The following is a 57,671-nucleotide window of genomic DNA, read 5'->3' on the forward strand; positions in this document are numbered from 1 at the left end:
GCGCCAGATCGTCACCCTTGCCACGAACTTACGCTTCGATTGCCTCGGCCGCCTCGCGGTCCCGCTGCGCACGGCTCTTCTTCTCCGCCGCAGTCTTCAGCTGTCCGCAGGCTGCATCGATGTCGCGGCCGCGCGGCGTGCGGATGGGGGCGGAGATGCCGCCTTCGAATACGATGTCGGAGAACCGCTTCACCCGCTCCGGCGTGGAGGTGTCGTAAGCTGCGCCGGGCCAGGGGTTGAACGGGATCAGGTTCACCTTGGCGGGCAATTTGTATTGCTTGAGCAGGCGCACGAGTTCGCGGGCGTGTTCGTCGGTATCGTTCTTGTCCTTCAGCATCACATATTCGAAGGTGATGCGGCGGGCATTGCTGGCACCGGGATAATCGGCGCAGGCCTGCAGCAATTCCTCGATGCCGTATTTCTTGTTTAGCGGGACGATCTCGTCGCGGATCTCCTTGGTCACCGCGTGTAGCGAGACGGCCAGATTGACGCCGATTTCCTCGCCGCAGCGATCCATCATCGGCACGACGCCGCTGGTCGACAGAGTGATGCGCCGCTTGGAGAGCGCAAGGCCGTCGCCGTCCATCACCAGCTTGAGCGCGCCCTTCACATTGTCGAAATTGTAGAGCGGCTCGCCCATGCCCATCATCACGATGTTCGTCAGCAGGCGGCCATCAGAGGTGTAGTGGCCTTGATCTTCAGCTTCGTCCAGGCCCGCCATCGAGCCCTTGGGCCATTCGCCCAGCGCATCGCGCGCCAGCATGACCTGCCCGACGATCTCGCCCGGCGTCAGATTGCGGACCAGCTTCATGGTGCCGGTGTGGCAGAAGCGGCAATTGAGCGTGCAGCCGACCTGGCTCGACACGCACAGCGTTCCGCGATCCGCATCCGGAATGAAGACCATCTCGAATTCGTGCCCCTCGGCGGTCTTGAGCAGCCATTTGCGCGTGCCGTCGGTCGAATGCTGGGCCTCGACCACTTCGGGACGACCGATAACGAAACGCTCGGCCAGCCACGGGCGCATGGTCTTGGCGATGTCGGTCATCGCTTCGAATTCAGTCACGCCGCGATGGTAGAGCCAGTGAAACACTTGCTTGGCGCGCAGTTTCGCCTGCTTGGGATCGAGGCCCGCCTCGGCGAACAATTCGCGGATACGCTCTTTCGGCAGGCCGATCAGATCGATGCGGCCATCGGCGCGCAGCGTTATGTCGCGTGCGACGGGAACCGGGTCCACCTGCCCGGGGATGCTCATGAGTGTCGTATCAGCCATGGGAGCGGCGCATATAGGCGCGTGAGGGCGTTTTGGCCAGATGGAACGGAGCGCGTAAAATCGATCTCGTGCCATCGGGTTCCAACGTTTCGTCGTGAATTCCGCGCAATCTGTTTGCGCCTGCATTCGGTCGATGAGGCGGCACGGCTTGGCGCAAGATTGTGTCGCGGATGCAACACTTTCTTGTTGTGGAAGGTTAATGAAACTGCGCGCGGTCTTCCGCCGTTCTCGAAGTCCACGCTGCTCGTGAAGCGGCGTCGATAAGAAACGGAGTACTAAGTATGAAAAAGACAGTCGCACTTTTCGCAGCCGCCTCGGTGGCCGCCATCGCAGCCCCCGCCGCCGCTCAGGACGCGACCGACGGCACCTTCACCGGCCCGCGCGCCGAAGCGCTTGTCGGTTATGATGTCAGCAAGGCCGGCAGCGACATCGACGACGATGCCAACGAAGGTAACGACCAGTCGATCGATGGCGTGACCTATGGCGTCGGCGTCGGTTACGACTTCAACGCCGGCGGCGTCGTCCTCGGTCTCGAAGGCGAGTTGACCGATTCCACGGCGGACGTCGAATTCGATGGTGCCGACGGTGAATTCTTCGGCCTCGGCAATGTGAATGCAGGCCGCGACCTCTATGTCGGCGCGCGCGCCGGTATCCTCGCGAACCCGGATCTGCTGCTTTACGTGAAGGGCGGTTATTCGAACGCACGCTACAACGTGAACAGCTCGTTCGACGGCGACGAGTATCGTGCCAAGATCGACACGGACGGTTTCCGCGTGGGTGCGGGTGCGGAATACGCGCTCAACGAGAACACCTATGCCAAGCTCGAATATCGCTATTCGAACTACGGCGATGCGGAACTCGATTTCGAAGGCGACACGCCGGATGCCGATCTCGGCGAGATCGACGTCGACCGTCACCAGGTGATGCTCGGCTTCGGCTATCGCTTCTAAGCAGAAGTCGTAGTGAAAACGGGGGCCGGCAGCGCAGGGCGTTGCCGGCCCCTTTTCGTATCAGCGCCGGGAGCAGGCGAGGGTGGCTGCATCCATCGCCGTGGCCGCGCCGGACAGCGAATAGGAGTTCGAGAAGCGGCGTCCGCGAGTGTCGGTTGCGCGGATCGTCATGCTCTGGGCCGAGCGCATCGCGGCGACGATCGCTGCGTCCATCCTCCGGTCTTTCGCCCAGGCATCGCCGCCGCCGCCCGTCAGCTCGAAGCGCTGCGAACCGATGCGGAGCTGTAGCGATGGCGTCTTCGCCAGCATGCGCGACAGGCGGAAATGCACTTGTCCGCGGATCTGTCGGCGCGGCCAGGTGCCGATGGTGGCGAACGGCTCGTTGTCCCGCGATAGGCGGCTGGGCGTCGGCTTCGCAATTGCGTAGCAGCGCGGGACCGTAGGATCGCGGAACGCACCCCAGTCTGAGAAAACACCGAGGCTGTCCTTCGCTGCCAGCGGGCTTGCGAGGAGGAGCAGGGTCAGAGCCAGTACTTTACGCATAGTCGATGGCCATTACTTCCCACTCGCGGTCGCCGCCGGGAAGGCGCACGAGGCGCAAATCCCCGACCGATGCACCCTTCAGCGCACGGGCGAGGGGGGATGACCAGCCGATCCGCCCGGCACTGGCGTCCTGCTCGTCGTCGCCGACCAGGGTGACGGTCTTCTCGACTTCGTGCTCGTCGGCAAGCGTCACGGTGGCGCCGAAGAAGGCGCGCGACTTGTCGGGCTGTTCGGCAGGGTCGATCACCCGCGCGGCCTTCATCCGGCGCGACAGGTGGCCGAGCTCGCGGTCGATCTCCCGCATCCGCTTGCGGCCGTAGAGATAGTCGCCGTTCTCGCTGCGGTCGCCGTTCCCGGCGGCCCAGCTCACGATCTCGACGATTTCCGGCCGCTCGGTGCCGAGCAGATGATCGTATCTCGCACGCAGCGCGGCATAGCCTGCCGGCGTGATCGGATTGCCCGGAACGGATTTCTGCGCGCCCATCGGCCCGCCCCTAGCGTATTCTATCGCCGCAGGTAACTCGCGATATCGCGTTGGCGGGCGGTCGACTGGTCGGGATGCATATTGGCATAGGCGACAGCATTGCCGATCACGCGCATGACGTAATAGCGCGTCTCGAAATTCGACGGGATCTGCTCGATCCAGGTCACCCAGTCGACAGAACCGTTGCGCGGATCGCCATTGAGGCGGAGCCACTCGTTCACCCGGCCGGGGCCGGCGTTGTAGGCCGCGATGGCGAGCGGATAGGCCCCGTTGTAGCGGTCCATCAGCCGCGCGAAATGCGCATCGCCTAGGCGGATGTTGTAGCTGGGATTGGCGGTCAGATCGGCCGACATGTAAGCAACGCCGATCTTGCCCGCTTCCTCGCGCGCTGTGCCGGGCATGAGCTGCATCATGCCGCGCGCACCGGCGTGGCTGACGCGGGTGCGGTCGAACTCGCTCTCCTGCCGCGCAATGGCGTGGACCATGGTCCAGTTCGCGCCGCTATGCGTCTGCACGGTCGGGAAGCCGATCCGCTCATAGCCCTTGAGACCATGTTCGCCCGCGACCAGGCCCGCGACGACGGCCATTTCCTCCAAGCCCGTCTGCCGCGCGAGCTCGCCGACCAGCGCCATTTCTTCCGGCGTATCCGCTTTCTCGGCGACCGCTTCGAAGAACGCGCGCTCCGTGCGCCAGTCCTGCCGGTTGCGCGAAAGCGCGCGGATAGCCTGCGTGAGGGGATCGCTGTCGAAAGCGGAGCGCTGCTCGGGCGACGACTGCGGCTGGGGCAGAGCGGCGAAGCTCGGCATCGGACGGCCAAGTTCGCTCAGCGCCAGTTGGCCATAATACCATTCGGGATATTCAGCCGCCATTTCCCAATAGCGCTGCGCCTCGGCCCGGTCACCTGCACGCGCCGCAGCACGTCCGGCCCAGAAGAAACCCTTGGAACGGGTCAGCGGAGTCTTGGCAGCGGTACCATAACGATAGAAGAGCGGCGCGGCGCGCTGGCCGTCCCCCATCGACCAGAGCGCCTTGGTGCCGCCAAGCCACATGAGGTCGGTGTATTTGTCGCGCAGGGCGAAGGACCCTTCGGAAATGTCGGTCCCCGGCGCGAAGAAATCGTCCACCTTGGAGGCGATGGCGACCGCCTGGCTCGGTGCGCCTGCGCTCTTTGCGACAGCCAGCGCTTCGCTGATGAAGGCGTCGCCGTCGAAGGCAGGAGCATTGAAGGTTGCGCGATTGCCCAACAGGTTCACTGCCTGGAGGGGCTGGCCCGAACTGCGGTAATACTTCGTCAGATTATAGACATAGCCCGCATCGCTCATCGCGTCCTGCGGAGCCGAGCCCATCGAGCCGCCAAGCAGCGCCATGCGGGCTTGCGCCATCTGGCGATAGGCGGGCGAAACGCGCGCGATGTGGCGCGATGCGGCGTCGAGATTGCCCTGCCACAGCAGCGCGTCCATCCGGGCGTCGTGATCTTCGGGCGCAAAGTGGCTACCGAACAGGCCGACGAGATATAGTTCCGCCGGGCCGCTCATGGTGCCATTGCGCCACGCCTCGCGCGCCATCTCCAGCGCCTCGGGCCGGTCCATCGACGCGAGTGCCAGCGCATAGCGCGCACGCCCGCTATTCGTCAGCGGCGGGTGCTCGTCGAAAAATGCCACCAGAGCCTGCGGCGACGCGGCCTCGCTATCGAGCGCATTTTCGGCGCGGCGTTGCAGCAAGTCTTCCTTCGGGAAATCCGGATAGGTCGTGATGAAATTGGCGTAGGAGCCGAACGACAGATCGTCGCGCTTGGTGAGATATTCCCACTGTGCGATCGCCGCATCGATCCGCGCGGGCTGCTGCGCCACCATGGTGCTGCGCCCGTCATTCTGCGCCGACGCGGTGGCCGGCAGCACGAAAGCGGTGGTTGCGAGGAGGATCGAAGTGATTGCTGTTGTCTTGCCCATGCTGGACATAATGGCTCCCGGCTCCTTATCAGGCGCTGAATGAAAAATCCCGTCTCGCGATTTCTCGCGAGTTGTCATGTATCTAACGCAGGACTTCCGTAAATGTTCTCTGGCTCGATTCCGGCTCTGGCGACTCCTTTCCGCGACGGAGCGTTCGACGAGAAAGCTTTCCGCCGCCTGGTCGATTGGCAAATCGACAATGGCAGCAAGGCGCTGGTGCCCTGCGGGACCACGGGCGAGGCCTCCACCATCTCCAATGCGGAGCATCACCGCGTGGTGGAAGTCTGCATCGAACAGGCCGCAGGCCGCGTTCCGGTGATCGCCGGCTGCGGCAGCAACGATACGCGAAATGCCCTGCTCCACATGAATTTCGCCAAGAAGGCAGGCGCCGCTGCAGGCTTGTGCGTTGCTCCCTATTATAACCGCCCGAGCCAGGCGGGGCTGATCGCGCATTTCAGCTTCCTGGCCGAAAACAGCGACCTGCCGATCGTCCTCTACAACGTCCCCAGCCGTACCGTCACCGATATCGAGGACGAGACCGTGGTCGAGCTGGTCCGCAAATTCCCGAAGCAGATCGTCGCCATCAAGGATGCCAGCGGCGACCTCTCGCGCGTGGCCGATCACCGCATGGGGCTGGACCACGATTTCTGCCAGCTGTCCGGTAATGACGAGCTGTGGCTCCCGCATTCCGCCGCGGGCGGGGCAGGATGCATTTCGGTGACCGCCAACGTCGCCCCGGCGCTTTGCGCGGAGTTCCACGAGGCGATTGCAGACAATGATCTCGTGAAGGCGCGCAAGCTCAATGATCGCCTGTTCCCGCTTCATTATGCAATGTTCTCCGACGCGAGCCCCGCGCCGGTCAAATACGCGCTCAGCCGCGTCCACGACTGGTTTTCCGAAGACGTGCGCTTGCCGCTTTGCAACGCGAGCGATGAAAGCCGCAAGCAGGTCGACGAGGCGCTGGAAATTGCCGGGCTGATCTGACCGCCCTTTCCTTTTGCGCACTGCGACCCTAGATGCGCCCACCCTATGGCCCGTCCCAAACCCGCCACCTTCGACAAGCAAAAAACCGTCGCCGACAACCGGCGCGTGCGGTTCGACTATCATGTCGAGGAGACGTTCGAGGCCGGGCTCGCCCTGCAGGGGACCGAGGTCAAGGCGCTGCGGGCGGGCGAGGCGAGCATCAAGGAAAGCTATGCCGAAGTGCGCGACGGGCAGGTGTGGCTGATCAATGCCAACATCCCCGAATATTCCCACGGCAACCGGCTCAATCACGAGCCGCGGCGGCCGCGCAAGCTGTTGCTGCACGCGCGCGAAATCGAGAAGCTGTTCGGTGCGGTCGAGCGCAAGGGCATGACGCTGGTCCCGCTGTCGGTCTATTTCAATTCGACCGGGCGGGCGAAGGTCGAGCTGGCGCTCGCCAAGGGCAAGCAGGCGCATGACAAGCGGCAGACGATCAAGGAGCGCGACTGGAAGCGCGACAAGGCGCGCCTGATGCGCGAGAAGGGCTGAGCGGCTCGTCCATCGTTAACCGGCCGATAGCCATTGCGCATTCATCGCCATGCGCTAGAGCGCGGGCCTTGCACTCGCCGGGGCGCAAGCGCATCTGTGAAATGTGGTCATGAGCAATCCGAAGTCCAAAACCTTCCTGTCGGACCTGATCCGCAAATACATGCCCACGCGCGAGCAGCTTGCCGAGAACAAGTATCTCAAGCCGATCGCCCACCGCTTCCTGACGCCGGAATTGTGGCGTTTCACCCGGCGCAGCGTGCCGCGGGGCGTGGCGCTCGGTATCTTTGCCGGGTTCATTATTCCGGTCGGGCAGATTTTTCTCGCCGCCTTCATGGCGTTGCCTGCGCGCGCGAACGTGCCATTGTCGGCGCTCGTAACTTTCATCACCAATCCGTTCACCTTCCCCATTTGGGCGGTTTTTGCCAATCGCGTCGGCGCGTTCATCCTCGAAGTCGATCTCGACGTCACCGGCGGTGCTGCGCAGGATGAAATCACCAGCGGGCGCTGGGCGTGGCTGGTCGAAATGTTCGAAGGCGTCGGGGTGACGGTGCTGGTGACGATTTTCGGCTTCGTCGTGCTGGCCGTCGTGGGTGCGGCCATCGGCTATCTTCTCTCGAGCTTCGTCTGGCGCTTCATCGTGGCCGGCAAGCGCCGCCGCCGCCTGCGCGCGGCCGAACGCCGGATGTACGAGCGCCTGGCGGAGGACGGCGAATGACGCCTTCCGACGACACGACTATCGCGCGCCTTCCGCCGCTGCCGCTGATATTCGGCGTGCTTGGCGCCTGCGTGCTCTCCATCGTAATGGTCGGGCTGGTCGGCGGGGAAGCCGTGGTCGCGATAGCCTATGGCGGCGCGCTGGTCGCTTTCCTGCTCATGCTGCTACTCGCCGCGCGATTGCGGACGGGGCCGGTCGAGCAGGAGGCCGGTGTTCCCGACTGGTCGGTTACTGCGGCCGCAGTCGAAAACAGCAAGCGGGCGGTTGCCATCACCGACCGGGCCAATCGGCTGATTTGCGCCAACTCGTCCTATGAGGACTGGTTCGGGGAGGCCGTTCCGCCGCTGGAAGTCGGCTTCGCGCCGAAATCCTCCGAACGCCTGATGATCGCTGCGCGCGAAGCGTGGCGTGACGGGCATGCGCGCGTCGATCTGCTGACCATCGAGGGTGTGGAGAAACGCTTCCGGCTCGATGTGGATCGGGCGGGGCGGGGCGAGGACTATCTCGTCTGGCGCTTCGCCGAGATCGTCCAGGAACGCAGCTACGACGGGCTAGCAGAGCGGGTCGAAGGACCCTTCGGCGAGGTCATGTCGCGCGCCGGGCTCGAACTTGCGATGGTCGCACCGGACGGCATCGTGCAGGCGGCCACCGTGGGCCTGGCAGAGCGAGCCACGGGCGATGCCGCCACCTCGCTGGTCGGCATGGAATTCGTCCAGCTGCTGCGCTCGGACGACCGCGATCGCATTTTTTTCGCGCGCGAAGGCCAGCAGGGCTCGCCGCAGACGCTGGTCCATGTCCCGCTGGAATTGCAGCGCGGCAATCGCGCGAAGGATGCCGATCAGGCGCCGTCGCTGATGCTGCTGATCGACCGGACCGTCGGGATCGGCGGCGGCTTCGAAGGCAATGGCAAGGCAGCGATCCCGCAGCTCGAGACGTTGCTGGCGGCGCTTCCGCTGGGCCTCGCGCTGACGGATCGCGACGGGCGCTTCCTGTTTGCCAATGCTGCTTTCCTGCGCGCCGTCGAGCGCGAGGAGCAAGGGCTGCCGCAATTCCCCTCCGATCTCGTCGTGCGCGAGGACAAGGCGGCGATCGCCGACACCGTGCGCCGCTTCGCCAAGGGCGCGAGTTCCAGCGGAGACATGGCGGTGCACCTCGCCGGCAACAAGGAGGAGCCGGTCTCGATCGGCCTCGCCGGGATCCGCGGGCTGGGCGATGCGGCAGTGCTGTTGTCGATCACCGATTCCACCGAAGAAAAGCGCCTGCGCCGCCAGGTCGCGCAAGCCACCAAGATGCAGGCGGTCGGCCAGCTGGCGGGCGGCGTCGCGCACGACTTCAACAATGTGCTGACCGCGATTATCGGCTATTGCGATCTCATGCTGCTGCGCCACACACCCGGCGACAGCGATTACGATGATATCCAGCAGATCAAGGCGAACTCGAACCGCGCGGCCAGCCTGACGCGCCAGCTGCTCGCCTTCAGCCGCCAGCAGACGCTGCTGCCGGTGGTGCTCCAGCTGCCTGACGTGGTCAGCGAGGTCAGCCAGCTCCTCAAGCGCCTGATGGGCGACAAGATCGAATTCGTCGTCCGCCACGACCGCGAGCTCGGCCCGGTGCGTGCCGACCCGCAGCAGCTGGAGCAGGTCATCATCAACCTCGCCGTGAACGCGCGCGACGCGATGCAGGCGCATGCGGCGAAAAGCGGCAAGCAGGACTGGAAGGGCCGCCTCACGCTCGCGACGCGGCGCGTGTCCGCGCGCGATGTACGCAAGATGGGCAGCGATATCATGCCGGCGGACGATTACACCGTGCTGATCGTGCAGGACACGGGCGGCGGCATCCCGCAGGACCTCATCAGCAAGATCTTCGAACCGTTCTTCACCACCAAGGAGCAGGGGAAGGGCACGGGTCTCGGCCTTTCGACGGTCTACGGCATCGTCAAGCAGTCGAACGGCTTCATCTTCGCCGACAATGTGCGCGGGCCCGACGGCAACACTACTGGCGCGCGCTTCACCATCTACCTGCCCGTCCACAGCGGCGAACTGCCAGCCGTGATGCGGCGCGAGGAAGAGGCGGAGCCCAAGGCCAGCGAATGGTCCGGCGGGGGAAAGCTGCTGCTGGTCGAAGACGAGGATATGGTCCGCGCCGTCGCCGAGCGGGCGCTCGTGCGCGCGGGCTATACCGTCACCACCGCCTCTGACGGCGAGGAAGGCCTGGCCGCGATCGCCAATGGCTCGGACAATTTCGATCTCATCGTATCCGACGTGGTCATGCCCGCGATGGACGGCCCCGCGATGGCCCGCGCGATCCGTCGGGTTAAACCGAAGATCCCGATCCTGTTCATGTCCGGCTATGCCGAGGAACAACTGCGCAACGATATCGACATCGACAACATGTACTTCATCGCCAAGCCCTTCAGCGTGCAGCAGATCAACGCCAAGGTCGCCGACGTTCTCGCCGCTCAGGGCGGGAGCTAGGGGGCGTCGTCAGGCTGACGCGGAACAAACCACGAAAAAATTTCCGTTCCCTACTTGTTCTTCGAGAACAAAGCCGATACATCATGTTCCAGTTGAAGAGTCGAAGGGCGGCTCTTTGCAAGCGCAGGAGGTGATGTCATGGCGGCCAATCTGAAGCTGGTAGAAGGAAAGCAAGTGGACGCAGACCGTCAGAAGGCACTCGACGCCGCGCTCGCACAGATCGATCGTGCGTTCGGCAAGGGTTCGGCAATGAAGCTGGGCTCGAAAGAAGCAATGAATGTAGAAGCGATTTCGACCGGCTCGCTCGGTCTCGATATCGCGCTCGGTATCGGCGGCCTGCCCAAGGGCCGCGTGATCGAAGTTTACGGCCCGGAAAGCTCGGGCAAGACGACGCTGGCGCTGCATGCCATTGCCGAGGCCCAGAAGGCCGGCGGCACCGCCGCCTTCGTCGACGCCGAACATGCGCTCGACCCGGTCTATGCCAAAAAGCTGGGCGTCGATATCGACGAACTGATCGTGTCGCAGCCCGATACGGGCGAGCAGGCGCTCGAAATCACCGACACGCTGGTGCGCTCCAATGCGATCGACATTCTCGTGGTCGACTCGGTCGCCGCGCTGGTCCCGCGCGCCGAGATCGAGGGCGAGATGGGCGACAGTCATGTCGGCCTGCAGGCGCGTTTGATGTCACAGTCGCTGCGCAAGCTGACCGGCTCGATCAACCGCTCCAAGTGCATGGTGATCTTCATCAACCAGCTGCGCATGAAGATCGGCGTGATGTACGGCAATCCGGAAACCACGACCGGCGGCAACGCGCTGAAGTTCTACGCTTCGGTCCGCCTCGACATCCGCCGCACCGGTCAGATCAAGGACCGTGACGAAGTGGTCGGCAACTCGACCCGCGTGAAGGTCGTCAAGAACAAGGTCGCCCCGCCGTTCAAGCAGGTCGAATTCGACATCATGTATGGCGAAGGCATCTCCAAGATCGGCGAAATTCTGGACCTCGGCGTGAAGGCCGGCGTGGTTGAGAAGTCGGGCAGCTGGTTCAGCTACGACAGCGTCCGCATCGGCCAGGGCCGTGAGAACGCCAAGACCTTCCTCAAGGAAAATCCCGAGATGTGCGCCAAGTTGGAAGCCGCAATCCGCGGCCGCACCGACGAGGTGGCCGAAGAGATGATGACCGGTCCGGACGCGGACGAGGACTGATATCTCTTCAAGCGGGAGCGCGCCTGCCCATCCCCCGGGTCCGCGTGATAGCCGGACTGTCCCCCGGCGCTCCCGAATGAACGGAAAGCCGGTGCGCGCCTCCCTTGGCCGCACCGGCTTTTCCGTTCGACCGCTCATGCCTTGTTGTGTGGCTGGCGAGCCGCTTGCGCCTCGCTTAGGGTCGCGGGCGAATCGACCCGCCGGCGGAATTTGCAAGGGCGGCGCGCAGGAGAGAGCCGATGACCATCACCGTCCACCATCTTAACAACAGCCGTTCGCAGCGTATTCTCTGGCTGCTCGAAGAGCTTGGCGCTGATTATGAGATCGAGCATTACCAGCGCGATGCGGAGACCAATCTCGCACCGCCCGAACTCAAGCAGCCGCATCCACTCGGCAAGTCGCCACTGATCGAGGACGACGGCTTCCGCGTGGCCGAAAGTGGAGCAATCATCCAGTATCTGTGCGAGCGCCATGGCGGCGATAGCTGGCTGCCCGAGACGTCTGGTGAAGACCACGTGCGCCACCTCGAATGGATGCAGTTCGGCGAAAGCAGCTTCTTCGTGCCGGTGATGCTCAAGATCATGGCCGGCCGCCTGGGCGAGGGCGCCGCACCGATCATGCCCCGCATTGAAGAGCAATTCGCCGCACATGTCGCCTTCATGGAAGACGGGATCAACGAATCCGGTCATTTCGTCGGCAACGACTGGACGGCCGCAGACGTCATGATGAGTTTCCCTGCCGAAATCGCCGTGATGCAGGGATACGGAGAAAAGGCACCGAAGACCGTGAAATTCGTCGAGGCCGTGCACGCCCGACCCGCTTGGCAGCGCGCGCGTGAGCGCGGTGGCCCGTATTTCGTCTGGTGAGATCGCTCTGCCGCATGACTTGAATTTGTACCGTCCAGCTTGCAAAGCGGGCCACGTGTCATGACCTCCATCGCAGGTACGGAAAACAACCATGAAGATTGCAGTGTTCGGCCTTGGGTATGTCGGCCTTTCCAACGCCATCATGCTGGCCAGGCACAATACGGTGGTGGGCTGCGATATCGTGTCCGACCGCGTGGCATTGCTGAACAATCGCCGTTCGCCGATCCAGGATGACCTGGTCGAGGAATATCTAACCCATGACGATTTGGACCTGAGTTTCACGACCGATGCAGCCGAAGCGATCGATGGGGCGGATTTCGCCGTGGTTGCGGTGCCTACCAATTACGATCCCGAAACGAACTTCTTCGACACATCCGCTGTCGATAACGTCATCCAGAAAATCGTCGCAGCGAGCCCCGACACGGTGATTGTCGTAAAATCGACCATCCCCGTCGGCTATACTTCCGACGCGCGGGCCAGGTTCGGATCGGACAATATCATCTTCAGCCCCGAATTCCTGCGCGAAGGAAAGGCCCTCTACGACAATCTGCACCCCTCCCGCGTAATCGTTGGGGAGCGGTCGGAGAGAGCGCAACAATTCGCCGATCTGCTGGTCGAGCCGGCGCTCATTTCCGATGTGCCTGTCCTCCTTACGGAGGCGGAAGAAGCCGAAGCGATCAAGCTGTTCGCCAACACCTATCTCGCCATGCGCGTCGCGTTCTTCAACGAACTCGACAGCTACGCCCTCTCTCGTGGGATGGATACGCGTCAGATCATCGAGGGTATCGGCCTCGATCCGCGCATCGGCATGCATTACAACAACCCGTCGTTCGGTTACGGCGGATATTGCCTGCCGAAAGATACGAAGCAGCTCCTCGCCAACTATTCCGAGGTTCCGCAGAACCTGATTCGCGCGGTCGTGGATGCGAACCGGACCCGGAAGGATTTTCTCGCCGACCGGATAATCGCCCGGCAGCCGGAGACCGTCGGCGTATTCCGCCTCGTGATGAAGGCCGGATCGGACAACTTCCGCCAGTCGTCGATCCAGGGGATTATGAAGCGCATCAAGGCTAAGGGCATCGAAGTCGTGGTTTACGAGCCGGTTATGGACGACGATTCCTTCTTCGGTTCGCGCGTGATCCGCGACCTCGAGGAGTTCAAGCGCGAAGCGGATATCATTGTCGCCAACCGGCTCGATCCCGAACTGGAGGACGTGCGCGACAAGGTCTTCACGCGCGACCTGTTCGGCGCCGATTGATGGCCGAGACCCGCACGGCGCTGGTCACCGGATCGGCCGGCTTCATCGGCTCGTTCCTGTGCCAGCGGCTGCTCGACGACGGGTTCGCGGTCGTCGGTGTCGACAACATGTCGGACTATTACGATCCGGAACTGAAACGCCGTCGGCAGGCCCGCCTGCTCAAAGTTGAAGGGTTTCGCGCTGTAAACGAGCCGATCGAAACACCCGGTTTGCTGGCGGATCTGATGCACGATTGCGAGCCCGAAATCGTCATCCACCTGGCAGCGCAAGCCGGGGTGCGCTACTCGATCGAGAACCCGCGCACTTATGTCGAAAGCAATCTGCTCGGGACTTTCGAACTGCTCGAGGCGGCGCGCGCGCATCCTCCACAGCACATGCTCCTCGCTTCGACCTCGTCCGCTTACGGCGCAAACACCGACATGCCCTATCGCGAGACGATGAAGGCCGATCACCAGATGTCCTTCTACGCCGCCACCAAGAAGGCCAACGAGGCGATGGCGCATTCCTACGCCCATCTTTTCGATCTGCCGGTGACGATGTTTCGCTTCTTCACCGTGTACGGCCCGTGGGGGAGGCCCGACATGGCCCTGTTCAAATTCGTCCGGGCCATGCTGCAGGGTGAGGCGATCGACGTATACAATCACGGCCGAATGATGCGCGACTTCACCTATGTCGAGGATCTGGTCGAGGCGATCCGTCGCTTGGTCGATGTGCCGCCGGTCCGTCCCTGCGACGGGGAAGCGATCGCGGAGCACGACAGCCTGTCCCCGGTTGCGCCTTGGCGCATCGTCAATATCGGCAACTCCGCGCCGGTGCAGTTGATGGACATGATCGAGGCGGTCGAGGCCGCTCTGGGTATGACAGCCGAGAAGAACTTCATGGAGATGCAGGCGGGCGACGTTCCGGCGACGTGGGCCGATACGGGGTTGCTTGAGTCGCTTACAGGATACGTCCCCCGAACGGATATCCGGGACGGTGTCCGCAGCTTCGTCGAATGGTATCGGGACTATTACAAGATCTGAGGCGCGCAATCGCCCCGGCGGCTGTCCGGCGCATGTCGGCACCGCCGATCGCAGCCCCCGCACAGTCTGACCGGGCATTCCCGCTTGTCGCTGGCGCGCCGATTGCCTAACTGCGCTGGCATGACTTCGACCAACGACATCCGCCGCAGCTTCCTCGACTATTTCGGCTCCAGCGATCATGCCGAGGTGGCGAGCGCGCCGCTGGTGCCGTTCAGCGATCCGACGCTGATGTTCGTCAACGCGGGCATGGTGCCGTTCAAGAATGCGTTTACCGGCCTTGAAACGCCGCCCGCCCCGCGCGCCACGAGCTCGCAGAAATGCGTGCGCGCTGGGGGCAAGCACAACGATCTCGATAATGTCGGCTACACCGCGCGGCACCACACCTTCTTCGAGATGCTCGGCAATTTCAGCTTCGGCGACTATTTCAAGGAACAGGCGATCGACCACGCCTGGACCTTGCTGACAAAGGAATGGGGTCTCGATCCCGAACGACTGCTGGTCACTGTCTACCACACGGATGACGAGGCTTTCGACCTCTGGAAGAAGCGCACCGGGTTCGCGGACGAGAAGATTATCCGCATCCCGACCAAGGACAATTTCTGGGCCATGGGCTCGGACGGTCCCTGCGGCCCGTGCTCGGAGATCTTCTACGATCACGGCGACCATATCTGGGGCGGCCCTCCGGGGTCGCCGGAGGAAGACGGCGACCGGTTCGTAGAGATCTGGAACCTCGTCTTCATGCAGTTCACGCAGGAAAACGACGAGATCGTCGGCGATCTGCCCAAGCCCAGCATCGATACGGGCATGGGGATCGAGCGCGTCGCCGCAGTCATGCAGGGCGTGCACGACAATTACGACACCGACACCTTCAAGGCGCTGATCGGCGCGAGCGAGAGCCTGACCGGTGTGAAAGCCGAGGGTGACAACACCGCCAGCCACCGCGTGATCGCAGACCACTTGCGTTCCACCAGCTTCCTGCTCGCCGACGGTGTCCTGCCGAGTAATGAGGGACGCGGCTATGTCCTGCGCCGCATTATGCGCCGCGCCATGCGCCATGCGCATCTGCTGGGTGCCAAGGACCCTCTGATGCACCGGCTCGTCCCCGAACTCGTGAGCGAGATGGGCGCGGCCTATCCGGAGCTCGTTCGCGGCCAGCCGCTGATCCAGGAAGTGCTGGAGCGCGAGGAAGTGCAGTTCCGCCGCACGCTCGACAAGGGCCTGCGCCTGCTCGACGATGCGACTGCCGACATGGGCGAGGGCGGCACGCTGCCCGGCGAGACTGCCTTCAAGCTCTACGACACATATGGCTTCCCCTACGATCTGACCGAGGATGCATTGCGAAGCCGCGGGATCGCGGTCGACAAGGACGGCTTCGACGCTGCCATGGCCGAGCAGAAGGCCAAGGCGCGTGAGGCGTGGAAGGGCTCGGGCGAGGCGGCGAGCGAGGAAGTCTGGTTCGACATCGCCGAACGCGCAGGCTCGACCGAATTTACCGGCTACGCCTCCACGACCGGCGAGGCCGAGGTGGTCGCGATCGTCAAGAACGGCGCCGAAGTGGCTAGCGCCGCCGAGGGCGAGGACGTCATCATCCTCACAAACCAGACGCCCTTCTACGGCGAGAGTGGCGGGCAAACCGGCGATGCCGGACGCATCTGGACGCCGGAGGGGCTGGAATTCGCGGTCGAGACGACGAACAAGCCGCTCGGCCGCTTGCACACACATGTCGGTAAGGTCGGCAAGGGCTCGGTTGCAGTAGGCGATGCCGTGCATCTCGAAATCGATGCCGGGCGCCGCGATCGCATTCGCGCGAACCATTCCGCGACCCATCTCGTTCATGCCGCGCTGCGCGATCGGCTCGGCGATCACGTCACGCAGAAAGGCTCGCTGGTCTCCGACGACCGCTTCCGCTTCGACTTCTCGCATCCCAAGCCAATGACCGAGGACGACATCGCGGCGGTCGAGGCCGAGGTGAATGCGGAAATCCGCGCGAACGAACAGGTGTCGACTCGCCTCATGACGCCGGACGACGCCGTCGCCGCCGGCGCGCTCGCGCTGTTCGGCGAGAAATACGGCGACGAGGTTCGCGTGCTCTCCATGGGCAGCAAGGGCGAGGGCGGACGCAATTATTCGGTCGAACTGTGCGGCGGCACGCATGTGAAGGCGACGGGCGACATCGGCCTGTTCAAGATCGTGTCCGAAAGCGCCGTCAGCTCCGGCGTGCGCCGCATCGAGGCGCTGACCGGCGAGGCTGCACGCGCCTGGCTCGTCGCCCGTGACGAGGCCGTTCGCGCCATCGCAAGCGCGCTCAAGACCTCACCCGACGACGCGCCGCAACGCGTCGCGGCGCTGGTCGACGAGCGCAAGCGGCTCGAAAAAGAACTGGCCGAGGCGAAGCGCGCGCTCGCGCTGGGCGGCGGATCAGCGGGTGATGCCGGTCCTGCCGACGAAGATATCGGCGGGGTCGCATTCTCCGGTCAGGTGATCGACGGCCTCAACCCCAAGGAACTGCGTCCCCTGCTGGACGAGGCCAAGACCCGCATGGGGTCCGGCGTCGCAGCGATCTGCGCGGTCAACGATGGCAAGGCTGCTTTCGCCTGCGCCGTTACCGACGACCTTACCGATCGTTTCAGCGCCGTCGAACTGGTGCGCGCAGGGGTGGAAGCGCTCGGCGGCAAGGGCGGCGGTGGCCGTGCGGACATGGCACAGGGTGGCGGGCCGGACGGCTCGAAAGCGCAGGAGGCTCTGGCCGCCGTGCGCGAGGCGCTGGCACGCGAAAACGCCTGACAGCCGCGAAGCTGCCAGGCGTTCCTCTCCTCTCCGGAGAAATCTGTCGCCTTGAATCAGGCGCTGGGCGTGCTCTTCGTCGTGGGCTGGGAGCCGTGTGCTACATCGTAGCCTTCCGTATCGCCCGGCGCGCCGCGCTTTTCGGTCGGAGCGCGGTCCTTCAGCGGATCCTGCACGTTCTGCGGCTTGAACTTCACGCTGTTCGGCGTCGGCTTCGTCGGATCGTTTTCGGGGTTGCTCATGTCTATCTCCTTTGCCCTTTCAACGCATTGAAAAGCCAAAGGTTCAGATAATTCCCGAAAGTCTCAGGCGTCCGCCGTGCTCGATCGCAGCTTGGGCTTGTAATCGAGCGCGCCCTCTTTCTCGATCTGCGCGCGAAATTCGTCACGCTTCTCGTGGATGGAGGCGATGACCGGCCCCATGGCGACTCCGATATCGACCAGCACGGCTTCGGACAATTGCAGCGAGCTTTCGAGCGTTTCGGGTACGGCATGGCTCGCGCCCGCACGGTAAAGCTCGGCTGCGTGCCGCACGTCCCGCGCGCGGCAGACGATCAGCAGGTCGGGGTAATCCTTGCGTAGCTTGGACACCAAGCGCTGCGTCAGTACCGGCTCGTCCATCGTCAGGACCACAGCGAGCGCGTCGTCGACGCCCAATCGGCTGAGGGCATCGCCGCGCGCTGCATCGCCGAAGGTCGCGCGATAGCCCTTGCGCTTGGCCGCCTCGATCAGGTCCGGATTGGAATCGATCGCAACATAAGGCTTGTCATGCGCTTGCAGCATCTGGGCGACCAGCAGACCGACGCGACCGGCACCGATGACGACCACGCGGCCTTCCGCCTCGTCCTCTTCGGGCAGCTCGGGAATGGGTTCCACCCGCCGCGCAATGGCGCGCCCTAGCATGGCAAGCAGCGGGGTGACCGTCAGACCGATTGCCGTGACGATCTGCCAGAACTGCGCCGTCCCGGGCTGGATCAGCAGCGCCGAACTGGCTGCAGCAAGCACGATCAGCGTCGTTTCCGACGGACTGGCCATGAGGATGCCGGTCTCTGCCGCAGTGCTGCGCCGCGCGCCCATAAGTCGCAAGAGGATGCCGGTAACGGAAGCCTTGAACACCAGGATCAGCACTACGGCGGTCGCGATAAGGCCGAGATTGTCCCAGATCGTCGCGAGGTCGATGCTCATGCCCACGGTGATGAGGAAGATGCCGAGCGCGAGGCCCTTGAAGGGCTCCATGATGCTCTCCACCTCGCCGTGATACTCGGTCTCCGCGATCAGCAGGCCCGCAATCAGCGCCCCGACAATCGGCGAAAGCCCAACCGCAGCCGTCGCCAGGCTCGCGCCGATGACCACCAGCAGCGACGCGGCGAGGAACAGCTCGGGGCTCTTGGTGCGCGCCGCTTGCCCGAAAAGGCGAGGGAGGGCGAAGCGTCCAAGCACCATCATCGCAAGGATTACTGCGCCGCCCTGCCACAGGGTGGTCAGCATGCCTTCCCACCCCTCGGCCTCGGCATTGGGCGCCATTGCGCCGAGGATGAAGATGATCGGCACGATCATGATGTCCTCGAACAGCAGCATCGAAAGCGCCGCGCGCCCCACTGGCGTATGCGTGCCGGCAATCGGCAGTACGATGGCGGTAGAGGAGAAGGCGAGAGCGAAACCGAGCGCCAAAGCTCCGGTCCAGTACTGACCCATCATCGCAAGGAAGATCGCGGCGATCGTCCCGATGACGAGCAGTTCCAGCGCGCCGAGCCCGAAGACCAGCCGCCGCATCTGCCACAGGCGGTTGAAGCTCAATTCCAGACCGATCGCGAACAGCAGCAGGATGATCCCGAACTCTGCGAATAAATCCAAAGAGTCCGGATCTGATATGGTTATGTGATTGAGCCATGGATGCTCGAACACCATCCTCCCCAAGCCATAGGGTCCGACGAGGATTCCGATCAGGATGAACCCGATGACCGGCGTGATGCGGAAGCGGGTGAAGACCGGAATGACCAGCCCCGCCGCGCCGAGAATGACCAGCGCGTCGGACAGGGCGGGGGAGGCGAGTTCGGCGGAGGCCATGGCTTAGCGTTAGGAGGCTACGCCGGTAGAGTCACCTGCCGTAAATAGACATCGCATGAAAAAGGCGCTCCCAACCGATCGCGGCAGAAGCGCCTTTAGATTTGGAACGGCTCAGAATTCGATGTCAGACGAACAATGCGTTCTCGTACATCGCCATTGGCTCAGTCGCTGCGCTGACGTTCGCGCTAAACAACGAACTGTCGACAACTTTGAAATCTGCAGCCGAAAGCGAAGTTCCCGCGGCCACGGTCGCGAAGAGTTGTGCTGCCTGCGCGCCGCTGCCGTCGGCATCGTACCAGATGTTGCCGCTTGCCTGATCGTAAATGATCCGGTCGTTCGAATCCTGTGCAGACGTTCCGGCGCGGAAGGCCGAGGCGGCCAGCATTCCCGTCCCCGACAAGGCCGAGAAATCGCCTGCCATGTCGAGCTCGAAGCTGTCGTCACCGGTTCCGAAGTCGGTGATTTGGTCTGCGTTGGCCGCACCGACCAGGTCGAAGATAAATACGTCACTGGCGTATCCGCCGGTCAACACATCGTTGCCGCTTCCGCCGGCGAGGCGGTCGTTGCCGGCGCCGCCGTCGAGCAAGTCGTTGCCAGCGCCGCCGTCCAGCTGGTCCCAACCGAACACGCCGAAAAGCTGGTCGTCGTCACCATCTCCGAAGAGTTGGTCGGCCCCGTCATTGCCGTTGATCACGTCATTGCCGGATCCGCCGCGGATGATGTCGGTATAATCGCCTCCGTTGATGTCGTCGTTGCCGCTCTCACCGAAAATCTTGTCCCGACCGCTACCCCCGGTGATGACGTCGTCGCCGATGCCGCCATAGATCAGGTCGCTGTCGTTGCCGCCGTTCAATTCATCGTTACCGTTCCCGCCGAGTAGGGTGTCGTTTCCGTCACCACCCCACAGCACATCGTAACCCGATCCTCCGTCGAGCAGGTCATTACCGTCGTTACCTTGAAGATTATCGGCCTGATCGCCGCCATAGAGCGTATCGGCTCCGCCTCCACCTTTCAAAATATCGACGCCAATGCCGCCGTACATTGTATCTGCACCGTTACCTCCCCAAAGCCAGTCGCTTCCGGCGTCACCGTAAAGCGTGTCATTCCCGGCATCGCCTTTCAGGAAATCTTCGCCGTCGCCGCCGCGAAGAAGATCGTCGCCCGCTTCACCATACGCACTGTCGTTACCGGCATTGCCTTCGATATCATCGTCACCGCCGCCGCCAAACAGGAAATCATTGTCACTGCCTCCGCGCAGCGTGTCGTTCCCGAACATCCCGAACAGATAATCGCTGCCGAAATTCCCACGTAAAAGATTATCGGCCGAATTGCCGTAAATCCGGTCGCTACCCGACCCGCCGGTCGCATTCTCGATTACGGTCCCCCTCGCGATCGAAACGTTGCCGATCAGCGAACCGACATTCGAGAAGCTTTCTTGGCGCAGATCGATCAGCTGGTCGTTCGAAAAGCCTGAATAATTGAGCGTATCTGTACCGCCGCTATCGACCACGGTGTATGCAGACGCGGAAAACAGGGTAGCGTCATAGACGTCGCGGTTTGCAGTGCTATAAAAGCCGTATGTCGTATCACCCAGTCGCGTAGTGGAAGACAGCCCGTAGAGATTGCCGATTGCTACGACATCGCCGTTCATCGGAGTCAGGAGGAAGGCGCGGGAAAAGTCCTGATCGCTGAAGTAGGAATTTTCCGTCTGGCTGAAATACGACATGACGGTCGTCGACCAGCTGTCATTCAGGTATAGCGCATCGTCAGCATAACTGGCGTTGCCGTTGTAATTTCCGGCATGTCCCAGGCCCAGAGCGTGTCCGATCTCGTGAATGTAGGTCTGGAAGGAATATGTATCGAGCGTCGTACCGTAGTTCGCCAGCCACGCGGCCGAAATATTGATGGTGGCCGAAGCGATAGTCCCGCCGGAATAGGACGTGGAAGCATAAGCTCCGCTTTCCGTATCCTGGAAGGTCAGTTCCGCGCCGCTCGCAACCGAAACGAATTCGATACCCGTGATATCGCTCCAGAGAAGAAGGGCCTGGGTCGCGAGATATTGCGCCTCTGCCGGCAGCGCGCTGATATCGTAGGTGAGTTCTCCATCGCTTCCCACATTCCACGCGCGAGACGAACCTCCCCAATATCCATTGGTCAGCTGCAACGCTATCTCGTCATAGGTGAACACTCTAAGCGCTTCCGCTTCGGTCACCTCGATCGTATATTCGCCGACTTTGTTGTTCGCGTAAGAATCGGCTTCTATGTAATATGTCCCGCCCGATGAAGCTGTGAAGCGCAGCAGCGAATTGTAACCGCTACCGCCATCGTCGTTTTCAGCGACCAACACTCCGTTGCTGTCGTAAACTCGCAGATAGGTATCGCTTACAGGGCTCGCGCCCGATCCAAACAAGGAGATATTGACCGTCTCGCCGGCTTGAAACGTGATCTTGAACCAATCCGTGTCGCCAGCGACTTCAAGTTCGTCGGTAGCACTGCCGCCAACCGAAATGGTCGCGGTGGTCGTGGTGTCGCCGGGAATATCGACCCCCGCCGCGCTTGGCGAAAAGGCCGCCTGGATCACGTCCGCTGTCGGCTTGGCAGTCACACCGCAGCATGCACATGCGCATGTCTGCGCATGGCCGAAATCGTAGTCCACCGGGTCGATCTGGGTCAAACCGAAGGCTCTGCCCAATGAAAAGGAGGGTTCGTTTCGAGAACCAAAACGAGCAATGTTCAGACCGTCCAAAGAAAACATGACAACTCCCGATCAAGAAAAGCCGCCGCCGATCCCTAGCGGAAACTTCCTCGCTGAGCATATAACCAGTCTATCTTTAACGAAACCTAACTCGCCCGCAAGTCGATTGCGGGCACCCGCCGTACATTGGGTTCAGGCGGGCGAATGTTATCTTCGGGGGGAGGGAGGACAGGTGAGGCTTAGCGCTGAACCGTTGGTAAATGTTCCCTATCCTCCGCCCGGCCCGGTCGGGCCGAGAGGCTCGCGGCGAGGCTTCGGCTTGCCGGGATGCTTGCCTTCCTCGTCCCATTCGATGCGGTAAAGATCGAAGCGTCGGTCCGCGAGATTGCGGACGGTCCCTTCGGCGCGTGCCCAGCTGAGATCGGCGAGATTTACGTCACTGATCGTCAGCGTTTCGACGTTCTCGCTCGATTCGGCAGCGATACCGTCGCGGGCGAAGGGGAAGTCGCAGGGCGTCAAGATGCAGCTCTGGGCATACTGGATGTCCATATTGCCGACATTGGGCAGGTTGCCGACATTGCCGGAGAGCACGACGAAGCACTGGTTCTCGATCGCGCGCGCCTGTCCGCAATACCGCACGCGCAAATAACCCTGCCGGCTGTCGGTGCAGAAGGGCACAAAGATGATGCGCGCACCCTCGTCGGCGAGGCGGCGGCTGAGTTCGGGGAATTCACTGTCGTAGCAGATCTGCACGCCGATGGGGCCGCAGTCGGTCTGGATGACTTCGACCTTGTCGCCGCCCTTGATGTTCCACCAGTACCGTTCGTTGGGGGTAGGGTGGATCTTCTCCTGCGCATGGACCGATCCGTCGCGCAGGCAGACGTATGCGACATTGTGGATGTCCCCGTCCTCCATGCGGGTCGGGTGGCTCCCGGCGATGATGTTGATGTTATAGCGCATTGCCATGTCGGAGATGTCGTCGCGCAGGCGCGGCGTGTATTCGGACAGCCGCTCGATCGCCTCGACGGGGGAGAGCTCTTTCTCTTCGAAGCTCAGCAGCATCAGCGTGAAGAGTTCGGGAAAGACGATGAAATCCGCCTCGTAATCGCTTGCGACGTCTACGAAATATGTGACGTGGCGCATGAACTCATCGTAATCCGCAACCGCGCGCGCCTGCAGCTGGCAAGTGGCCACGCGTACGGCCTCCACACCGCGCGGGAGGCGCTTCTTCACCGGCTGGTCACGCTCGACATAGGGGTTGCGCCAGACCATCATCACGGCATTGGCCATGCTGGCCTTATCCTCGGGGAGGTACCCTTCCATGATCCGCTCGGGCTCGAAGCCGTTGGCGAGCTGGAAGCGCAGGACGGGGTCGTGCAGCTTACCTTCGACCACCTTGTCGAGATAGTCCTGCGGGTTCTCGACGCGGCGGCGGAAGCGGCGGTAGTTCGGGATGCGGCCGGCGAAGACGATGCCGGTCAGATCCTTCTCCTCGGCCAGCGCGCGGCGCTCTTCATAGAGGCGGCGCCCGATGCGGACTCCGCGCACCTTGGGATCGACGCACATCTCGTAGCCATAAAGCCAGTCGCCGGTGGGATCGTGGCGGCTGCCGAAGCCGTTGCCGGTGATTTCCTCCCAGTCGTGATCTTGGAAGGCCAGCGCTTCGGCTAGCTGCATGGTCGCGCAATAGCCGACAACTTCCTCGTCGAGCAGGGCGACGAAGCAGCCTTCCTTGAAATTGTTGATCTGGCCGCGGATCTCGCCGTGCGTATAGGCAGGCATGTCCTCGTAAACCCGGCGTACCAGGTTGGCGATGCCCGGAATATCCTTGATCATAGCGTTACGCACTTCGAGCCGGCGCTGGCCGAACTTCTCGCTGCCCTTGCGCTTCGGCGTGCGCTTCTTTGCCGGTGGTTTAGCCAATGTCGTCCCCGTTGTTCTGCGATCCGCAAACAGAAACGGGGCCGGCGCGCGCCGACCCCGTATGGTCTAGCCATGCCTACGTAATGACGCAGGCGGCGATGGGTTTCAGCCCCAGTTGGCCATTTCGGCCTCAAGACCCTCGACGATCGCCTCGAAGAACTGCTCGGTCGTCATCCAGCTCTGCTGCGGACCGATCAGAAGCGCGAGATCCTTCGTCATTTTGCCGCTTTCGACGGTCTTGATGCAGACCTTCTCCAGCGTTTCGGCGAACTTCACTACATCGGGCGTGTCGTCGAACTTGCCGCGATACATCAGGCCGCGCGTCCAGGCGAAGATGCTGGCGATCGGGTTGGTGCTGGTCGCCTTGCCTTCCTGGTGCTGGCGATAGTGGCGGGTGACGGTGCCGTGTGCCGCTTCCGCTTCCACGGTCTTGCCATCGGGCGTCATCAGCACGCTGGTCATCAGGCCGAGGCTGCCGAAGCCCTGCGCCACGATGTCCGACTGTACGTCGCCGTCATAGTTCTTGCAGGCCCAGACGAACTTGCCGTTCCACTTGAGCGCCGCGGCGACCATGTCGTCGATCAGGCGGTGTTCGTAGGTCAGGCCGTGCTTCTCGAACTCGGTCTTGTATTCGGCTTCGAAGACCTCCTCGAACAGGTCCTTGAAGCGGCCATCGTACTTCTTGAGGATGGTGTTCTTGGTCGAAAGGTAGACCGGCCATTTGCGGTCGAGGCCGTAAGCGAAGCTGGCGCGGGCGAAGTCGCGGATCGAATCGTCGAGATTGTACATCGTCATCGCGACGCCCGGGCTCGGGAATTCGAAGACATCGATGTCGATATTCTCGCCGTTCTCGCCTTCGAAGACCATGCGCAGCTTGCCCTTGCCGGGGATCAGCGTGTCCTTGGCGCGGTACTGGTCGCCGAAAGCATGGCGGCCGACCACGATGGGGTCGGTCCAGCCCGGCACAAGGCGCGGCACGTTGTCGATGACGATCGGCTCGCGGAAGACGACACCGCCGAGGATGTTGCGGATGGTGCCGTTGGGGCTGACCCACATCTTCTTGAGGTCGAATTCCTCGACGCGCGCTTCGTCGGGGGTAATGGTGGCGCATTTCACGCCGACGCCATGCTCCTTGATGGCATTGGCGGCATCGATCGTGATCTGGTCGTCGGTCTCGTCGCGCTTCTCGATCGAAAGGTCGTAATATTTGAGGTCGATCTCGAGGTAGGGCAGGATCAGCCGCTCGCGGATCCACTGCCAGATGATTTTCGTCATTTCGTCGCCGTCGAGTTCGACGACCGGGTTGGCTACCTTGATCTTGGCCATGAGTTTCCTGTCTGTTCGAATGAGATTGCGGGCGCTTTAGCAGAGGGGCGCGTGAGGGCAAGTGAGCGGGCGGACGAGCGGCAGCCCGTCTTTGAATAACAGGGTCAGCCAGTATGGTTCGAAGTGTTCGTGTCTAATGGTCGAACCCTGACTTTCTCGCCCCAGCCAATCCTGCGACCTATGATAGGGTTCGCTATGCACAACAAAAAGAGCCGGCCCCTGAGGGACCGGCTCAAATGTTCAACTCGGCTTACCGATTAGGCGCCGGGCGAGAAATCGTCGTCGTCGTCATCGGCAGCAATGATGATGCCGGTGATGATTGCAATACCAGCAATGATTGCAATGATGAGACCGGGACCAGCCAGACGCTCTTCCTTCTTGACCGAGGTGGTAGCACGCTCGCCGAGAGTGACCGTACCAGCCTGAGTCGCAGGCAGGGAAGCGCCAGCCGAAGTGCCAGCCGATGCCGCAATCGGGCTAACCGCGAGACCGATTGCCGCTGCGCCAGCCATGATAGTCTTCAAAGTCATATAAAACTCCAGTTTCTGTGTTTATCAATTCGATGCCTAGACGCCCTACGCATCGGACGCAAGTGTGAATACATGGTTCTTGAGTATGCAATGCCCAGAACGCGGAAAAACTCGATAAAATGTGGCAGTTAAGAAACAGTTTGCGACGTGTCGGTTCTTGAATGAGATGAATCGAGCGTTGCGTTCGCGGGTCAGTCGTCGCCCAAAATCATTGCACACGAGAGGGATGGTTTGTAGAGGACTGTCGCGCGCTGGCCTACTGACGGTTTCGATCGGCCGTTGATGCACTCTCTCCACCGAAACGGGTTTTGCTGTGATTGATTCAATACGGGCTTTCGAACGGTTGCCCGACGTGTTTGCCATAACAGTGAAAAGATTCGAAGACGAGCGGGGTTGGTTCAGCGAAAGCTGGAGCAAGCGCAACTTACGGGCGTCCGGCGTTGATCTGCCGGAGTTCGTCCAGGACAATCACTCGATATCGTTCTCGAAAAACACAGTGCGCGGACTTCACTTCCAAGCACCGCCGCACGCGCAGGGCAAGCTCGTGCGCTGTGGGCGGGGGCGCCTCTTCGATGTGGCAGTCGATGCGCGGCAGGGTTCGCCCACCTACGGGGAATGGGTCGGCGAAGAACTGACCGCGGACAACGGCGTGCAATTATGGATACCAGCAGGATTTCTTCATGGCTTCGTCACCCTCGAGGATGACACCGAAATCGTTTATAAATGCACGGATTTCTACTCGCGCGAGTGCGATGGCGCGGTACGATGGGACAGCTTGAATATCGATTGGCCTACTACCGGCGATGTCAAGCTGTCGGAAAAGGACGCTGCTGCGCCGCCCTTCGACCAGTTCGTATCTCCATTTTCCTGGAAAGGATGAACGATGAAGATCCTGATTACCGGCGGTGCCGGCTTCATCGGCTCCGCAGTCGTGAGACTTGCAATCGCACGCGGTCACGAAGTGGTGAATTGCGACGCGCTCACCTACGCAGCCTGCCTTGCAAATGTGGCTGACGCAGCCGAAAGCCCGCGATACTCTTTCGAGCAGGTCGATATCCGTGATCGTGAGGCCATCGACAAGGTCCTGGCAGAGCACCGCCCCGATTCGATCATGCATCTCGCGGCGGAAAGCCATGTCGATCGCTCGATCGATGGGCCGTCCGATTTTATCGAGACCAACATTACCGGCACATTCAATACTCTGGAAGCTGCGCGGGCGTATTGGCTAGCGCAAGGCAAGCCGGAGACTTTCCGTTTTCACCATATATCGACGGACGAGGTGTACGGATCGCTTGGCGACACCGGTATGTTCACGGAAGATACCGCCTACGATCCTCGTTCGCCATATTCAGCTAGTAAAGCGGCCTCCGATCACCTCGTGCGGGCATGGCACGAGACTTACGACCTGCCCGTGGTGATCACAAATTGTTCCAACAATTACGGCCCCTACCACTTCCCGGAAAAGCTTGTTCCGGTGGTGATTCTCAATGCCATTCACGGCCGCGAAATCCCGATCTATGGGAAGGGTGATAACGTACGCGATTGGCTTTTCGTAGAAGACCATGCCGATGCCCTGCTGCTGGTACTGGACAAGGGCAAGGATGGCCGAAGCTACAATATCGGCGGCGAAAACGAGCGTACGAACCTGCAGTTGGTCCATGCGATCTGCGATATCCTCGATCGGCTCCAGCCGCGCGACGACGGCAAGAGCTATCGCGAACAGATCACCTTCGTCCAGGATCGTCCCGGTCATGACCTGCGCTACGCCATCGACCCGAGCCGCATTCGCGAAGAGCTTGGGTGGAGGCCTTCGGTAACCGTAGAGGAGGGTCTCGAGCGAACGGTAACGTGGTATCTTGATAACCGCGACTGGTGGCAGGCGCTGCTCGATCGCAAGGGCGTGGGCGAAAGGCTGGGGACCAAGGCGTGATCCTCGTATTCGGTCAATCCGGGCAGGTTGCGAGAGAACTTGCGCGCCTGCCGATCGAGGCGCGGTTCCTTTCGCGCGCCGAAGCGGATTTTGCCGATCCGTCTGCGTGCGCGGCGCTGGTGGCGGGCCTGGACGATGTCGAAGCGGTCATCAATGCAGTGGCTTACACAGCAGTCGACCAGGCGGAGGAGGAAGAAGGCATAGCCCATGTGGTCAATGCCGATACTCCAGGGGCCATTGCTGCCGCTTGTGCACGACGAGACATTCCGATCGTTCATATTTCGACCGATTACGTATTCTCGGGCGAAGGCGATCACCCATTCTCTCCCTCCGACTCGATTGCGCCGCTCAATGCATATGGTCGCACCAAAGCTGAGGGTGAGCGGCTGGTGCGCGAGAGCGGGGCCGTACATGGGATCCTGCGAACGAGCTGGGTGTTCTCGGCGCATGGCGGAAACTTCGTGAAATCGATGCTGCGGCTGGCGGAAACGCGCGACCGCCTGGCGATCGTCGACGACCAGGTGGGTGGACCGACGCCGGCCTCCGCGATTGCCGAGGCCGCTGTGCGGATGGCCAAGGTGCTTGTCGACCACCCGGGCAAGTCCGGAACTTATCATTTCTCCGGTACACCCGATGCCAGTTGGGCAGTTTTCGCTCGCGAAATTTTTGCCGAGGCGGGCAGGGAGGTGACTGTCGAGGATATTCCGACTAGCGACTATCCCACACCGGCCCGTCGCCCTCTCAACAGCCGTCTTGACTGCAGCAGACTGGCCGAATTCGATCTCGAACGACCTGACTGGCGCGAAGCGCTACGCGGCGTTCTGAAGGAACTGGACGCTCAATGACCGATCGCAAGGGAATCATTCTCGCCGGGGGATCCGGCACTAGGCTCTATCCCCTGACGCAGGCTGTCTCGAAGCAGCTTATGCCGATCTATGACAAGCCGATGATCTACTATCCGCTCTCGGTCATCATGCTGACCGGGGTGCGCGAGGTAGCGATAATTACCACGCCCGAAGATCAGGCGCAGTTCCAGCGATTGCTTGGCGACGGCAGCCAATTCGGTATGCGGTTCGAGTATATCGTGCAGGCATCGCCGGACGGCCTGGCGCAAGCCTATCTCTTGGCTGAAGACTTCCTCGCTGGCGCGCCATCGGTGATGGTTCTTGGCGATAACATTTTCTACGGCCACGGCCTGCCCGACGCGCTGCGCAATGCAGATAGTCGCACGTCCGGAGGCACGGTTTTCGGCTACCACGTCGCCAAACCGAGCGATTACGGCGTTGTCGGTTTCGACGAAAAAGGAAAAGCGAATCAGATCGTCGAGAAGCCGGCCGATCCGCCGTCGAACTATGCTGTGACCGGTCTTTACTTTCTGGATGGGCAGGCGCCGGAACGCGCGGCGAAGGTGAAGCCTTCGGCACGCGGTGAACTGGAAATCACGTCGCTGCTCGAGATGTATCTCGACGAAGGCAGCCTCCAGGTCGAAACCATGGGGCGCGGATATGCCTGGCTCGACACCGGAACTCACGAAAATCTTCTGGAGGCGGCGAATTTCGTACAGACGGTGACGCACCGCCAGGGCCTCCAAGCGGGATGTCCTGAAGAAATCGCTTACGGCCAAGGCTGGATTGACGACGATGACTTGCGAGCTCGAGCCGAGAAATACGGCAAGTCGGGCTACGGGCAATATCTCTTTGGGCTGCTTCCCGGCTGATTGTCACGCGTATGGCGACGACACACATCTTCGTGACCGGCGCGAGCCGCAGCGGTACCACGCTCTTGGCGCGCGTCCTCGGCGGCGGTGCGGAGGTCGCCGATTTGCGCGAACTGCATTTTCTCGAACAGATGGTCACCGGCGAGGAATTCAGTTCCGGGGAGGCGCTCGACCCGGCTCGCACGGATAGCCTAGTCCGCAGATTGCTGGCGGGCGTACGGGATGGCTACTTCCGACCTCAGCCGGCTACTGTGGCAGCAGGCGACGTTTCTGCTGTCATCGCAAAGGCCGATCCGCCGACCTGCGCTTCTGTCTATCGCGAGGCCACGCTATTCGCCGCTCGACAGGCCGGTAAGACAATCGCGCTCGACCAGACGCCGCGCAACCTGTTCTATATCGACGAGATCCTGCAAGGTATCCCAACGGCGAAAGTCGTCTGCATGGTGCGCGACCCGCGCGACGTGGTGCTGTCGCAAAAGGGCAAGTGGAAGCGCCGCTCGCTAGGCGCTGATATTCCGCTGGCGGAAGCGATCCGTTCATGGGCCAATTATCACCCCTTCGTGATGGCAAAGATGTGGCGACAGGCTGCCGCTGCCGCGCGCAAAGCGACGCTGCGAAATGCGGTCATGCTCGTACGCTTCGAGGATTTGCTCGAGAACCCGGAGACGACCGTACGCGCTATCTGCGCCCATTGCGAGATCGCGTTCGACGAAACGATGCTCGACGTAGCGCGAGTTGGTTCATCCAATCGTGAGGATCAGTCTTCTGCTAGAGGCATTGATCGCACGCGTACCGGAGCATGGCAGAAAGGCCTGTCCCTTGCGGAAATCGCAATTGTCGAGAAGGCTGCCGAGCCCTTGCTGGCGGAATCCGGCTACGCGCCGTCTTGCAGCAATTCCTCGAAGCTGGCGCGTGCGGGCTGGGGGGTGGCGCTACCGCTCAAGATGTCCCTTGCGCTTGCGCTCAATCTGCGCCGTATCCGCAACCTTCGTGCCTGGGCGTCAAAGCGCCTGAAAGCCTGAGATCGATGCCTGCTCAAATCGACCGTGAAATGTTCCGCCACCGGCCAGGCAAGGTGTTCGGACGCCTTGTTTCCTGGGCGCTAATCGAAGGTCGGCCGCTGACCACCGGCGGGCGCTGGATCAACCCGCTCGTTTTCGGGCTTTACCGCGCGGCCCAGGCGAACCCAATAAAGGAAGATAGCGACCGGCCTATTTATATCATCGGCACCGGTCGTTCGGGCACGACTGTTCTGGGCACGCTTTTCGCGATGCACATGGACGCGGTATTCCTCAACGAGCCCAAGGCCCTCTGGCACTACGTTCATGGCGAAGAAGACATCATCGGCAGTTACAGCGAAGGCGAAGCGCGGGTGCGGTTGGGGGCCGAGGAGGCGTCGCCGACGATGGCCCGCGCGATTGCTAAGGTCTATTCATGGGCGATGCGTGTTGCCGGCGCGCGCCGGGTGGTCGATAAATATCCTGAACTCGTGTTCCGCATGCCGTTCGTTCTCGGCTTGTTTCCGAAGGCAAAATGCGTTGCCATTCTGCGCGACGGCGTCGACACCTGTTCCTCGGTCACACAATGGTCGAAACGCAAAGGCGAGGTGCAAGGGGCGGAAGTCCACGACTGGTGGGGTCGCGACGGGCGCAAATGGTCTATGCTCGTCGAACAGATCGTCCCCGCGCACGAGGATCTGGCGCCGCTAAAGAATCAATTGCTCAAATGCGACGATCACCGGGATCGCTCCGCAGTCGAATGGATCGTGTCGATGCGCGCCGCGATGGCTGCCGGCGAGCAGTTTCCCGATGCAGTCCAGGCCATCACTTACGAAGATCTCTGCAACCATCCCGATCAAACCTTGGACCGGATTCTGGCCCATACTGGGCTTCGCGATGATGCGAAGTTTCGCGGCTATGCACGCAGCGTGCTTTCGCCAGCAGCGCCTTATGGCACGCTTGCCCTCATGCCCGAGCTAGTTGAGCCGTTCTGTCAGATGCTCGTCGCGATGGGCTATGGGGAAAGCGTAGGGCGTGTCTCGGCGAGGACCGACAAGTGAAAGTTCTTCTGGTCAGCCAGCATTTCGAATTGCGCGGCGGTAGCGACGTGATGGTCCACCACACCCGCAGCATGCTGGAAAAGGCAGGCCACGAGGTACATCTTTTTGCCGCACAGATAGAAGAACAGGCGGACGACGGCATCCATCCGTCCGGCGCGCATTTCGAAAAACCGGGCGCAGGCGGGCTGCACAAGTTCTTTTTCAACCGCGACGCCCGCAGGCGCCTCGATGCCTTGCTCGATCGCGAGCGTTTCGATGTCGCACATCTGCACATCCATTACGGCACCCTGACTTCTTCGATCATCGAGCCCCTGCGCCGCCGCCGCATCCCAACGGTCCAGCACCTGCATGAATATCGCAGCTTCTGCACGATTTCGATCGCGCGGCGCGATGGTGAGACTTGCACGTCCTGCACGGTAGGCAACTATCTCCCGGGCATCGTCCATCGCTGCAACAGGGGATCGCTGATACGCTCGGCAATCACCTGCGCCGAAATGTACGTCGCCGACAGTCTCGGCGCAAAAAGCTGGCCGCAACGCTTCCTCGCCGTCTCCAACTTCCAGCGCGACATGCTGGTGCGCCAGGGAATGCCGGCCGATCGCATGTTCACGCTGCATAATCCGGTCGATGATATTTTTTTCACGGTTCCGGATACGTCGGTGCCTCTCGGCGTGCTCTTCTTCGGAAGGCTTGAAGACTACAAGGGTGTCTTCGACGTGGTTTCACTTGCCCGTCGCCTCCCGGAAGTTCCATTCAATCTTGCCGGGGACGGATCGCAGTTCGAGCGGTTGCGGAAGATCGCCGACGAAGAATCGCTACCAAATCTCAAGATATTGGGCAGTCAAAACCGGGATCAAATCCTCAGGTTATTGGAAGAGTCGATGCTGGCCATCGTGCCTTCGCGATGGCATGAGACTTTCGGCCTGACAGCCGTCGAAGCCATGGCGTCGGGGACTCCGGTTCTGGTAACCGACATGGGAGGCTTGCCAGAGGTCATTGCGGATGGACACACTGGCAAGAAGGTTGTCGTGGGAGACATTGCGGGCATGGAACGATTTATCCGCGACTTGCAGAATGACCCTTCGAATGCCTTAACGATGGGTGCAAGAGGGCGCGAACGCGCGCGCACCAATTTCTCCCAAATCGCCTATTTGCCAAACTTGTTGGGACATTATGCAGGCGCAATCGAGGCTATGAATGCTGTGAGAGGCCGATAAGAAGCATGGTTTATGCAAATTTGAATGCATCCCAAACACGGGCTAGGGGTACGATGCACCCTGCGAGGCATCGCAAACTAGCGGCCGATCGAGGTATAGCTGGCCATATTATCGGGCTGATAATGGCCTTCTCGATCCTGCATCTCGCTTTTGCGTTTCGGGAAATTATCGCCGTAAACCCGTATGGCGCACAGGTTGTAACCAATTTATTATTCGCAGTTATTTATGCTGGGTCTGGATTGTTCGTACTAATTCGGGGTGTCAAAACCTTTGATAGACGTGCGCTTTGGCCGGTCTATCTAATCGCATTTTGCGCGTTGTCGGCAGGCTGGTCCATCGATCGAAATGAGACCCTTGTGGGGATCGTATCCTTGCTTGGGTCTTTCCTGCTCGGGTTAGCTCTTTTCATAAAGTTTAAAACTCAGCTCCCAAAGGTGCTGGTGCTTGTATTTACATCGTACCTAGCTTTTTCATTTTGGTTCTATCTCCTCGGTTTTCCAGCGACCATGTATTTCACCGGAGAGCTCGCATTTCAAGCTTTTTCTGGACATAAAAACCAGGTTGGGGCGATGGCTGGTATTGCCGCAGTATGTTCTTTTTGTATGTGGCGTTCTGAAAAGAACTGGACTTTACTAACGTTCCTTATCTCGATTCTTTTCATTATTGTTTCCCGCTCCTCGACGGCATTGGTGGCCACCGTTCTAACGTGCGGTTTGATAGAATTCAGCCGTTACACGAGGCGTAGCAGCCATCCGCGAATATTATTCTCCATAGGAGGCCTGCTACTCGTGTTGGTGGGAATAATTGGACTGGTCGGATTTGGAGCGACGCTCTTGGATTTTCTCGGTGAAGACCGAACGCTCTCGTCGCGTACCAAGATTTGGTCGATTGTCATGCATACGTTCTCGCAACGACCGCTATTTGGAGTAGGGCAAAGTGCATTATGGTCTGACAACAGCCCGGCGACCTACTTGACGGCATACATTTTTTCCGATGTCTCGTTTCAGCAAGCGCATAACGGCTATCTGCAGGTGATGGCGGAGATTGGAGTCGTTGGGTTGACGATTTTCGTTGTCCTATTTTTATCAATATTCCTCGCCCTTTACGCAAAAATGATGCGAGATGCGCGGTACACGGCTTTCGTCGGATTCATGTTCTTCACCGCTATCTACAATTTCGGCGAAGCGACCTTCCTTGTCGGCAATTACATTTTTTTCGTCTTGATTGGCACCTGCGCTGCCGCGGTCGGTGAGAAAGAACGAGTGCGGAATGAAACGTCCACGACATCTACTTGATTTTCAAATTCTATCGATCTTTTCGTTACGAACGATACCCGCATGCAAATCAACATAATCGGCATCAGAGGCGTCCCGGCCGCTCACGGGGGATTCGAGTCCTTCGCGGCGCGCTTTGCGCCTTATATGATCGAACAGGGCCACGACGTGCTGGTATATTGCCAAGACGACGATGGTGCTTTCGGCCCGTTCGAGGAGGACATGTGGGAGGGCGTAAGGCGGGTCCACGTGCAGCCCCGCCGAAATGGCGCCGTGGGGACAATGGATTTCGACCTTCAATGCATTCGCGATGTCGCCAAACGGCCCGGGGTCGATCTGGTCCTCGGCTATAACACCGCGATCTTCTCGCTGCACCAGCGCATGGCGCGGCGCAAGATTGCGATCAATATGGACGGGATCGAGTGGAAGCGCGCCAAATGGTCTTTTCCGGCGAAAAGCTGGTTCTTCGTCAACGAACTGCTTGGTGCGAACCTCGCCCATGTCGCCATCGCCGATCATCCGGAAATTGCGCGTCACGTTGCGCGTAGGACCCGTAAAGAGCCGGTCATGATCCCTTATGGATCGGATCGGATCGAGAGCGCCGATGTCGCCCGTATAGAAGCGATGGGTCTCGCCCCGCATAATTACTTCGTTTCGATCGCTCGTGTCGAGCCGGAGAACTCGATACTGGAACTGGTTCAAGCCTTCTCGAAAGTCGATGGTGACAGCAAATGCGTCATCCTCGGCCGGCTCGACGAAACGAACGCCTACCATCGTGCAGTCAGAGCCGCCGGCAACGACCGTGTCGTTTTTCCCGGTGCCATTTACGATCAAAAGCGCGTGCAGGCGCTGCGTTATTTTGCCGCCGCATATCTCCACGGGCATCAGGTCGGTGGAACGAATCCTTCGCTCGTGGAAGCGCTTGGAGCAGGGCGGCCCGTGATCGCTCACGACAATCGCTTCAACCGCTGGACGGCGGGCGAGGAACAGCTCTTTTTCTCAAATAGATCCGAGGCCGCACAAGCGATGCGTCGGATCGCTGGCAGTAACGATCTGCAGGACCGGTTGGGCCAGGCGGCCCTAGGCAGGCATCAACGGGATTTCACATTCGACAAAGTGCATCGCGCCTATGAAGAAGTTCTTGTGCGCTTGGCGAACCAGTAGGGGCAGCGCACAGGTTCAGGGAGCGTCTGTCAAAACCGAACCGAGTTGGCTGCAATCGAGCGTGTCTGCAATCGCTGTCAACTTACGGTAGCGCGACTTTCCCGAGCGGTGTGACAGGCTTGGCAACCAGGAAAACGCGCGGCGGTCATGGTAGCGCAGCCAGAAATCAATTCCTTCGCGAATATCGTAGCCTGCACACAGAGCAAGTTGCGCGCCGAGCAAGTCAGCCTCGTCCTCCTTACGCTTGCTTCCGAACCGGCCTTGCCGGTGGCGATCGCGCAAGAGGACATGTGCAAGCTCGTGCCCCGCGATTAGAGCGAGTTCAGAGGGATCTTCGAGAAACCTCAGTAGTCCGGTGGTGATCGCAGCATTGCTGCTGTCGCTATACGCTTCGACCGACTTGTCTATGACCAGCACGGTGCCGGCACTACAACGGGCGACGGGAGTAATTGCGATCGACATCTCGCGGTCATCTCGTTCGATGGTAAGATTGCTTTCGCGATCAATTGGCAGGCGCGCGAGCAATTCCGCGATCTGCTCTCCGACCATTTCGGACCATTCCGTGCCCATGACGCTGATCAGAGAGTCTCCGTTCACGGCCAGAATGACATCGCCGGGTTGGAGGCCGGCGTCGGATGCAGGACTATCCGAAGCGACCGCAGCGACTTGCGGGCGTGCGTCCAGCCCCAGAGCTTTCGAAACCGCTTCGCGTTCTTTCCGGTCATACGACGGCAGACTGTCGAGTATCAGTCCATGGCCTGCTTCGGGTGTCGAACACATCGGGAGGGAGGCTTGGCTCAGCTTCCAGTCGACCTCGTTGACGGATTGCAGGTAGCTTCGGAAGACTATCGACCAATGTTCGTCCGAGGCATCCGATCGCGCATCCCCCGCCGAGGCAGACACAGGCAGCGAGAGCAGCGACAAGAAGGCAAAGATCGAGCGGACAAATTTGGTCAGAGTTTGGGCCATATCGAGGACGTCTTACCCACGCTGGAGGCTTGGAGCTAGCTGATCCGAGGCACCAAGAGAGATTCAGGCGCGTGTCTGTCGGGCAACAGCATCGGCGTCCTCGGTGAAAACACTATTGCAAAGGTGGTCATGAACGGAAGAATAACCTAACGACGCGGCCGCTTGTCGACCGAGGTGCGAATTGCGTAAGAAAACACAAAACCAGGCTATGTTTGCGGATGCGCGAAACGCTTTGGTCGAATACCGCGTCCTGTGGGCGTTTTTTGTGTTTGCGCTCGTCCTCGGCGGCGGTGGTCGCGGCGCTAATCTGTCGAATCTGTTCATCCAGCTTGCGGCCCTTGCCGCATTCGCGTGGGAATTCGACCGGATTTCGGAAGGCTGGCAAAGGATCGGTCTCACCGGAAAATTGATCCTGGGCGCCACGATCGCGGTTCCTTTGCTGCAGCTTGTTCCGCTCCCGCCCGCAATCTGGACCCAGCTGCCCGGCCGCGACGTACTGGTCGAAGCGCAGGAGCTTGCGGCCGGAGGCCTTGGTTGGGCGCCTGTCTCTCTGGTGCCTAATATTACCTTGCTTGCGCTCAGTGGCCTTGTCGCTCCTGTGGTCGTATTTCTGCTGGCAGCCTCTTTGCATCGCAAAGGCGCACGGTTCGCCTTGATCATGCTGGTCATCGCAGGTTTGGCAAACGCCGCGCTCGGTGCCATGCAACTTCTGGCGGGTGGAGGACTGGAGCTCCACGAGTCCGGAAGCAGCAGTTATCTCCATGGCTTCTTTGCCAATCACAACTCGACCGGGCTTCTTCTGGTCGTCGCGCTGTGCGCTCTCATAGAGGTATCGGCGGTATTGCGCTTGCGCCGGGCGGTGCTGGCCGTCGCCGTCGCGCTAGGGTTGGTGATAGCCGTTTCGATCATCCTCACGCAGTCGCGTTCCAGCTTGGCGCTGATGATCCTCCCGCTCGGATTGCTTGGCTTTCATCTTGTCGCGCAGACCCGCTTCGCCCGCAACCGGGCAGTCGGCCTCGTCGCAGTCGCAGGTGTCATCCTGGCAGGTTCGGGTATCGCGGCGCTGGCAATCAGCTCGAACGACCGCATGGCCCAAACGATCAATCGCTTCGAAACGACGGCGAACCTCAGGCCCGCACTGTGGTCGGACGCGCGTAAATCGGCAGAGCGGTTTTTCCCCGTTGGAAGTGGAATGGGCACTTTCGACGAGGTATTTCAGTTGGACGAATCCCTTGAAACTCTCTATCCGGCCCGCGCCGGTCGGGCGCACCAGGATTATCTCGAGTTGTTGATCGAGGCAGGGGTCGTCGGTATTCTGGTTCTGTTCAGTTGGGCTGCCTATATGGCTTTCCGCATTTACAGGGCTCCGGGGTCGCAGGAATTTTCGCGGGCATTCTACCTCGCCGCAGCAGGTGGTTTTGCAGCGCAATCGCTTCTCGACTATCCGTTGCGAAATCAGGCGTTGTTATGTGTCGCCGGCATGATTTTGGGTTTGCTCGCTTCTGCTCGACAAGCAGAAAGAGATAGGGAAAAGGAAATGGCTGGTGCTTAGGGGTCTGGTTCTCTTTCTGGCTTTCGCGTTGTCAGCGTGTTTCAAGCCTGCAGCCGATCTGCCGACCGGTCAGGCGGCCTATGCCGTGATGCCTCCGGCGGCCACGTCCGGCCTTCGAGACAGCTACCGGATCGGGGTTCTCGATGTGCTCTCCGTCCGGGTGTTCCAGGAACCGGATCTCAGTTTCGATGAAATCCAGGTCGATGCATCCGGATCGATCAACTTTCCGTTAATCGGGCAAATTCAGGCTGTCGGGAAAACGCCTTATCAACTGAGCGAGGAGCTCGAGGCAGGCTTGGGCGAGAATTATTTGCGCTCGCCGCAAGTCGTCGTCGGTGTGACAGAATCCGCTGCGCAGCGCGTGACCGTGGAAGGTAATGTTAACGAGCCGGGAGTTTACGAAATATCCGGCAGCTCGAGCCTGCTGGAATCGATCGCGCGAGCTAAGGGGCTCACCCGGGTCGCGGTCGTCGATCAAATCGTCGTCCTCCGGACGATCAACAATCAGCCGATGGGCGCGGTTTTCGACCTTCAGGCAATTCGCGAGGGTAAGGCTCCGGATCCGGAGATCCTCGGCGGGGATAAGATCGTCGTCGGCTTCTCGGCCCTAAAGGGCACCTATCGTGATCTGCTTCAGGCAGCGCCGCTCTTCAACATCTTCAGGACACTCTGATCATGGACCAAACCGCTTCAGCGGTGCCGCACGGTCGCCGTTTGCCTCTTTATAATCAGCCGCAGCATGCCGACGGCGATGAGCAGGACGGCAATCTTCTCGGCTTCGACCTTTCGGCGGTGCTTTTCGCATTGCGCCGTCACTGGCTCGCAATCGTGGCCTTTTTCGTGGTCGCTATCATTCTTGGTGTCATTGCCACCTTGCTGATGACCCCCGTTTACACAGCGACCTCACGGGTGCTGGTGGAACAGGAAGCGGACCAGATTATCGAAGGTTCGGATACGCAACCTTCGGTCGCGCCGCAGGATGCAGAGCGCTTTCTTCAAACGCAGGTGGATATCATCCAGAGCCGTGCGCTGGCCGAGAAGGTGATTCAGAACGAAGGTCTGAGCACTGATCCTTTGTATTTCGACGCGCTTGGCGGCGAATATCCGACAGAGGAGACGATGGAGGATAGCTACACGGGGCCCGAAGGCCTCGCCGACCTTCGCGAAGACGTCGCCATCGATCTGCTGCAGGAAAACATGACCGCTACGCTGCCGATCGACAGCAGGATCGTCTCGATCAGCGTCGAAACGACCGATCAGGCGTTGAGCGCGCGCTTGAGCAATTCGATCGCCGAAAACTATATTGCCGGCAATCTCGACCGTCGTTTCGACAGTTCGTCATATGCGCGCGAATTCCTCGCTCAGCAGCTCGAGGAAGCGCGCGAAAATCTCGCCGAGTCGGAGAGGGAACTGAACCAGTATTCGCGTGCAGCCGGGCTTATCCGGCTTAATAGCGAGAGCGGCGAAGGGCAGGGCGGCACGCTCTCCGTGACCAACGATACACTGATATCGCTGAACAGCGCGGCGGGTTCGGCGCGTGCGGGACGTATTGCGGCCCAGGAATCCTGGCAGAACATCGCCAATCAACCGCTCATGTCCATCCCGCAGGTCCTCGAAAATCCTGCCATTCAAGGGCTGCTGCGCCAGAAGAGCGAAGCAGAAGCGCAGCTTGCGGAAGAGCGCGCACGCCATCTCGATGGGCACCCGACCGTCATCGCCCTGTCGGCCCAGGTCGACAGGATCGACGAGCAAATCAATCAGGTGGGCCGATCGATCAAGGATTCCGTACGGACTCAATACCAATCTGCGATCGATCGGGAGCGAGCACTCACCGGCCAGGTCGAACAATTGCGTTCGGCTGCGCTCGATGAACAGGATCGCGGTGTCCAGTACAACGTGTTGAAGCGGGTCGCCGACACCAACCGTTCGCTGTACGACACCCTCTTGAGCCGGTTCAACGAGTTAAACGCGACCGCAGGTGCGACCTCGAACAATGTCTCGATCGTCGATCGCGCAGAGGTGCCGCGCAAGCCGACTTCACCCAGCCTACTGATCAACCTGATCTTGTCGCTTCTGGGCGGCGGTCTGTTCGCGGCCGGCTATGTCGCTCTGCGTGAGCACTTCGATGATGTCGTTCGTTCGCCGGAAGACGTGGAGCGCAAGCTGGGCATGCCGATGCTCGGGCTTATTCCGCGCGCGGAAGATGCGGACGAACTGGCAGAGGCTCGGGACGATCCGAAATCTTCGATCAACGAAGCCTATCAGTCGCTTGTTACGAACCTGTTCTATGCGACGTCGACCGGTCTTCCGGATGTGTTGATGGTCACGTCTGCACAGGCGTCGGAAGGCAAGACGACCACTTCGAATGCGATCGCCCGCTCGATTGCGCGGCTCGGGAAATCGGTCGTGTTGGTCGATGGCGACTTGCGCCGACCGACTCTGCACAAGGCTATCGGAAAGCCTGATCAATCGGGGTTGACCGAGGTGCTCGGAGGCCACAAAACCGTCGATGAGGTGTTGCTGCCGTCCGAGGTGGAACATCTCCACTACATGACGGCGATGCCGATCCCGCCGGATCCCTCCTTGCTTCTTGGTAGCCCGAGGCTTGAGGGCGTGTTGGACGAACTGCGATCGCGGTACGATGTCGTCATTGTCGACTGTCCTCCGGTCCTAGGCCTTTCAGATGCCGTGACATGGTCAGCGAAAGTGGATGGTGCCTTGTTGGTGGTCGACTCTTCCAGAGGCCAGCGTGGGTCCGTAAAGGCGAGCCATCGACGTCTTCAGCTGGTCGACGCACCGCTGCTGGGTGTAGTCCTGACCAAGTTCGACCCCGACGCGGCCGGTGGTTCCTATTCTTATTACGGTTACGGCTACTATGCGTATGGCGAGGACTAACACGCCCAAACGTCGCTCTTCGCGCAGCGTCGTCCAACGCATCGGAGTTTATGTCTTCGCCTTGGCGCTCGCTGTCGTCTGCGTAGGGGTCCAGCTCGATTACGCGGTAGAAGACGATCCGGAACTAGCCCGACTTGTTTTCCCTCCCTTCAAGGGGCTGGCCTATGCCGTGGCGGCGGAAACGGCGCTCGCCAACGAGATGGGCGCGCCAGCCGTGCGGGCAAGCGAGGCATTGGCGCTGGAGCGGCCGACGGCGTCGGAAAGCTTTTCGCGACTGGCGAGAGCTTATGCTCTCGAAGGAGACAGTTTGAAGGCCGAGCGGGCCATCTTCGCGTCCGCCGCGCGAGGCTGGCGGGATCCCCTCGCACAGCTCATTATACTTCAGGCCGGGCTTTCGGTGGAGGATTGGGACGTCGTTGCCCAGCGTCTGACCGCTTTGCGCAAGATGCGCCGCAATCACGATTTTTTTGACCAGCAATTGGTGCAGCTGGCCTCCTTCCCGCGCGGGCGGCAAGAACTTGCCGCGCAATTCGCAGCCGATCAGATGGGCTTGCGACAGTTTATGCGGGGCGGGCTGGCCCTTCTGCCGCCGGATCAATTCGCAGACATCATGGTGCGGAGTGCGGCGGCGACAGAGGAGGTCAATTGCGAAACCTTCAATCTGGCGACCGAGAGGTTGCTCAGGGCCGGACATCGCGAGAGTGCGATGCAGGTTTGGATAGACCAATGTCGTGACGGTGCCGTGGCAACCGGAAATAAGTTCCTTTTCGCGAGCCGAACAGCCGATAGCGACCCCTTCGCGTGGCGTTACCCGCGCGCATCAGGCCTGAGCAGCTTTGTAGCTACCGGGAGTAATGGACAGCCATCTTTGCAATTTGCAAATAACTCTCGTCTCAACAGAGTGATAGCAGAACGTTTCCTGGTTCTGGACCCAGGCACGTACACCCTCGCTATCACTGAATCGGCGGCCACGTCACGCCGTCCATCGCGCCGTTCGGAAGTTTCACCCGTTCTTCAGTGCCTGGGTGAAGAGAGTTCAGATGTCGCCACGGAATCGACTGGGGCAGATTGGACGCTGACCGTGCCGCCGCAAGGCTGCGAGGTGCAGATGCTCAGATTACTGGCGACGCCAGGGAGCGACACGATCCTCGCCGTCAGGGTCGATTGACGACATGAGCTCTGGCCGCAGTCTTCGAAAGGCCGAGCTATCTACGCTGGAAATCGATTTAGGATTGGCTTTTAAATCAAACGCTTGCCATGGGGACATAGCTGGGGCTGTATTCTGACCGCTAGGGCGGCAGTTGGTCCCGACGAGTAGGTAAATGCTTCGACGTACAGAGAATCTCGAAATGCCGAGTGCGATCCCGGTTAGAGGGCTCGAGCAACGAAGGCTGCTATTCCATTTGACGAATCTCGCCACCGATTTGGTCGGATGTGCGGCAAGTTTTTTTGTCGTCGGTTGGATATATTTCGATCAGGCCCGTGTCGAATTTATCTTGAACCACGTGCTGATTTTCCTGACTTTATTTTCCGTTCTCGCCATCTACAGCGCGGCCTATTCGATCAAGGCATTAACCGATCTCGGCTATTCGGTCCGCTCGATCTCGCTTGCGGCCGTTTCGTCTTCCGCTATACTGATTTTCATTACCTTCTATACGAAGGCGTCTGCCGATATCTCGCGCCTTTTGGTTACGGCCGGTACACTGGTTGCGATTGCATACCTGATTGGTGCACGGTACGTTTCCCATCGTTGGATCATTCCACGATATCTCCCTGAAATAGACGGGGTCGTCATTATCTACGACGGCGGCCCAGAGATCCAGTCGGACGGGACGGCCCTACTCGAACTCGATGCCGAGGATCTCGGCGTATCGCCGTACGATCCGATGTCGCTCGATCGGCTGGGATCTTCGATTTACGGAGCGGACCGGGTTATCGTCAGCTGTCCGGTGGAAAAGCGGAGCGAATGGGCGTCTATCCTCCGGGCTTCCGGGGTAGAAGGCGAAATCGTGTCGGGATCTCTCAGCGAGCTTAGACCAATCGGTCTGAGGCATGTCGGCAATCTGGTGTCGCTCGTCGTTTCGTCCCGACCGCTTGGTTTTCGGGCTCGTTTCACCAAGCGGGCGATGGATGTCGGCTTCGCCTCGGTCGGCCTCGTGTTACTCAGCCCGGTATTTTTGATCGTGGCTCTAGCCATCAAGCTCGAAGATGGAGGGCCGATCTTTTTCAAGCAGCGGCGAATGGGGCGGACGAACCGGTTCATCGATGTTCTGAAATTCCGCTCGATGTCGGTCGAGAAACTCGACAGCGATGGGAATAGGTCGGCATCCAAGGACGATGACCGGATCACCCGGGTGGGCCGTTTTATCCGCCGGACGAGCATCGATGAGCTCCCGCAGCTGATCAATGTCTTGCGCGGCGACATGAGCCTTGTCGGGCCACGACCGCATGCGCTTGGTTCCACCGCCGGAAAACGACTGTTCTGGGAAATCGAGTCCGAATACTGGCATCGACATTCGCTGCGGCCCGGCCTTACGGGCTTGGCGCAAATCCGTGGTTTGCGGGGTGCTACCGACGAAGAGCACCAATTGTCGTCCCGCCTCAACGCCGACCTGGAATATATCGCAAACTGGTCCGCGCTCGGCGATCTGTGGATCATCCTGATGACGGCAAAGGTGCTGGTTCACGATCGCGCTTTCTAGTAGGGCGGCGCCGACGAGGGCGATGCGTGCGAGCGCACAGGCGTGGCGCGCAGATTTCCGATGAAGATTTAAGGCTTACAATGACGGACATCACAGCGATAGTCGCGGCGCACAACGATGCGGAGTTCATCTCCGATTGCTTGCGCAGCATCAAGGCTGCCGGTGCTGCAGAGATCATCGTTGTCGACGATGCATCGAGCGACAACACCTTGGCGACGATCGAGGCCCTCTGCATTCCCGAAATTCGTGTCATTACACTGGCACAGAACAGTGGTCCTTCCGTAGCGCGCAATACCGGCCTAGAGAACGCCTCGAACGACCTGTGTGCAATGATCGATGCTGACGACGAGATTCCGCCGGATCGTCTGGACAGGTTGAAGGCGGTGATGCGCGAAACCGATGCCACGGCGGTGGTCGACGATCTGCGGGCGTTCCATAACGACACCGGAGAGACGCTATGGCGCCGCCTGGATCGAGTGCCGATGGACGGCAGCAGGCGAGCGCTCACCGCCCTGGACATGATCCGATACGATTTGGGTAGCTTGAAACCCCTGTTGGATCGCAGCAAGCTTGGGCGGGCGGGACTGGAATATCCTGCCGCTATCCGTCGCGGCGAGGACTTTCTCTTTCTCTTGTCGATCCTGAAAGGCGGCGGGAAGATCGTCGCCACTACTGAAACCGCCTATTATCTGCGGCGCAGAACCACGGGGCGCCTTACCTCGGACCGCCGTGCCCTCTATTCCGAACTGCTAAGGCATCAGATCCGATTTCAGCTATCGAACCGCCTGACCATCGCCGAACACTTGGCGCTTCTACGCCGACATCTTGGAAATTTCGCTGGTCTGGCAAAAAGCAGTCTCAAGGCTCAGCGAGCTTGATCTCCGACACCGCGCAAGCATTCAAAGCCCGACCTGATCGGTCGGAAGAAGGAAATTCGGACAGAATATGACTAGCTCGGTTTTTGACCTCGACTGTAAGTCGATCGACATCGTGGAGAGCGCCAGGTGAAAATCTTTCTTGCTGGCCAACAGACCCTCGCCAATCGGGGATGCGAAGCACTCGTCGTATCGACCATGGCCATGGTAAGCGATGCCGAACCCGGTGTGCATTTTTACATTCCGTCCATGGATATGGACCGCGACCGGGAAGCGCTAAATCGTTACGATTTTACCAACTACACATTCGTACCCGCTCCGACGTTGCCAACCTCGATCCGCGTTTGGAACCGCGCGATGCGCTACTTCCCGTCGCTGGCGTCGAAATGGGTGCCAGATCGCATGGACTGGCACGAGGATGCGTGGCAGGCGCTCAGTGACAGTGATCGCGTCCTCCATATCGGTGGCGACAATTTCTCTTACGACTATTCCTATGCGGGGCTCGTCTCGAACACTGCGCAGATCGATCAGATCGCCGAGCTCGGAAAACACCAGGAAATCTGGTGCGCGACGGTCGGACCTTTCTCGAGCTGCCGGCCGCTTGAGCGAAGGGTTGTCGAAAAGCTCAGGAAACTGCAAAGAATTTCGGTGCGCGAGCCGGAATCGCGAAAGTATCTCGAAGAGCAGGGTTTGGAAGCGACGCTGACGGGAGATCCTGCCTTCAGTCTACCGATTACTGCTCCGGGCGACCGGGAGGTTGCGAACGATGGTCCTAGCCTGGTCCTTAACGTCAGCCCGTATGTCTATAGGGACGCTGAAGCGGCGGTAGCCGACAAAGCATTGCTGGACTTCGTCGAGCGTCGGCTTGCCGAAGGTTATGCGATTCAGCTTCTGAGCCATGTGAATACCGGAACGAGTTCCGACAGTTCGGTCATGCGCAAGCTTTTCGCGCCTTACATAGCCGACGGGCGCGTCGAGTTTGTGTCAGAGGAGTACAGCGCGTCGCAATTCAAGGGCATCGTCGCTGTTGCCGATGTCGTAATGGCCGTGCGAACGCATGTGACTATCGCAGGTTTCTCCAGCGCCACGCCTACCGTTTCGATCGGCTATTCGGCCAAGGCTCCCCGCCTTAATCGGTTCCTGTTCGGGCATGACGACTACGTCATCGAAACGAGAGACTTGAACAGCGAGGCTCTTGAGAACACGTTCCAGGCGGTCTTGCGGGACAAGCCACGCATAATCACAACGCTGGAGAGGAAGAGTGCAGGTTTGCGGGCCGATTTCAAAGCGTTGTGCGAAAGCATGATCGCGCAATAGATATCTGCGCTATCAAGTCTCTTTGCGGTCTTCGATCTTTCGCCCGTCTCGCTGGTTTTGGGGACGCCAAAGCGGATCGAGCGCCATAATCACGCGTCGATCGTGCAAATGATCTGGGAAATCCTATGGCTTACGGTGGCGCAACATCGCGCCGGCGAGCAAAATCACTGCCTGACCCACAGCAGCGGATGTTCTCGAAAAAATCAGCTATCGATGGTGGGCGTACCAAGGTTCGAACTTGGGACCCCTACGATGTCAACATAGTGCTCTACCACTGAGCTATACGCCCACTCATCGGGTGCCCGTCCTTGGGGCAGGGCGGCCGTTTAGCGAGGCTTAGAGCCCCGCGCAAGGCAAAAAATCCGGGCGTTAAAAGGCGCTAACCTGTTCTCCGAGAACGCGCTCGACCTCCATCACCAAATCACGCAGGTGAAAGGGTTTGGACAGCACTTTCGCTTGTGGCTGTTCGCGACTCGCCTTGAGAGTTACAGCGGCAAATCCCGTAATGAACATCACCTTGGTCTTGGGGCTCGTTTCATTGCAATGTTGCGCAAGCTCGATCCCGTCCATCTCCGGCATGACGATGTCCGAAAGCAACAGATCGTAATCGCCAGCTTCCAGCAAGGGAATGGCCTTCGTACCACGATCGACGGCATCGACGGTGTAACCCGCATTAACCAGAGCACGCTCGAGATAAACGCGCATCGCATCGTCATCTTCGGCTAGAAGGATCGTCGGGGAATTGGTCGGGCTCATTTCGGCCTGATACTCCGAAACCGTTTAAAAAACCATGTATCCTGAATTTTCCTAAGCCTCGTAAACACCAGCATCGCCAGATCGGATGGGATGGGGTCGTCAGCGCTCATTTCGCAAATAGCCCTTAAATTTTGCAATCCGGTTCGCCGTGTCTAAGTTGCATCGATGCATCCAGGCGGCACCATTCCCGGTTTCGACAATGCGGCAGCCTTCACCCTCGAACGGGGTAGCGGCAGCGCTCCGCCGATTCTGCTGGCCGTGCCCCATGACGGCCGGACCTACCCTCCGTCCGTCATCAAAATGATGCGTTCCCCCTCCTTTACCTGCGTGCGGCTCGAGGATCGCCGGGTCGGGGACATTGCCGACTCGATAGCAGAGCAATTGAACGTAAGCCTTCTCAAGGCGCACGCGCCGAGAGCGATGATCGACCTCAACCGGTCCACAGATGACATAGATTGGGGAATGGTCGCTAATGCCCGCGGGACGGCTAAACGAAACGCTCGCGCGACCTACCGCTCCCGCCACGGCTTGGGACTGATACCGCGGCGGATCTCGGGAGTTGGCGAGATCTGGCGTCAGCCGGTCGACCAAACCGAAATCGACCGACGTATCGATGGCATTCATGGTCCTTACCATTCGGCGATCCAAGCCGAGTTGCAGAGGTTGCATGACGTTCATGGAATGGCGTTGCTGATCGATTTGCATTCGATGCCGCCGCTTAATCCTCTATCTACGGAAGAAGGCGCTCCGGAATTCGTAATTGGCGATCGCTTCGGCGCCTCATGCGCAGCAGTACTGTCTGACGCAGCTATTGGTTTTCTTGCCGGCAAGGGGCGCCGCAGCGCACGCAATCGACCCTATGCCGGCGGGTATATCCTTGACCGACACGGACATCCGCGACGCGGAATACACGCTATGCAAGTGGAAATCTGTCGCAGTCTGTATCTCGATGCAGCCCTTGATCGCCCGACGCCCAAACTTCCTGCGATCGCGCGCCTGGTCGCTGGGCTGGTCGCTCTTCTCGGTGCCGAGCTCAAGCAGATCGTGCCGCCGGGGGAGTTTCTCCAGGCTGCGGAGTGACAGGAAAAAACCACCCCGCGTGAAGTGCACGGGGTGGCCAAGGTTCAGGGAGGAGGTGCACTCTCGTGCACCGATCGGGCAGGCTATGAGGGGAACACTGCCCGACGCGCTTAAAATGGGCATTCGAACGGCGCTTTCAAGATCGCGTCCGGACCAAAATTCAGGTCATCCGGCGCAGAATCGGCGCAGTTCGTCCGTCTATCGCGAGGGTTGGGCGATCAGCGCGATCCCGGTGCCGCCAAGTGCCACCTTGGTCACGTCCGAAACGAGTGCGCACTCTCCGCATTCGAGGCTTTCTTCGCCGAGGAGCACTTCGCTCGAGAATGGAATGACGAGCGCCGGGCCGCTTTCGAGCCCTTCAGGGTGATGCATACCTCTCGCATGGAAAAGCCGAAAATGCGGGCCGTCGACGAGCAGCTGGCCTTTTCCCGACAGATTTCGGCGCAGCGAATTTGGATAGGATCCGACATCCGCGATCTGCAGGCCTTCGTCGAGATGCAATTCACGTGGGCGACCATAGTCGAACAGACGGAACGTCAAATCGCTGTTTTGCTGGACTTCGATCAGTGAAACACCGCCGCCGATCGCATGCACCGTTCCTGCGGGAATGTAGAACGCGTCTCCGGCCTCTACCTCGTGCCAGACAAGATGCTCGACGATCGAGCCGTCGAGAGCAGCTTCGCGCAGGACTTCGGGCGTAATCTCCCGATGGAAGCCGACAGCGATCGTGGCGCCCGGTTCGGCGTCGAGAATGACCCAGCATTCGCTTTTGCCTGCTCTGCCATAACCCATGGCCTCGGCCTGATCGTCGTCCGGATGGGCCTGGACCGACAGGCGTTCGCTCGTGAAGATGTATTTAACCAGTAGCTGCGGTAGCTCCTCCGGCGGGTCGAACCACACTTCGCCGATGCGATCTTCGGACGGGTGGGGGAAGGGGGGCGGCAGCCGGTCCACGCCCCAGATCTTCTCGACGAAGCGACGTGGCAGCTTGCGGATCATTGGGTCTTGCACCGGCTGGCTTCTCCCACGCGCTGGACGGCGCCGCGGGCCGTGACCAGGATATCGTCCCCGTCAACCACGACCACGAGGTTGTCCGCTCCCACGACCGTTACGTGGGGGCCGTCGCTGTCGATCATCGTTCCGGTCGCGCCGATGATTTCGCCATTGCCGATGACCACGTTCGCCGCATCGTCGGTGCCGCGCTTTTGCAGCAGCGCGTCCCAATTGCCGATGTCCGACCAGCCCATGGTGGCATCCACCATCGCAGCGCGTTCGGTATTTTCCATGACCGCGTAGTCCACCGACTCGCCGTTGATCGCGGCGAACAGATCTGCATCGGGCCGCAAGGCATCGCCATCTACGGCGTGCGCTTCGAAGGCCGCTTTCGTCTGCTCGGCAAGCTCCGGACGGTGCCGCTCCAACTCGGTGAGGAAATGGCCGGCCCGAAAAGCAAATATGCCGCCGTTCCACGCATAGTCGCCCTGCGCCAGGAATTTCATGGCCGTATCGAGGTCCGGCTTTTCCACGAAGCTGTGAACCCGGAAGCCAATTGTGAGCGCCTCGCCGCGGCGGATATAGCCATAGCCGGTTTCCGGCGATGTCGCCTCGATGCCGAAGGAAACCAGCCAATCCTGCGCTGCAAGGTCGGCTGCGGACCGTGCCGCTGTGACGAACGCGTCCGGGTCGCGAATGTGATGGTCGCTGGGGCACACCAGCATGATCTTGTCCGGGTCCAGCGCGTGCGCCGCCAGCGCGATCGCAGGCGCCGTGTTGCGGCCCATGGGTTCGACGATGAAATGGACGTCGCGCGTAATCGCCTGCGCTTGTGGTCGCGCGAATTCGAGGTGCTTCTCACCCACCACCACGATCGGTGCACCGAAGACACTGCGATCGGCGCACCGCTCGAGGGTCGCCTGATAAAGCGTATTCTCTCCAAGCAGCGGAATGAACGGCTTGGGCCTCGTCGCGCGGCTGCGCGGCCAGAGCCTCGTCCCGCTCCCGCCACACAACACAACCGGCACGATTTCGGCCATCATTCGCTCCGCAAGCCCATCATTTTGGAAGGGTTGGCAGAACAGATGGCGAAGGAAAAGGTGCGAGGGCGATTATCCGCCACGATGCCAGCTATTGTGGCGGCAGCAACCGCGTGAAATGCGTACGCCAGTCGGCCTTGCCGGTCGTGGCTTGCGCAGCGGCAATCAGCGGGAGTTCGGCTTCGATGAACTCCACCCGCTCGTCCCATCCATCGTGCGTGCGCGCAGCTGGAAGACTTCGAGCGGGTGATATCCGCGCTCGGCGGTTTCGGCAACCTGCGCCATTGCTGCATTCGGCGCAGCAAAAAGGGCAGCCAAGCCAAGCCCGACCGCCCCCCATAGATTGCGCCAATCAGGCGGTGGTGGACCCGTCTACACCGTTGAGCTGCGCCTGCGGCTGCGGTGCGGTGCCCTGGTTGGTCTGGCGTGCAAACAGCACACGCATCTGTTCGAGCGAGAACAGGTGGGCAAAGATGAGCTGCAGCAGCCCGCTTTCGTTCCACTTGCGCAGCTGGTCGCCGCGCAGCTCGCGCAGTTTTTCTGCATTGACCATCTGGAAGCCGCGATAGATGAAAGGCTTGTCTTCGCCCGGGCGCTGGATCGAGACTTCGCCGTCCATTAGCAATCCCGCATCCTTGATTTCGGTCATGAAGGCTTGCGTGCGCTGGCCGGCCTGTTCGAAGCTCTCGCAGAATTCGAGAATGCCCTTGGTCGCTTGGCTCGGCTCCTTGTCGTCGAACAGACGCTCGCCGTCATCGAACTCACCGACCGAATCGGCGGTGGGGTCGAAGCAAAGCGACAATTCTTCCGCATCGGGACGCAGGCGGGCGAGCATGAAGGGATAGCGGCGAATATATGCCGGAAGATATACGGGTTCGGTGACCTTACCGGTTTCGTCGACATAGGTGTTCACGCCTTCGTTGAGCGCGAACAGCGCCAGCGGAAGAGGGCTGTCCCCGGCCGAAAACACGATCGGAAGCTGGCGCTGCGCCTGGACGAACTCGTCGACCGTGAGCGGAACGGCGTGCTGCTTCGAAAGCCACGGAGCCAGATCGACCGGGCGCGTCTTCAGATCCGCGTGATCATTGCTGTTGAGCGGCATCAGGTCGTTGTAAAAGAGGGGCAGGTTCGGCTGCGGCGCGCTGGCCATGGAAAATCTCCGAAAACAAAGGAATGGACGGGCATGCGCCTGGGCACGCGCGCGTGATGCGCAGCGCTTTAAGCGGTCGCGTGGTCTTTCGCAAGCGGCACAAGTTTGCCCGGGTTGAGCAGACCATCGGGGTCGAGCGCCTGCTTGACGCTGCGCATCATGGCAAGCGCGACGGGGTCGCCAAGCCGGCCCAGCTCGTCGCGTTTCACTTGCCCGATCCCGTGCTCTGCGCTGATCGAACCGCCGAATTCGTCGACAAGGTCGTGAACGAAGGCGCTGACGCGCTTGCCCTCGTCGGCTTCCCATGCGCCGCGGGTGGCACCCGCCGGGGCGAGCACATGGAAGTGGATGTTACCGTCGCCGAGATGGCCGAAGCCGACAGCACGTGTGCCGGGGAATTTGGCTTCAACTTGCGGGCTGGCTTCTTCGACGAACTTCGCCATCGCAGCGACGGGTACCGAAATGTCGTGCTGCATCGCCGGGCCGATCGCGCGCTCGGCAGGCGCTATCGAATCGCGCAGCAGCCAGAAGGCATCGGCCTGTGCTTCGTTGGCGGCAAACACCGCGTCCTCGAGCAAGTCTCTCTCGAATGCTTCCGCGAGCATCTTTTCAGCCGCCGCGCGCACTGCATCTTCGGCGTCCGCAGTGCCGACCAGTTCGATCAGCGCATGCCATGCGTGGCTCCCGGCAAGTGGTGCTCGCGCATCGGGTAGGTGGGCGATTACGGATTCAAGGCAATGTGCTGGCAGGACCTCGAACCCTTCCAGCATTTCGCCCGCAGCATCCTCGCAATGCAGCAACAGTTCGCGCGCCGCGCCGATCGTTGGCAGGCCGACCCAGGCGACTAGGCGCTCACCGATTTCCGGCAGCAGGCGCAAGGTCGCGCCCGTGACGATGCCCAGCGTGCCCTCCGATCCGATCAGCATCTGCTTGAGATCGAAGCCGCGATTGTCCTTCTTGAGCGGTGTAAGCGCGTCGAAGACAGAACCATCGGCCAGCACCGCCTCGATCCCCAGCACCTGCGCGCGCATCGTGCCATGGCGCAGCACCTGTGTGCCGCCCGCATTGGTCGAGATCAGGCCGCCTATCGTGGCCGAACCCTTTCCCCCGAGGGTGAGCGGGAAGCGCATGCGCTCCGCCGCTGCTGCTTCGTGCAAGGTCTGAAGGATAACCCCTGCATCGCAAGTGACCTGTCGGGCGCGCGTATCGAGCTCGCGGATCGTGTCCATGCGGCGCAGCGACAGTAAGACCTGCGCTCCGCTCTCGTCGGGGGTTGCGCCGCCGGACATGCCACTATTCCCCCCCTGCGGTACGATTGGGACCCCGTGGCGGGCGCACAATCTCACGAAAGCCGCGGTTTCTTCTGTGGAGGAGGGCGAAGCGAGGCCGACCGCCTTGCCGGTATAGCGACCGCGCCAGTCGGTTAGCCAGGGCGTGACCAGCTCGGGATCGGTAGTAAAGCCGCGCGACCCGAGCAGGCCAATGGCTTCATTGATGAAGGCTTGCGTATCGGACATCGCGGCATCCTTGCCACAGGTTGGCGGGCAAACGCCACCGCCTTGCTATCGCGGCTCGATCAATTAAGCGGATATTCAAGCGCATGGGGGCAAGGGGGCATCCGTCGCTGATGAGCGAGCCGCGAGTATTTTGCGGCACAGGAGCCGACCGAACGCGCCAATGCCATTTGTTTCCGTCATCCTCTCTCTGCTGCTTCCGCTGGCAGCCACATCCGACGATGTGCGGGCAGACGAGGTTGCGCGGCAGGCGCAGGAACAGGCCGGGCCGATGTCGCGTGACGACATGTCCGAACGCCTGCCGCCATGGCACGGGCTGGCGGACCTCTCGAAGCCGCCGATCGCCAACCAGGTCCGGATCGAGCGCCGTGTGATCTTGCGGATCAGCCCTCAGCCCAGCCGCGCACGGAGCAATCTACTTTCGCAGTTGCCGCGCCAACCGGTCGCGACGCAGTTGGTGGAGCGGCCGATGGGCGATTGCCTCCCGGCCAACGGCATCGTCGGCGTGTCCGACCGCGGAAGCCGCCTCATCATTTATATGCGCGACCGCAGCCTGATTTCCGCACAGCTGGAAAAGGCTTGTAGCCCCCGCGATTTCTATCTCGGCTTCTATGTTGAGCGCAGTGATGACGGTCAGCTCTGTGTAGATCGCGACCGGTTGATGTCGCGGGCGGGTGCGAAGTGCCGGATTTCCGAGATGAACCGGCTCGTTGCCGTTCGGCCACGCGACTAGGCAAACCGGCGCGCAAGGCCGCGCTTATCTTGACTTTACCGCCCGAAACCGCAAAGGGCGCGGCCTGCCGATGGCGCATTCTTGCGCCATGCGACCGGCACCAAATCCAGGGATACATTTGACGCGCATGACCTTTGCCGATCTCGGCCTTTCCCCTGACTTGCTCAAGGCAGTCGACGAAGCCGGCTATACCGAGCCGACCGACATTCAGCGCGAGGCCATTCCGCCGGTGCTGATGATGAAGGACATCATCGGCATCGCGCAGACCGGCACCGGCAAGACGGCGAGCTTCGTCTTGCCGATGATCGACATAATGGCCAGCGGCCGGCGTCGCGCCCTGATGCCGCGTTCGTTGATCCTCGCACCGACCCGCGAACTGGCGGCGCAGGTGGCGGAAAACTTCGAGAAATATGGCAAGAACCATGACCTTAAGCTCGCCCTCCTCATCGGGGGCGTGCAGATGGGTGATCAGGTGAAGGCGCTGAACGAAGGCGTCGACGTGCTGATCGCGACGCCGGGCCGCCTGATGGATCTGTTCGAGCGTGGTAAGATCCTGCTCAATGGCTGCGAGCTTCTGGTCATCGACGAGGCCGATCGCATGCTCGACATGGGCTTCATTCCCGATATCGAGTTCATCTGTTCCAAGCTGCCCGAACAGCGCCAGACCATGCTATTCTCGGCCACCATGCCGCCGCCGATCGAGAAGCTGGCCAAGAAATTCCTCAACAATCCCAAGCGGATCGAAGTCAGCCGCGCGGCGACGACCAACAAGGACATTACCGCCTTCAAGGTGCCGGTCACGAGCCGCCAGAAGCGCGAGACCCTGCGCTGGCTGCTCAACAACGACCTGGTCGAAACTGCTATCATCTTCGCCAACCGCAAGACGACCGTTCGCGAGCTCAACAAGAGCCTGCAGCGCCACGGCTTCGCTTCGAGCGAAATCCATGGCGACATGGACCAGTCGAGCCGCCTCAAGGAACTCGATCGCTTCAAGAAGGGCGATGTGAATATCCTCGTGGCGTCCGACGTTGCTGCGCGCGGGCTCGACATCAAGGGCGTCAGCCACGTGTTCAATTTCGACACGCCGTGGCACCCGGACGATTATGTCCACCGCATCGGCCGCACGGGACGGGCAGGGGCAAAGGGTCGCGCCTTCACCTTCGTCGCCCCCGAAGATGCCGAAGCAATCGAGAATGTCGAGAAGCTGACCGGCTCGAAGATCGACGTCTTCGGCAAGAAGGATGTGCGCGTCGCGCTGAAGGCCCCCGGCGCGAACAAGGGGGCCGACGCCGATGACGTGAACGATGACGGTGCGGCTTCGGAGAAAGGCAAGGACCGGAAGCAAGCGCCGCCGAAGGCAAAGCCTGCGAACGCGGAGCGGGATGCCAAGCCGAAACGAGATCGTGAGCCGAAGGGGCGAGGCAAGGCATCCGCCGACAGTACGCCCGCCGATGCGGGCGACTGGAATGGGCCGGTTCCGGGCTTCCTGGACGTCTCGGCGACCTGAAACATGATTTACGCTCGCTTTACTTTGATCGGGCAATAGATACATCCGAAAGCGTCGCTCGGACACCGCCGGGCGAGAGTTCAGGCTGCAGTACGCGATCCGGAATTGCGTGATGCTCCGGGGGTGTCGAGTTTGGAAAATCCAGAAGTTTTCGCGAGTATGCGGAACGACGAATACGACGTGGTCGTGTTCGGCTTGGGCTATATCGGCCTGCCGACCGCATCGATCATCGCCTCGTCCGGAATGCGTGTTTGCGGCGTGGACGTTTCCGAGCGCGTGGTCGACACGATCAACCGCGGTGCCATCCATATCGAGGAGAAAGACCTCGACCAGCTCGTGGAGCGGGTGGTCAAGGACAAGATGCTGTGCGCCTCGCTCAATGCGCCGCAAGCGCAGTTTCACGTCATCGCCGTGCCGACACCGCTGCTGGAGGACAATACGCCCGGTCTGGATTATGTCATGAGCGCGGTGGAAGCGATCGCCCCGAAGCTCAGGCCCGGCGATTGCATTATTCTGGAGTCGACCTCGCCGGTGGGGACGACCGACGATGTGGCGAAGCTGATCGCGCTACGGCGCCCCGATCTGGGTGTGCCGGGCAATACGTTCGGGCCCGCCGATATCGCCATTGCTTACTGCCCGGAGCGCGTCCTGCCGGGCAAGATCATCGCTGAACTGCGGTCGAATGATCGGGTGATCGGCGGAATGACACCTGAGTGTTCGACGAAAGCCCGTCGTCTCTATGCCCGCTTCGTCGAAGGGATCTGTTTCGAAACGGATGCGCGTTCGGCGGAGATGGTCAAGCTGGTCGAAAACAGCTTCCGGGACGTCAATATCGCATTCGCCAACGAATTGTCCCTCGTCGCGGACCGGTTCGACATCAACGTCTGGGAAGTCATCCGGCTGGCCAACCGGCACCCGCGCGTCAACGTGCTGCAACCGGGACCGGGCGTTGGGGGGCACTGCATCGCGGTGGATCCCTGGTTCCTGGTGGCTGCAGCACCCGAAGAAACGCCGCTGATCCGCACGGCGCGCCAGGTCAATCTCCAAAAGACCAAACATGTGATCGAAGGCCTGTGCGCCATGGCAAAAGCCCAACCGACCGGCAAGGTCGCCGTTCTGGGCTTGGCCTTCAAACCCGATATCGACGATTTTCGCGAAAGTCCCGCGCTGGAGATTGCAGAGCACTTGGCCGCCGAGATCGGCGACCGCATGCTGGTCGTCGAACCCTTTGCAACCGAACTGCCGCCGCGGCTGCAGCAATCCAGCGCGCAGCTTGTTTCACTGGAAGAAGCTCTCGAGGCGGCAGAAACCGTTGCCATCCTGGTCGATCACACGGATTTCAAACACCTCTCGCTGAGCGATTTTACCGGCAAGCAGGTCTACGATACACGGGGCTTGCTGCAGCGATGAGCGGCCGTCCCATGATAATGGTGACCTTCGGCACGAGGCCGGAGGCGATCAAGATGTTTCCAGTCGTCCACGCCTTGCGCGCGGATGACCGCTTCGATGTAAAAGTCGCAGTGACGGCGCAGCATCGCGAGATGCTGGACCAGGTGTTGGCAATTGCGGAGATGACGCCCGACATCGACCTCGATCTGATGCAGCACGGTCAAAGTCTCGACGCGCTTGCATCACGCATCTTGCTCAGTTTTGGCCAGGTGCTGGACGACGAAAAACCCGATCGCGTGCTGGTCCATGGCGATACGCTGACGACCATGATGGTCACCCTATCGTGCTATTTCCGCAAGATTCCGATCGGTCATGTCGAAGCGGGTTTGCGCAGCGGCGACATCTATTCGCCGTGGCCTGAAGAGGTAAACCGGCGGGTCACCGGCACGATTGCCGATCTTCACTTCGCGCCAACCCAAACTGCTGCAGACGCCTTGCTGGCAGAAAACAAAGCGCACGAAGACGTGTTCGTGACCGGGAATACCGTGATCGACGCGCTGCTCGCGACGAAGTCGAAACTGGAAGCCGATCCGGCGCTGAGCCGGGAAATCGACACCGCCCTGGCCGGGGTCGGGAGCAAGCGCCTGATCGCCGTGACGGCGCATCGCCGGGAGAATTTCGGGCAGGGCATGCGCAACATCGCTGCCGCATTGCAAACCTTGGCCCGACGCGAGGACATCGCGATCGTCTATCCGGTGCACCCCAATCCGAACGTCGCAGGCGTGATGAACGAACAGCTTGGGTCGCTGGATAATATCCACCTCATCGACCCGCTCGACTATCCGAACTTCGTCCGCATGATGATGCGGGCCGACATTATCCTGACCGATAGCGGCGGCATCCAGGAAGAGGCCCCCAGTCTGGGTAAACCCGTGCTGGTAATGCGTGATACGACCGAGCGCCCCGAAGGCATAGCTGCCGGGACTGCCCTGCTTGTCGGTGCCGATAGCGAGGCAATCGTCGATCAGACATCTCGGCTGCTCGACGATCCGGAATCGTATGCCACGGTCGCACAGGCGCATAATCCTTACGGTGACGGCACGGCGGCGCGGCAGATCGTGGAGATCATGGCCGTAAGACACGGCCTGGCCTGAAATCGACTTTCCCGTTTACCGCAGTTTTACCGTGAATCGGCATGATGGTGGAATGAGCGAGCTCCTCCACCCTCTGCTGGCGTTTTTTCGCGAGCTATTGATCTATGGCGGGGTGTTCGCTCTCCTCGCGCTGGTGGTTAAGCGGCGCGCTGTGTTCGATGCCATGGCAAAATGCCGCCAAGAGGCAGGCACCAATCTGGGTCTCGCAGCCCTGAACGCTCTTGTTGTGGTGCCGCTTTTTGCCATTCCCGCGACCGCCTTGGCAGCGTTTCTCGACGGCAAGGGATATTTCGGAGATTTCTGGGACCGGCTGCCCGAAATCCCCGTGTTGTTGCTGACCATCGTACTTATCGATTTCGTCGCCTACTGGCGGCACCGTCTCGAGCATGATCGAGCATTGTGGCGCTTTCACGCGACACATCACGCGGATACCGCGATCCATTGGCTGTCCGTCCAACGCAAGCATCCGGTGGCGAAGATCATCTCGCTCTTCTTCGACCTGTCGCTGGTAATTGCGCTTGGTCTTCCCCCTTGGGCGATCTTCGGAGCGACGCTGATTCGCGGAGCATGGGGGCATTTCATCCACGCCGATGTGCCCTGGACCCTAGGCGCGTTCGGCGAAGTGCTTGTCTCTCCAGCGGCTCATCGCCTTCATCACATTCGCGACGAGCGCCTGATGGGGACCAATTACGGCAACACCATCACGCTGTGGGACAAGCTGTTCGGCACATGGTGCAACCCGGCTCCCTATCTCGACTGCGAGACCGGGATCGAGGAAGGCACTCGCGGCATCTGGGGCGAACTGAAACGGCCGTGGGAAGCCCGCTATCGCGAGCCAGCCAAGACGATCGACGAAATTCCGGACAAGGTTAGCGCCTGATATTTGCCGTCGATCGGCTGACTGCTAGGCCACCGCAATGGGATTGGGGCAGGACATCTGGCAGGGCCACGGTCGTGGGCAGCCACGCTTTCGCGACCAGCTGGGGCGGCGGGTTCCGCTGCGGAGACTTGTACGCAACGGACCGCGTGCGATCGGGACCGGGCTCTCGCGCAAGCTTCTGGGCAAGCGGCCCGCCCGGCCATGGATTTCATACGATGCGGCCGATGCGCTGGG

At 60.8% G+C, this 57,671-nt stretch carries 50 protein-coding genes and 1 tRNA gene (2 of these 51 running past the window's edge); 33 read left to right on the plus strand and 18 right to left on the minus strand.

Features of this window, described 5'->3' with window-relative positions; translation table 11 throughout:
• Both P8R33_RS07465 and rlmN read right to left on the minus strand, forming a co-directional pair.
• Window positions 1–24 carry the start of a septation protein IspZ gene (locus tag P8R33_RS07465; RefSeq protein ID WP_278328354.1) on the minus strand. 984 nt of this gene lie to the left of the window's left edge, so the window shows 24 of its 1,008 coding nt (coding positions 1–24); the start codon lies at window positions 22–24; its stop codon lies off the left edge, out of view.
• Between the two features lie 4 nt (window positions 25–28).
• Window positions 29–1,270: a dual-specificity RNA methyltransferase RlmN gene (rlmN, locus tag P8R33_RS07470; protein ID WP_278328355.1), complete on the minus strand. Its 1,242-nt coding sequence runs from the start codon at window positions 1,268–1,270 to the stop codon at window positions 29–31.
• 281 nt (window positions 1,271–1,551) lie between these two features.
• Here rlmN and P8R33_RS07475 point away from each other — a divergent pair, with 281 nt between their 5' ends.
• Window positions 1,552–2,220 (plus strand): outer membrane protein, encoded by a 669-nt coding sequence (locus P8R33_RS07475; protein ID WP_278328356.1) that lies wholly within the window; start codon window positions 1,552–1,554, stop codon window positions 2,218–2,220.
• A 60-nt stretch (window positions 2,221–2,280) separates the two neighbouring features.
• On the opposite strand, the gene P8R33_RS07480 is transcribed toward P8R33_RS07475, so the two are convergent.
• Genes P8R33_RS07480 through P8R33_RS07490 form a run of 3 tightly spaced genes read right to left on the minus strand, consistent with a single transcriptional unit; the run spans window position 2,281 to window position 5,196 of the window.
• Entirely contained in the window at window positions 2,281–2,763 is a 483-nt protein-coding gene (locus P8R33_RS07480) for an invasion associated locus B family protein (RefSeq protein WP_278328357.1), read from the minus strand.
• A complete protein-coding gene (greB, locus tag P8R33_RS07485; RefSeq protein ID WP_278328358.1) occupies window positions 2,756–3,247 on the minus strand; it encodes a transcription elongation factor GreB in 492 nt (163 codons plus the stop codon). Before greB ends, P8R33_RS07480 begins: the two co-directional genes overlap by 8 nt.
• A gap of 20 nt (window positions 3,248–3,267) precedes the next feature.
• On the minus strand, window positions 3,268–5,196 hold the full coding sequence (locus P8R33_RS07490; RefSeq protein WP_278328359.1) for a lytic transglycosylase domain-containing protein: 1,929 nt from the start codon (window positions 5,194–5,196) through the stop codon (window positions 3,268–3,270).
• Between the two features lie 102 nt (window positions 5,197–5,298).
• Here P8R33_RS07490 and dapA point away from each other — a divergent pair, with 102 nt between their 5' ends.
• The 9 genes from dapA (at window position 5,299) to alaS (ending at window position 17,030) form a co-directional block, all read left to right on the plus strand.
• On the plus strand, window positions 5,299–6,180 hold the full coding sequence (dapA, locus tag P8R33_RS07495) for a 4-hydroxy-tetrahydrodipicolinate synthase (protein ID WP_278328360.1): 882 nt from the start codon (window positions 5,299–5,301) through the stop codon (window positions 6,178–6,180).
• Window positions 6,181–6,225: 45 nt separating this feature from the next.
• Complete coding sequence (gene smpB, locus P8R33_RS07500; protein WP_278328361.1) at window positions 6,226–6,708, plus strand: SsrA-binding protein SmpB; 483 nt, start codon at window positions 6,226–6,228, stop codon at window positions 6,706–6,708.
• 109 nt (window positions 6,709–6,817) lie between these two features.
• Complete coding sequence (locus P8R33_RS07505) at window positions 6,818–7,423, plus strand: DUF2062 domain-containing protein (RefSeq protein ID WP_278328362.1); 606 nt, start codon at window positions 6,818–6,820, stop codon at window positions 7,421–7,423.
• Complete coding sequence (locus P8R33_RS07510; RefSeq protein ID WP_278328363.1) at window positions 7,420–9,897, plus strand: hybrid sensor histidine kinase/response regulator; 2,478 nt, start codon at window positions 7,420–7,422, stop codon at window positions 9,895–9,897. Before P8R33_RS07505 ends, P8R33_RS07510 begins: the two co-directional genes overlap by 4 nt.
• Window positions 9,898–10,035: 138 nt before the next feature.
• Complete coding sequence (gene recA, locus P8R33_RS07515) at window positions 10,036–11,100, plus strand: recombinase RecA (protein ID WP_278328364.1); 1,065 nt, start codon at window positions 10,036–10,038, stop codon at window positions 11,098–11,100.
• Window positions 11,101–11,339: 239 nt separating this feature from the next.
• A complete protein-coding gene (locus P8R33_RS07520) occupies window positions 11,340–11,966 on the plus strand; it encodes a glutathione S-transferase family protein (RefSeq protein WP_278328365.1) in 627 nt (208 codons plus the stop codon).
• 91 nt (window positions 11,967–12,057) lie between these two features.
• Complete coding sequence (locus tag P8R33_RS07525) at window positions 12,058–13,224, plus strand: nucleotide sugar dehydrogenase (RefSeq protein WP_278328366.1); 1,167 nt, start codon at window positions 12,058–12,060, stop codon at window positions 13,222–13,224.
• Window positions 13,224–14,246, plus strand: coding sequence for an NAD-dependent epimerase/dehydratase family protein (locus tag P8R33_RS07530; protein WP_278328367.1), 1,023 nt, complete (start codon window positions 13,224–13,226; stop codon window positions 14,244–14,246). The genes P8R33_RS07525 and P8R33_RS07530 overlap by 1 nt, the downstream gene beginning before the upstream one ends.
• A gap of 120 nt (window positions 14,247–14,366) precedes the next feature.
• Complete coding sequence (gene alaS, locus P8R33_RS07535) at window positions 14,367–17,030, plus strand: alanine--tRNA ligase (RefSeq protein WP_278328368.1); 2,664 nt, start codon at window positions 14,367–14,369, stop codon at window positions 17,028–17,030.
• A gap of 56 nt (window positions 17,031–17,086) precedes the next feature.
• Here alaS and P8R33_RS07540 read toward each other — a convergent pair whose 3' ends face one another.
• The 6 genes from P8R33_RS07540 to P8R33_RS07565 form a co-directional block, all read right to left on the minus strand.
• Entirely contained in the window at window positions 17,087–17,272 is a 186-nt protein-coding gene (locus P8R33_RS07540) for a hypothetical protein (RefSeq protein WP_278328369.1), read from the minus strand.
• Between the two features lie 63 nt (window positions 17,273–17,335).
• Window positions 17,336–19,096, minus strand: a complete 1,761-nt coding sequence (locus P8R33_RS07545) for a cation:proton antiporter domain-containing protein (RefSeq protein WP_278328370.1) — start codon at window positions 19,094–19,096, stop codon at window positions 17,336–17,338.
• A gap of 124 nt (window positions 19,097–19,220) precedes the next feature.
• A complete protein-coding gene (locus P8R33_RS07550) occupies window positions 19,221–21,770 on the minus strand; it encodes a M10 family metallopeptidase C-terminal domain-containing protein (protein ID WP_278328371.1) in 2,550 nt (849 codons plus the stop codon).
• A gap of 288 nt (window positions 21,771–22,058) precedes the next feature.
• Window positions 22,059–23,627 (minus strand): bifunctional GNAT family N-acetyltransferase/carbon-nitrogen hydrolase family protein, encoded by a 1,569-nt coding sequence (locus tag P8R33_RS07555; protein ID WP_278328815.1) that lies wholly within the window; start codon window positions 23,625–23,627, stop codon window positions 22,059–22,061.
• A 192-nt stretch (window positions 23,628–23,819) separates the two neighbouring features.
• On the minus strand, window positions 23,820–25,040 hold the full coding sequence (locus P8R33_RS07560; RefSeq protein WP_278328372.1) for an NADP-dependent isocitrate dehydrogenase: 1,221 nt from the start codon (window positions 25,038–25,040) through the stop codon (window positions 23,820–23,822).
• 257 nt (window positions 25,041–25,297) lie between these two features.
• The gene (locus tag P8R33_RS07565) at window positions 25,298–25,570 is read right to left on the minus strand and encodes a hypothetical protein (protein WP_278328373.1); all 273 of its coding nucleotides are present in this window, start codon (window positions 25,568–25,570) and stop codon (window positions 25,298–25,300) included.
• 352 nt (window positions 25,571–25,922) lie between these two features.
• Between P8R33_RS07565 and rfbC the strand changes: the two genes are divergently transcribed.
• From rfbC to P8R33_RS07610, 9 genes are all read left to right on the plus strand, one after another.
• Window positions 25,923–26,450 (plus strand): dTDP-4-dehydrorhamnose 3,5-epimerase, encoded by a 528-nt coding sequence (rfbC, locus tag P8R33_RS07570; protein WP_347569046.1) that lies wholly within the window; start codon window positions 25,923–25,925, stop codon window positions 26,448–26,450.
• Between the two features lie 3 nt (window positions 26,451–26,453).
• Window positions 26,454–27,500, plus strand: a complete 1,047-nt coding sequence (gene rfbB, locus P8R33_RS07575) for a dTDP-glucose 4,6-dehydratase (protein ID WP_278328375.1) — start codon at window positions 26,454–26,456, stop codon at window positions 27,498–27,500.
• Window positions 27,497–28,345: a dTDP-4-dehydrorhamnose reductase gene (gene rfbD / locus P8R33_RS07580; RefSeq protein ID WP_278328376.1), complete on the plus strand. Its 849-nt coding sequence runs from the start codon at window positions 27,497–27,499 to the stop codon at window positions 28,343–28,345. Before rfbB ends, rfbD begins: the two co-directional genes overlap by 4 nt.
• Window positions 28,342–29,217, plus strand: a complete 876-nt coding sequence (gene rfbA, locus P8R33_RS07585; protein WP_278328377.1) for a glucose-1-phosphate thymidylyltransferase RfbA — start codon at window positions 28,342–28,344, stop codon at window positions 29,215–29,217. Before rfbD ends, rfbA begins: the two co-directional genes overlap by 4 nt.
• An 11-nt stretch (window positions 29,218–29,228) precedes the next feature.
• On the plus strand, window positions 29,229–30,239 hold the full coding sequence (locus P8R33_RS07590) for a sulfotransferase family protein (protein ID WP_278328378.1): 1,011 nt from the start codon (window positions 29,229–29,231) through the stop codon (window positions 30,237–30,239).
• A 29-nt stretch (window positions 30,240–30,268) separates the two neighbouring features.
• On the plus strand, window positions 30,269–31,276 hold the full coding sequence (locus P8R33_RS07595) for a sulfotransferase family protein (protein WP_278328379.1): 1,008 nt from the start codon (window positions 30,269–30,271) through the stop codon (window positions 31,274–31,276).
• Window positions 31,273–32,493 carry a glycosyltransferase family 4 protein gene (locus P8R33_RS07600; RefSeq protein ID WP_278328380.1) on the plus strand — a complete coding sequence of 407 codons (1,221 nt, stop codon included), beginning with the start codon at window positions 31,273–31,275 and terminating at the stop codon, window positions 32,491–32,493. The genes P8R33_RS07595 and P8R33_RS07600 overlap by 4 nt, the downstream gene beginning before the upstream one ends.
• A gap of 122 nt (window positions 32,494–32,615) precedes the next feature.
• Window positions 32,616–33,788, plus strand: a complete 1,173-nt coding sequence (locus P8R33_RS07605; RefSeq protein WP_278328381.1) for an O-antigen ligase family protein — start codon at window positions 32,616–32,618, stop codon at window positions 33,786–33,788.
• 42 nt (window positions 33,789–33,830) lie between these two features.
• Window positions 33,831–34,931 (plus strand): DUF1972 domain-containing protein, encoded by a 1,101-nt coding sequence (locus P8R33_RS07610; RefSeq protein ID WP_278328382.1) that lies wholly within the window; start codon window positions 33,831–33,833, stop codon window positions 34,929–34,931.
• A gap of 15 nt (window positions 34,932–34,946) precedes the next feature.
• Here P8R33_RS07610 and P8R33_RS07615 read toward each other — a convergent pair whose 3' ends face one another.
• Window positions 34,947–35,900, minus strand: coding sequence for a M48 family metalloprotease (locus tag P8R33_RS07615; RefSeq protein ID WP_278328383.1), 954 nt, complete (start codon window positions 35,898–35,900; stop codon window positions 34,947–34,949).
• A 181-nt stretch (window positions 35,901–36,081) separates the two neighbouring features.
• Here P8R33_RS07615 and P8R33_RS07620 point away from each other — a divergent pair, with 181 nt between their 5' ends.
• The 7 genes from P8R33_RS07620 (at window position 36,082) to P8R33_RS07650 (ending at window position 45,241) form a co-directional block, all read left to right on the plus strand.
• Window positions 36,082–37,452 carry an O-antigen ligase family protein gene (locus P8R33_RS07620; protein WP_278328384.1) on the plus strand — a complete coding sequence of 457 codons (1,371 nt, stop codon included), beginning with the start codon at window positions 36,082–36,084 and terminating at the stop codon, window positions 37,450–37,452.
• The gene (locus P8R33_RS07625; protein WP_278328385.1) at window positions 37,445–38,125 is read left to right on the plus strand and encodes a polysaccharide biosynthesis/export family protein; all 681 of its coding nucleotides are present in this window, start codon (window positions 37,445–37,447) and stop codon (window positions 38,123–38,125) included. The genes P8R33_RS07620 and P8R33_RS07625 overlap by 8 nt, the downstream gene beginning before the upstream one ends.
• A 2-nt stretch (window positions 38,126–38,127) precedes the next feature.
• Complete coding sequence (locus tag P8R33_RS07630) at window positions 38,128–40,347, plus strand: GumC family protein (RefSeq protein ID WP_278328386.1); 2,220 nt, start codon at window positions 38,128–38,130, stop codon at window positions 40,345–40,347.
• A gap of 61 nt (window positions 40,348–40,408) precedes the next feature.
• The gene (locus tag P8R33_RS07635; protein WP_278328387.1) at window positions 40,409–41,515 is read left to right on the plus strand and encodes a hypothetical protein; all 1,107 of its coding nucleotides are present in this window, start codon (window positions 40,409–40,411) and stop codon (window positions 41,513–41,515) included.
• Window positions 41,516–41,750: 235 nt separating this feature from the next.
• Complete coding sequence (locus P8R33_RS07640) at window positions 41,751–43,049, plus strand: sugar transferase (RefSeq protein WP_278328388.1); 1,299 nt, start codon at window positions 41,751–41,753, stop codon at window positions 43,047–43,049.
• Window positions 43,050–43,129: 80 nt separating this feature from the next.
• Window positions 43,130–43,927 (plus strand): glycosyltransferase family 2 protein, encoded by a 798-nt coding sequence (locus tag P8R33_RS07645; RefSeq protein ID WP_278328389.1) that lies wholly within the window; start codon window positions 43,130–43,132, stop codon window positions 43,925–43,927.
• 126 nt (window positions 43,928–44,053) lie between these two features.
• Entirely contained in the window at window positions 44,054–45,241 is a 1,188-nt protein-coding gene (locus tag P8R33_RS07650; protein ID WP_278328390.1) for a polysaccharide pyruvyl transferase family protein, read from the plus strand.
• 214 nt (window positions 45,242–45,455) lie between these two features.
• Here the strand turns inward: P8R33_RS07650 and P8R33_RS07655 are convergent.
• Window positions 45,456–45,530 (minus strand) — tRNA-Val (locus P8R33_RS07655).
• 80 nt (window positions 45,531–45,610) lie between these two features.
• On the minus strand, window positions 45,611–45,997 hold the full coding sequence (gene cpdR, locus P8R33_RS07660; RefSeq protein WP_278328391.1) for a cell cycle two-component system response regulator CpdR: 387 nt from the start codon (window positions 45,995–45,997) through the stop codon (window positions 45,611–45,613).
• Window positions 45,998–46,162: 165 nt separating this feature from the next.
• On the opposite strand from cpdR, the gene P8R33_RS07665 reads away from it, so the two are divergent.
• Entirely contained in the window at window positions 46,163–47,077 is a 915-nt protein-coding gene (locus P8R33_RS07665) for an N-formylglutamate amidohydrolase (protein WP_278328392.1), read from the plus strand.
• A 198-nt stretch (window positions 47,078–47,275) separates the two neighbouring features.
• Here P8R33_RS07665 and P8R33_RS07670 read toward each other — a convergent pair whose 3' ends face one another.
• From P8R33_RS07670 to P8R33_RS07685, 4 genes are all read right to left on the minus strand, one after another.
• Window positions 47,276–48,076, minus strand: coding sequence for a class I mannose-6-phosphate isomerase (locus P8R33_RS07670; RefSeq protein ID WP_278328393.1), 801 nt, complete (start codon window positions 48,074–48,076; stop codon window positions 47,276–47,278).
• Window positions 48,073–49,113 (minus strand): mannose-1-phosphate guanylyltransferase, encoded by a 1,041-nt coding sequence (locus P8R33_RS07675; protein WP_347569041.1) that lies wholly within the window; start codon window positions 49,111–49,113, stop codon window positions 48,073–48,075. Before P8R33_RS07675 ends, P8R33_RS07670 begins: the two co-directional genes overlap by 4 nt.
• A 349-nt stretch (window positions 49,114–49,462) precedes the next feature.
• Window positions 49,463–50,260, minus strand: coding sequence for a SapC family protein (locus P8R33_RS07680; RefSeq protein WP_278328394.1), 798 nt, complete (start codon window positions 50,258–50,260; stop codon window positions 49,463–49,465).
• 68 nt (window positions 50,261–50,328) lie between these two features.
• On the minus strand, window positions 50,329–51,777 hold the full coding sequence (locus tag P8R33_RS07685) for an FAD-binding oxidoreductase (protein WP_278328395.1): 1,449 nt from the start codon (window positions 51,775–51,777) through the stop codon (window positions 50,329–50,331).
• A gap of 160 nt (window positions 51,778–51,937) precedes the next feature.
• Between P8R33_RS07685 and P8R33_RS07690 the strand changes: the two genes are divergently transcribed.
• From P8R33_RS07690 to P8R33_RS07715, 6 genes are all read left to right on the plus strand, one after another.
• Window positions 51,938–52,507, plus strand: a complete 570-nt coding sequence (locus P8R33_RS07690) for a hypothetical protein (protein ID WP_278328396.1) — start codon at window positions 51,938–51,940, stop codon at window positions 52,505–52,507.
• Between the two features lie 127 nt (window positions 52,508–52,634).
• Window positions 52,635–54,014 (plus strand): DEAD/DEAH box helicase, encoded by a 1,380-nt coding sequence (locus P8R33_RS07695; RefSeq protein WP_278328817.1) that lies wholly within the window; start codon window positions 52,635–52,637, stop codon window positions 54,012–54,014.
• 159 nt (window positions 54,015–54,173) lie between these two features.
• Window positions 54,174–55,424, plus strand: a complete 1,251-nt coding sequence (gene wecC / locus P8R33_RS07700) for a UDP-N-acetyl-D-mannosamine dehydrogenase (RefSeq protein WP_278328397.1) — start codon at window positions 54,174–54,176, stop codon at window positions 55,422–55,424.
• The gene (wecB, locus tag P8R33_RS07705; protein ID WP_278328398.1) at window positions 55,421–56,557 is read left to right on the plus strand and encodes a non-hydrolyzing UDP-N-acetylglucosamine 2-epimerase; all 1,137 of its coding nucleotides are present in this window, start codon (window positions 55,421–55,423) and stop codon (window positions 56,555–56,557) included. The genes wecC and wecB overlap by 4 nt, the downstream gene beginning before the upstream one ends.
• Before the next feature lie 52 nt (window positions 56,558–56,609).
• Window positions 56,610–57,437: a sterol desaturase family protein gene (locus P8R33_RS07710; RefSeq protein WP_278328399.1), complete on the plus strand. Its 828-nt coding sequence runs from the start codon at window positions 56,610–56,612 to the stop codon at window positions 57,435–57,437.
• 37 nt (window positions 57,438–57,474) lie between these two features.
• Window positions 57,475–57,671, plus strand: partial view of a class I SAM-dependent methyltransferase gene (locus P8R33_RS07715; protein WP_278328400.1) — the 5' end (the start) only. The gene runs 472 nt beyond the window's last position; the window shows 197 of its 669 coding nt (coding positions 1–197); its start codon is at window positions 57,475–57,477; its stop codon lies beyond the right edge, outside the window.

The organism is Qipengyuania flavescens (genome assembly GCF_029688735.1).
Lineage (GTDB): Bacteria > Pseudomonadota > Alphaproteobacteria > Sphingomonadales > Sphingomonadaceae > Qipengyuania.

Coding starts and splice junctions, on each gene's coding strand:
- rlmN (WP_278328355.1), bottom strand. CDS start 1,270: ATGGCTGATACGACACTCATGAGCATCCCCGGGCAGGTGGACCCGGTT.
- P8R33_RS07475 (WP_278328356.1), top strand. CDS start 1,552: ATGAAAAAGACAGTCGCACTTTTCGCAGCCGCCTCGGTGGCCGCCATC.
- P8R33_RS07480 (WP_278328357.1), bottom strand. CDS start 2,763: ATGCGTAAAGTACTGGCTCTGACCCTGCTCCTCCTCGCAAGCCCGCTG.
- greB (WP_278328358.1), bottom strand. CDS start 3,247: ATGGGCGCGCAGAAATCCGTTCCGGGCAATCCGATCACGCCGGCAGGC.
- P8R33_RS07490 (WP_278328359.1), bottom strand. CDS start 5,196: ATGGGCAAGACAACAGCAATCACTTCGATCCTCCTCGCAACCACCGCT.
- dapA (WP_278328360.1), top strand. CDS start 5,299: ATGTTCTCTGGCTCGATTCCGGCTCTGGCGACTCCTTTCCGCGACGGA.
- smpB (WP_278328361.1), top strand. CDS start 6,226: ATGGCCCGTCCCAAACCCGCCACCTTCGACAAGCAAAAAACCGTCGCC.
- P8R33_RS07505 (WP_278328362.1), top strand. CDS start 6,818: ATGAGCAATCCGAAGTCCAAAACCTTCCTGTCGGACCTGATCCGCAAA.
- P8R33_RS07510 (WP_278328363.1), top strand. CDS start 7,420: ATGACGCCTTCCGACGACACGACTATCGCGCGCCTTCCGCCGCTGCCG.
- recA (WP_278328364.1), top strand. CDS start 10,036: ATGGCGGCCAATCTGAAGCTGGTAGAAGGAAAGCAAGTGGACGCAGAC.
- P8R33_RS07520 (WP_278328365.1), top strand. CDS start 11,340: ATGACCATCACCGTCCACCATCTTAACAACAGCCGTTCGCAGCGTATT.
- P8R33_RS07525 (WP_278328366.1), top strand. CDS start 12,058: ATGAAGATTGCAGTGTTCGGCCTTGGGTATGTCGGCCTTTCCAACGCC.
- P8R33_RS07530 (WP_278328367.1), top strand. CDS start 13,224: ATGGCCGAGACCCGCACGGCGCTGGTCACCGGATCGGCCGGCTTCATC.
- alaS (WP_278328368.1), top strand. CDS start 14,367: ATGACTTCGACCAACGACATCCGCCGCAGCTTCCTCGACTATTTCGGC.
- P8R33_RS07540 (WP_278328369.1), bottom strand. CDS start 17,272: ATGAGCAACCCCGAAAACGATCCGACGAAGCCGACGCCGAACAGCGTG.
- P8R33_RS07545 (WP_278328370.1), bottom strand. CDS start 19,096: ATGGCCTCCGCCGAACTCGCCTCCCCCGCCCTGTCCGACGCGCTGGTC.
- P8R33_RS07555 (WP_278328815.1), bottom strand. CDS start 23,627: ATGATCAAGGATATTCCGGGCATCGCCAACCTGGTACGCCGGGTTTAC.
- P8R33_RS07560 (WP_278328372.1), bottom strand. CDS start 25,040: ATGGCCAAGATCAAGGTAGCCAACCCGGTCGTCGAACTCGACGGCGAC.
- P8R33_RS07565 (WP_278328373.1), bottom strand. CDS start 25,570: ATGACTTTGAAGACTATCATGGCTGGCGCAGCGGCAATCGGTCTCGCG.
- rfbB (WP_278328375.1), top strand. CDS start 26,454: ATGAAGATCCTGATTACCGGCGGTGCCGGCTTCATCGGCTCCGCAGTC.
- rfbA (WP_278328377.1), top strand. CDS start 28,342: ATGACCGATCGCAAGGGAATCATTCTCGCCGGGGGATCCGGCACTAGG.
- P8R33_RS07590 (WP_278328378.1), top strand. CDS start 29,229: ATGGCGACGACACACATCTTCGTGACCGGCGCGAGCCGCAGCGGTACC.
- P8R33_RS07595 (WP_278328379.1), top strand. CDS start 30,269: ATGTTCCGCCACCGGCCAGGCAAGGTGTTCGGACGCCTTGTTTCCTGG.
- P8R33_RS07605 (WP_278328381.1), top strand. CDS start 32,616: ATGGCCTTCTCGATCCTGCATCTCGCTTTTGCGTTTCGGGAAATTATC.
- P8R33_RS07610 (WP_278328382.1), top strand. CDS start 33,831: ATGCAAATCAACATAATCGGCATCAGAGGCGTCCCGGCCGCTCACGGG.
- P8R33_RS07615 (WP_278328383.1), bottom strand. CDS start 35,900: ATGGCCCAAACTCTGACCAAATTTGTCCGCTCGATCTTTGCCTTCTTG.
- P8R33_RS07630 (WP_278328386.1), top strand. CDS start 38,128: ATGGACCAAACCGCTTCAGCGGTGCCGCACGGTCGCCGTTTGCCTCTT.
- P8R33_RS07645 (WP_278328389.1), top strand. CDS start 43,130: ATGACGGACATCACAGCGATAGTCGCGGCGCACAACGATGCGGAGTTC.
- cpdR (WP_278328391.1), bottom strand. CDS start 45,997: ATGAGCCCGACCAATTCCCCGACGATCCTTCTAGCCGAAGATGACGAT.
- P8R33_RS07665 (WP_278328392.1), top strand. CDS start 46,163: ATGCATCCAGGCGGCACCATTCCCGGTTTCGACAATGCGGCAGCCTTC.
- P8R33_RS07670 (WP_278328393.1), bottom strand. CDS start 48,076: ATGATCCGCAAGCTGCCACGTCGCTTCGTCGAGAAGATCTGGGGCGTG.
- P8R33_RS07675 (WP_347569041.1), bottom strand. CDS start 49,113: ATGATGGCCGAAATCGTGCCGGTTGTGTTGTGTGGCGGGAGCGGGACG.
- P8R33_RS07680 (WP_278328394.1), bottom strand. CDS start 50,260: ATGGCCAGCGCGCCGCAGCCGAACCTGCCCCTCTTTTACAACGACCTG.
- P8R33_RS07685 (WP_278328395.1), bottom strand. CDS start 51,777: ATGTCCGATACGCAAGCCTTCATCAATGAAGCCATTGGCCTGCTCGGG.
- P8R33_RS07690 (WP_278328396.1), top strand. CDS start 51,938: ATGCCATTTGTTTCCGTCATCCTCTCTCTGCTGCTTCCGCTGGCAGCC.
- P8R33_RS07695 (WP_278328817.1), top strand. CDS start 52,635: ATGACCTTTGCCGATCTCGGCCTTTCCCCTGACTTGCTCAAGGCAGTC.
- wecC (WP_278328397.1), top strand. CDS start 54,174: ATGCGGAACGACGAATACGACGTGGTCGTGTTCGGCTTGGGCTATATC.
- wecB (WP_278328398.1), top strand. CDS start 55,421: ATGAGCGGCCGTCCCATGATAATGGTGACCTTCGGCACGAGGCCGGAG.
- P8R33_RS07710 (WP_278328399.1), top strand. CDS start 56,610: ATGAGCGAGCTCCTCCACCCTCTGCTGGCGTTTTTTCGCGAGCTATTG.